This window comes from Micromonospora sp. DH13 (assembly GCF_020873825.1).
GTDB lineage: Bacteria > Actinomycetota > Actinomycetes > Mycobacteriales > Micromonosporaceae > Micromonospora > Micromonospora haikouensis.
This window is the reverse complement of sequence record NZ_JAHWGR010000003.1, coordinates 1-54,100: the sequence shown is the minus strand read 5'-3', so window position 1 is coordinate 54,100 and position 54,100 is coordinate 1. Positions and strand designations below refer to the sequence as shown.

At 75.6% G+C, this 54,100-nt stretch carries 55 protein-coding genes and 2 pseudogenes (1 of these 57 cut by a window edge); 30 read left to right on the top strand and 27 right to left on the bottom strand.

Going from position 1 to position 54,100, the window contains the following annotated elements; translation table 11 throughout:
* Positions 1 to 689, top strand: partial view of a helix-turn-helix transcriptional regulator gene (locus LPA42_RS03820; RefSeq protein WP_077937197.1) — the 3' portion only. It extends 82 nt beyond the left edge of the window; the window shows 689 of its 771 coding nt (coding positions 83-771); its start codon lies off the left edge, out of view; the stop codon is at positions 687 to 689.
* Complete coding sequence (locus LPA42_RS03815) at positions 680 to 889, top strand: DUF397 domain-containing protein (protein ID WP_077937198.1); 210 nt, start codon at positions 680 to 682, stop codon at positions 887 to 889. Before LPA42_RS03820 ends, LPA42_RS03815 begins: the two co-directional genes overlap by 10 nt.
* A 240-nt stretch (positions 890 to 1,129) precedes the next feature.
* Here the strand turns inward: LPA42_RS03815 and LPA42_RS03810 are convergent, their stop codons facing one another.
* Positions 1,130 to 1,717, bottom strand: coding sequence for a general stress protein (locus LPA42_RS03810; protein WP_077937199.1), 588 nt, complete (start codon positions 1,715 to 1,717; stop codon positions 1,130 to 1,132).
* 100 nt (positions 1,718 to 1,817) lie between these two features.
* Here LPA42_RS03810 and LPA42_RS03805 point away from each other — a divergent pair, with 100 nt between their 5' ends.
* Positions 1,818 to 3,698: a glycoside hydrolase family 15 protein gene (locus LPA42_RS03805; protein WP_077937200.1), complete on the top strand. Its 1,881-nt coding sequence runs from the start codon at positions 1,818 to 1,820 to the stop codon at positions 3,696 to 3,698.
* Positions 3,698 to 4,477, top strand: a complete 780-nt coding sequence (locus LPA42_RS03800) for an SDR family NAD(P)-dependent oxidoreductase (RefSeq protein ID WP_077937201.1) — start codon at positions 3,698 to 3,700, stop codon at positions 4,475 to 4,477. Before LPA42_RS03805 ends, LPA42_RS03800 begins: the two co-directional genes overlap by 1 nt.
* 131 nt (positions 4,478 to 4,608) lie before the next feature.
* Here the strand turns inward: LPA42_RS03800 and LPA42_RS03795 are convergent, their stop codons facing one another.
* Together LPA42_RS03795 and LPA42_RS03790 are read right to left on the bottom strand one after the other, a co-directional pair.
* Complete coding sequence (locus tag LPA42_RS03795; protein ID WP_228986318.1) at positions 4,609 to 5,994, bottom strand: glycoside hydrolase family 6 protein; 1,386 nt, start codon at positions 5,992 to 5,994, stop codon at positions 4,609 to 4,611.
* A 120-nt stretch (positions 5,995 to 6,114) separates the two neighbouring features.
* Positions 6,115 to 6,696 (bottom strand): helix-turn-helix domain-containing protein, encoded by a 582-nt coding sequence (locus tag LPA42_RS03790; RefSeq protein WP_077937202.1) that lies wholly within the window; start codon positions 6,694 to 6,696, stop codon positions 6,115 to 6,117.
* A gap of 50 nt (positions 6,697 to 6,746) precedes the next feature.
* On the opposite strand from LPA42_RS03790, the gene LPA42_RS03785 reads away from it, so the two are divergent.
* Positions 6,747 to 7,709: an NAD(P)/FAD-dependent oxidoreductase gene (locus LPA42_RS03785; RefSeq protein WP_077937203.1), complete on the top strand. Its 963-nt coding sequence runs from the start codon at positions 6,747 to 6,749 to the stop codon at positions 7,707 to 7,709.
* 81 nt (positions 7,710 to 7,790) lie between these two features.
* On the opposite strand, the gene LPA42_RS03780 is transcribed toward LPA42_RS03785, so the two are convergent.
* From LPA42_RS03780 to LPA42_RS03770, 3 genes are all read right to left on the bottom strand, one after another.
* Complete coding sequence (locus LPA42_RS03780) at positions 7,791 to 9,071, bottom strand: sodium:proton antiporter (protein ID WP_077937204.1); 1,281 nt, start codon at positions 9,069 to 9,071, stop codon at positions 7,791 to 7,793.
* Between the two features lie 177 nt (positions 9,072 to 9,248).
* Positions 9,249 to 9,926, bottom strand: a complete 678-nt coding sequence (locus LPA42_RS03775; RefSeq protein WP_077937205.1) for an HAD family hydrolase — start codon at positions 9,924 to 9,926, stop codon at positions 9,249 to 9,251.
* A 30-nt stretch (positions 9,927 to 9,956) separates the two neighbouring features.
* Entirely contained in the window at positions 9,957 to 12,101 is a 2,145-nt protein-coding gene (locus LPA42_RS03770; protein ID WP_077937206.1) for a SpoIIE family protein phosphatase, read from the bottom strand.
* Positions 12,102 to 12,312: 211 nt separating this feature from the next.
* Here LPA42_RS03770 and LPA42_RS03765 point away from each other — a divergent pair, with 211 nt between their 5' ends.
* Positions 12,313 to 13,188 (top strand): hypothetical protein, encoded by an 876-nt coding sequence (locus LPA42_RS03765; protein WP_077937207.1) that lies wholly within the window; start codon positions 12,313 to 12,315, stop codon positions 13,186 to 13,188.
* Positions 13,189 to 13,264: 76 nt separating this feature from the next.
* Here LPA42_RS03765 and LPA42_RS03760 read toward each other — a convergent pair whose 3' ends face one another.
* On the bottom strand, positions 13,265 to 13,639 hold the full coding sequence (locus LPA42_RS03760; protein WP_077937208.1) for a DUF6401 family natural product biosynthesis protein: 375 nt from the start codon (positions 13,637 to 13,639) through the stop codon (positions 13,265 to 13,267).
* A 168-nt stretch (positions 13,640 to 13,807) separates the two neighbouring features.
* Between LPA42_RS03760 and LPA42_RS03755 the strand changes: the two genes are divergently transcribed.
* The gene (locus LPA42_RS03755) at positions 13,808 to 14,251 is read left to right on the top strand and encodes a hypothetical protein (RefSeq protein WP_077937209.1); all 444 of its coding nucleotides are present in this window, start codon (positions 13,808 to 13,810) and stop codon (positions 14,249 to 14,251) included.
* Between the two features lie 445 nt (positions 14,252 to 14,696).
* On the opposite strand, the gene LPA42_RS03750 is transcribed toward LPA42_RS03755, so the two are convergent.
* The gene (locus LPA42_RS03750; protein WP_043962874.1) at positions 14,697 to 14,909 is read right to left on the bottom strand and encodes a hypothetical protein; all 213 of its coding nucleotides are present in this window, start codon (positions 14,907 to 14,909) and stop codon (positions 14,697 to 14,699) included.
* Positions 14,910 to 15,072: 163 nt separating this feature from the next.
* On the opposite strand from LPA42_RS03750, the gene LPA42_RS03745 reads away from it, so the two are divergent.
* Positions 15,073 to 16,260 carry a sugar MFS transporter gene (locus tag LPA42_RS03745; protein ID WP_228986317.1) on the top strand — a complete coding sequence of 396 codons (1,188 nt, stop codon included), beginning with the start codon at positions 15,073 to 15,075 and terminating at the stop codon, positions 16,258 to 16,260.
* A 28-nt stretch (positions 16,261 to 16,288) separates the two neighbouring features.
* Here the strand turns inward: LPA42_RS03745 and LPA42_RS03740 are convergent, their stop codons facing one another.
* The 4 genes from LPA42_RS03740 to LPA42_RS03725 form a co-directional block, all read right to left on the bottom strand.
* Positions 16,289 to 16,552 (bottom strand): hypothetical protein, encoded by a 264-nt coding sequence (locus LPA42_RS03740; RefSeq protein ID WP_043962875.1) that lies wholly within the window; start codon positions 16,550 to 16,552, stop codon positions 16,289 to 16,291.
* A gap of 99 nt (positions 16,553 to 16,651) precedes the next feature.
* A complete protein-coding gene (locus LPA42_RS03735; RefSeq protein ID WP_077937211.1) occupies positions 16,652 to 17,113 on the bottom strand; it encodes an SRPBCC family protein in 462 nt (153 codons plus the stop codon).
* 52 nt (positions 17,114 to 17,165) lie between these two features.
* Positions 17,166 to 17,582, bottom strand: a complete 417-nt coding sequence (locus tag LPA42_RS03730) for a DUF2795 domain-containing protein (RefSeq protein WP_077937212.1) — start codon at positions 17,580 to 17,582, stop codon at positions 17,166 to 17,168.
* Between the two features lie 89 nt (positions 17,583 to 17,671).
* A complete protein-coding gene (locus LPA42_RS03725) occupies positions 17,672 to 18,655 on the bottom strand; it encodes a YihY/virulence factor BrkB family protein (protein WP_077937222.1) in 984 nt (327 codons plus the stop codon).
* A gap of 188 nt (positions 18,656 to 18,843) precedes the next feature.
* On the opposite strand from LPA42_RS03725, the gene LPA42_RS03720 reads away from it, so the two are divergent.
* Positions 18,844 to 19,248 carry a ChaB family protein gene (locus LPA42_RS03720; protein ID WP_043962878.1) on the top strand — a complete coding sequence of 135 codons (405 nt, stop codon included), beginning with the start codon at positions 18,844 to 18,846 and terminating at the stop codon, positions 19,246 to 19,248.
* Positions 19,249 to 19,305: 57 nt separating this feature from the next.
* Here LPA42_RS03720 and LPA42_RS03715 read toward each other — a convergent pair whose 3' ends face one another.
* Positions 19,306 to 20,739, bottom strand: a complete 1,434-nt coding sequence (locus LPA42_RS03715; protein ID WP_077937213.1) for an aldehyde dehydrogenase — start codon at positions 20,737 to 20,739, stop codon at positions 19,306 to 19,308.
* A gap of 72 nt (positions 20,740 to 20,811) precedes the next feature.
* On the opposite strand from LPA42_RS03715, the gene LPA42_RS03710 reads away from it, so the two are divergent.
* Entirely contained in the window at positions 20,812 to 22,452 is a 1,641-nt protein-coding gene (locus tag LPA42_RS03710; protein WP_077937214.1) for an NAD(P)/FAD-dependent oxidoreductase, read from the top strand.
* 15 nt (positions 22,453 to 22,467) lie between these two features.
* On the opposite strand, the gene LPA42_RS03705 is transcribed toward LPA42_RS03710, so the two are convergent.
* On the bottom strand, positions 22,468 to 23,235 hold the full coding sequence (locus LPA42_RS03705; protein WP_077937215.1) for a polyprenol monophosphomannose synthase: 768 nt from the start codon (positions 23,233 to 23,235) through the stop codon (positions 22,468 to 22,470).
* Positions 23,236 to 23,394: 159 nt separating this feature from the next.
* Entirely contained in the window at positions 23,395 to 23,832 is a 438-nt protein-coding gene (locus tag LPA42_RS03700; RefSeq protein ID WP_308291143.1) for an SRPBCC family protein, read from the bottom strand.
* A 203-nt stretch (positions 23,833 to 24,035) separates the two neighbouring features.
* Between LPA42_RS03700 and LPA42_RS03695 the strand changes: the two are divergent.
* The 8 genes and pseudogenes from LPA42_RS03695 to LPA42_RS03660 form a co-directional block, all read left to right on the top strand.
* Positions 24,036 to 25,652, top strand: a pseudogene (locus LPA42_RS03695) (HAD-IIIA family hydrolase); the annotation flags it as partial.
* A gap of 128 nt (positions 25,653 to 25,780) precedes the next feature.
* A complete protein-coding gene (locus LPA42_RS03690) occupies positions 25,781 to 26,755 on the top strand; it encodes a glycosyltransferase (RefSeq protein ID WP_077937217.1) in 975 nt (324 codons plus the stop codon).
* Entirely contained in the window at positions 26,740 to 27,957 is a 1,218-nt protein-coding gene (locus LPA42_RS03685) for a glycosyltransferase (protein WP_077937218.1), read from the top strand. The genes LPA42_RS03690 and LPA42_RS03685 overlap by 16 nt, the downstream gene beginning before the upstream one ends.
* Entirely contained in the window at positions 27,957 to 28,739 is a 783-nt protein-coding gene (locus LPA42_RS03680) for an SIS domain-containing protein (RefSeq protein ID WP_077937219.1), read from the top strand. The genes LPA42_RS03685 and LPA42_RS03680 overlap by 1 nt, the downstream gene beginning before the upstream one ends.
* Before the next feature lie 12 nt (positions 28,740 to 28,751).
* On the top strand, positions 28,752 to 30,236 hold the full coding sequence (locus tag LPA42_RS03675) for a PfkB family carbohydrate kinase (protein WP_077937220.1): 1,485 nt from the start codon (positions 28,752 to 28,754) through the stop codon (positions 30,234 to 30,236).
* Positions 30,233 to 30,934, top strand: coding sequence for an SDR family oxidoreductase (locus LPA42_RS03670; RefSeq protein ID WP_077937221.1), 702 nt, complete (start codon positions 30,233 to 30,235; stop codon positions 30,932 to 30,934). Before LPA42_RS03675 ends, LPA42_RS03670 begins: the two co-directional genes overlap by 4 nt.
* Entirely contained in the window at positions 30,931 to 31,905 is a 975-nt protein-coding gene (locus LPA42_RS03665) for a glycosyltransferase family 9 protein (RefSeq protein ID WP_228986316.1), read from the top strand. The genes LPA42_RS03670 and LPA42_RS03665 overlap by 4 nt, the downstream gene beginning before the upstream one ends.
* Positions 31,889 to 32,872: a DNA topoisomerase IB gene (locus LPA42_RS03660; RefSeq protein WP_077937224.1), complete on the top strand. Its 984-nt coding sequence runs from the start codon at positions 31,889 to 31,891 to the stop codon at positions 32,870 to 32,872. The genes LPA42_RS03665 and LPA42_RS03660 overlap by 17 nt, the downstream gene beginning before the upstream one ends.
* A gap of 230 nt (positions 32,873 to 33,102) precedes the next feature.
* Here the strand turns inward: LPA42_RS03660 and LPA42_RS03655 are convergent, their stop codons facing one another.
* Positions 33,103 to 34,098, bottom strand: coding sequence for a helix-turn-helix domain-containing protein (locus LPA42_RS03655; protein WP_077937225.1), 996 nt, complete (start codon positions 34,096 to 34,098; stop codon positions 33,103 to 33,105).
* Between the two features lie 92 nt (positions 34,099 to 34,190).
* Entirely contained in the window at positions 34,191 to 34,634 is a 444-nt protein-coding gene (locus LPA42_RS03650; protein ID WP_077937226.1) for a helix-turn-helix domain-containing protein, read from the bottom strand.
* A gap of 138 nt (positions 34,635 to 34,772) precedes the next feature.
* Here LPA42_RS03650 and LPA42_RS03645 point away from each other — a divergent pair, with 138 nt between their 5' ends.
* A complete protein-coding gene (locus LPA42_RS03645; protein WP_077937227.1) occupies positions 34,773 to 35,639 on the top strand; it encodes an aldo/keto reductase family oxidoreductase in 867 nt (288 codons plus the stop codon).
* 94 nt (positions 35,640 to 35,733) lie between these two features.
* Here LPA42_RS03645 and LPA42_RS03640 read toward each other — a convergent pair whose 3' ends face one another.
* The 4 genes from LPA42_RS03640 to LPA42_RS33745 form a co-directional block, all read right to left on the bottom strand.
* The gene (locus tag LPA42_RS03640) at positions 35,734 to 36,237 is read right to left on the bottom strand and encodes a hypothetical protein (protein WP_043962890.1); all 504 of its coding nucleotides are present in this window, start codon (positions 36,235 to 36,237) and stop codon (positions 35,734 to 35,736) included.
* A 108-nt stretch (positions 36,238 to 36,345) separates the two neighbouring features.
* Complete coding sequence (locus LPA42_RS03635) at positions 36,346 to 37,977, bottom strand: RecQ family ATP-dependent DNA helicase (RefSeq protein WP_077937228.1); 1,632 nt, start codon at positions 37,975 to 37,977, stop codon at positions 36,346 to 36,348.
* Between the two features lie 121 nt (positions 37,978 to 38,098).
* Positions 38,099 to 39,049 carry a TIGR03557 family F420-dependent LLM class oxidoreductase gene (locus LPA42_RS03630; protein WP_077937229.1) on the bottom strand — a complete coding sequence of 317 codons (951 nt, stop codon included), beginning with the start codon at positions 39,047 to 39,049 and terminating at the stop codon, positions 38,099 to 38,101.
* Between the two features lie 143 nt (positions 39,050 to 39,192).
* Positions 39,193 to 39,318, bottom strand: a complete 126-nt coding sequence (locus LPA42_RS33745; protein WP_255378728.1) for a hypothetical protein — start codon at positions 39,316 to 39,318, stop codon at positions 39,193 to 39,195.
* 147 nt (positions 39,319 to 39,465) lie between these two features.
* On the opposite strand from LPA42_RS33745, the gene LPA42_RS03625 reads away from it, so the two are divergent.
* Positions 39,466 to 41,160, top strand: a complete 1,695-nt coding sequence (locus LPA42_RS03625; RefSeq protein ID WP_308291142.1) for a glycoside hydrolase family 3 N-terminal domain-containing protein — start codon at positions 39,466 to 39,468, stop codon at positions 41,158 to 41,160.
* Between the two features lie 180 nt (positions 41,161 to 41,340).
* Here the strand turns inward: LPA42_RS03625 and LPA42_RS03620 are convergent, their stop codons facing one another.
* Positions 41,341 to 41,628 (bottom strand): GNAT family N-acetyltransferase, encoded by a 288-nt coding sequence (locus LPA42_RS03620; protein ID WP_043962894.1) that lies wholly within the window; start codon positions 41,626 to 41,628, stop codon positions 41,341 to 41,343.
* Between the two features lie 236 nt (positions 41,629 to 41,864).
* Between LPA42_RS03620 and LPA42_RS03615 the strand changes: the two genes are divergently transcribed.
* The 7 genes and pseudogenes from LPA42_RS03615 to LPA42_RS03585 all read left to right on the top strand — a co-directional run bounded on the left by LPA42_RS03615 (position 41,865) and on the right by LPA42_RS03585 (position 46,268).
* Positions 41,865 to 42,230: a hypothetical protein gene (locus LPA42_RS03615; RefSeq protein ID WP_077937230.1), complete on the top strand. Its 366-nt coding sequence runs from the start codon at positions 41,865 to 41,867 to the stop codon at positions 42,228 to 42,230.
* Between the two features lie 63 nt (positions 42,231 to 42,293).
* Positions 42,294 to 43,118: a DUF1206 domain-containing protein gene (locus LPA42_RS03610; protein WP_077937231.1), complete on the top strand. Its 825-nt coding sequence runs from the start codon at positions 42,294 to 42,296 to the stop codon at positions 43,116 to 43,118.
* A gap of 108 nt (positions 43,119 to 43,226) precedes the next feature.
* Positions 43,227 to 44,408 (top strand): annotated as a pseudogene (locus tag LPA42_RS03605) (mechanosensitive ion channel family protein); the annotation flags it as partial.
* 303 nt (positions 44,409 to 44,711) lie between these two features.
* The gene (locus tag LPA42_RS03600) at positions 44,712 to 45,146 is read left to right on the top strand and encodes a phage holin family protein (protein WP_043962898.1); all 435 of its coding nucleotides are present in this window, start codon (positions 44,712 to 44,714) and stop codon (positions 45,144 to 45,146) included.
* A complete protein-coding gene (locus LPA42_RS03595) occupies positions 45,143 to 45,502 on the top strand; it encodes a DUF3618 domain-containing protein (protein ID WP_077937233.1) in 360 nt (119 codons plus the stop codon). The genes LPA42_RS03600 and LPA42_RS03595 overlap by 4 nt, the downstream gene beginning before the upstream one ends.
* Positions 45,499 to 45,771 carry a DUF4235 domain-containing protein gene (locus tag LPA42_RS03590; RefSeq protein ID WP_043962900.1) on the top strand — a complete coding sequence of 91 codons (273 nt, stop codon included), beginning with the start codon at positions 45,499 to 45,501 and terminating at the stop codon, positions 45,769 to 45,771. The genes LPA42_RS03595 and LPA42_RS03590 overlap by 4 nt, the downstream gene beginning before the upstream one ends.
* A gap of 293 nt (positions 45,772 to 46,064) precedes the next feature.
* Positions 46,065 to 46,268 (top strand): cold-shock protein, encoded by a 204-nt coding sequence (locus LPA42_RS03585; RefSeq protein WP_007075740.1) that lies wholly within the window; start codon positions 46,065 to 46,067, stop codon positions 46,266 to 46,268.
* Positions 46,269 to 46,430: 162 nt separating this feature from the next.
* Here LPA42_RS03585 and LPA42_RS03580 read toward each other — a convergent pair whose 3' ends face one another.
* Together LPA42_RS03580 and LPA42_RS03575 are read right to left on the bottom strand one after the other, a co-directional pair.
* The gene (locus tag LPA42_RS03580; RefSeq protein ID WP_077937234.1) at positions 46,431 to 46,628 is read right to left on the bottom strand and encodes a hypothetical protein; all 198 of its coding nucleotides are present in this window, start codon (positions 46,626 to 46,628) and stop codon (positions 46,431 to 46,433) included.
* A gap of 108 nt (positions 46,629 to 46,736) precedes the next feature.
* A complete protein-coding gene (locus LPA42_RS03575) occupies positions 46,737 to 47,720 on the bottom strand; it encodes an aldo/keto reductase (RefSeq protein ID WP_043962902.1) in 984 nt (327 codons plus the stop codon).
* Positions 47,721 to 47,802: 82 nt separating this feature from the next.
* Between LPA42_RS03575 and LPA42_RS03570 the strand changes: the two genes are divergently transcribed.
* The gene (locus LPA42_RS03570; RefSeq protein ID WP_077937235.1) at positions 47,803 to 48,609 is read left to right on the top strand and encodes a trans-aconitate 2-methyltransferase; all 807 of its coding nucleotides are present in this window, start codon (positions 47,803 to 47,805) and stop codon (positions 48,607 to 48,609) included.
* Positions 48,606 to 49,631, top strand: coding sequence for an adenosine deaminase (locus tag LPA42_RS03565; RefSeq protein ID WP_077937236.1), 1,026 nt, complete (start codon positions 48,606 to 48,608; stop codon positions 49,629 to 49,631). The genes LPA42_RS03570 and LPA42_RS03565 overlap by 4 nt, the downstream gene beginning before the upstream one ends.
* Positions 49,632 to 49,908: 277 nt before the next feature.
* Here the strand turns inward: LPA42_RS03565 and LPA42_RS03560 are convergent, their stop codons facing one another.
* Both LPA42_RS03560 and LPA42_RS03555 read right to left on the bottom strand, forming a co-directional pair.
* Positions 49,909 to 51,312: a HAMP domain-containing sensor histidine kinase gene (locus LPA42_RS03560; protein WP_198956515.1), complete on the bottom strand. Its 1,404-nt coding sequence runs from the start codon at positions 51,310 to 51,312 to the stop codon at positions 49,909 to 49,911.
* A 29-nt stretch (positions 51,313 to 51,341) separates the two neighbouring features.
* Positions 51,342 to 52,031, bottom strand: coding sequence for a response regulator transcription factor (locus LPA42_RS03555; protein ID WP_043962905.1), 690 nt, complete (start codon positions 52,029 to 52,031; stop codon positions 51,342 to 51,344).
* A 73-nt stretch (positions 52,032 to 52,104) separates the two neighbouring features.
* On the opposite strand from LPA42_RS03555, the gene LPA42_RS03550 reads away from it, so the two are divergent.
* Positions 52,105 to 53,022: an ADP-ribosylglycohydrolase family protein gene (locus LPA42_RS03550; protein ID WP_077937237.1), complete on the top strand. Its 918-nt coding sequence runs from the start codon at positions 52,105 to 52,107 to the stop codon at positions 53,020 to 53,022.
* A gap of 46 nt (positions 53,023 to 53,068) precedes the next feature.
* Here the strand turns inward: LPA42_RS03550 and LPA42_RS03545 are convergent, their stop codons facing one another.
* Positions 53,069 to 54,004 (bottom strand): YcnI family protein, encoded by a 936-nt coding sequence (locus tag LPA42_RS03545; RefSeq protein ID WP_228986315.1) that lies wholly within the window; start codon positions 54,002 to 54,004, stop codon positions 53,069 to 53,071.
* Positions 54,005 to 54,100 lie beyond the last annotated feature (96 nt).

Sequence of the window (54,100 nt, the reverse complement as noted above, 5' to 3'; positions counted from 1 at the left end):
AGACCGTCGCCCGGTGGCTGAACGAGGACCGCATACCCCACGCCCGGCACCGGCTGGCGGCGGCCGAGGCGCTCGGCCAGCCCATTCGGGACATCTGGCCGGACACGTCGAGACGTCGTTACCCCATGGCGTGGTTCCGGCCGTGGCAGGAGCTGGAGCGGGAGGCGGTGTCGCTGCGATCGTACGAGTCGATGGTGGTGCCGGGCCTGCTCCAGACGGAGGCCTACGCCCGCGCGGTGCTCGGCGGCGCGGGCCTGATCGCCCCGGGCGACGTCGAGCAGCACCTCGCCAACCGGCTGGCCCGCCAGGAGATCCTGCGCCGCGACGACCCGCCCCGCCTCACGGCGGTCATCGACGAGGGGGCGCTGCGCCGCCCCGTCGGCGGGCCGGAGACGATGCGCGGGCAGCTGGAGGCCCTGGTGGCGGTCTGCGCGGCCCCGCACGTCCGCGTGCACGTCGTGCCGGCGACGGTCGGCGCGTACGCTGGGCTCAACGGTCCGTTCGTGCTCGCGGTGGGGCCGGAGCTGCGGACGGCGGGCTATGTGGACACCCAGCTCGACGGGCAGCTCGTCACCGACCCGGAGGACATCGCGGCCCTGCTGACCGTCTGGGAGAACGTGCGCGGCGAGGCGCTCTCCCACTGGCAATCGGCCGACCTACTCGGGGAGATGGCGAAAGCATGGACCTGACTGGCGCGCGGTGGCGCACGAGCACCCGCAGCAGCGGCAACGGCGGCAACTGCGTCGAGGTCGCCGACAACCTGCCCGGCGTGGTGCTGGTGCGGGACAGCAAGGACCGGGCCGGCGCGACGCTCACCTTCGCGCCCGCCGCGTGGCGCGGCTTCGTCGCGCGGGCGGGTTCGGTCGCGCGGGCGGGGTGCGCCGGCTGACCCGGCCTGCCCCGCTCCACCCGGCCTCGGCCTCGGCCTGCCCCGGGCCGGCGCGTCATGTCGCCGACATGGAGTCGATCACGGGCGGGGCGGCCTGCCAGCCGCCGGCCCCGCCCCGGACACCGGCCTGGCGGGCGGACGCCGGCCCGCCGGACGCCGGTCCGCCCCCGGACGCCGGGCGGCCCCGGGGGAGTCCCCGGGGCCGCCGGTGGGCGGTCAGGTCACCGCTCAGGTCACCGCTCAGCGGGCGGTCGCGCCCGTCGGCGTCATGTGCATCCGGCCCAGCAGCTGCCGGGCCTGGTCGGCCACGCCGGCGTCCACGGTGACCGCGTACTGGGCGGCGCGCAGCGAACTCGCCGAGGTGAAGTCGCGTTGGCCGCCGCTCATCGCGTGCGCCACCGCGCCGAACACGGCACCCCAGATCGCGCCGATCACCAGCCCGACCAGGATCACCGCGATCCAGCTTCCGGCGGTGAAGATGCCGAACAGCAGGCCGATGAACAGGCCGAACCAGGCGCCCGTGCCCGCGCCGATCAGGGCCGCGCGGCCCGTGGTCAGCCGGCCGAGCACCGTCTCGACGAGGGTCAGGTTCGTCCCCACGATGGCGGTGTGCTCCACCGGGAACCGGTTGTCGGCCAGATAGTCCACCACCCGCTGGGCGGACGGATAGTCCGGGTACGTGCCGATCGTCACCGTCGGCGGGCCCATCTGCGGGCCGTGGCCGTCGCCACCGGGCGCGGCGGGTCGGCCCGCCGGGCCGTACGGGAGGTTGTTCGCGCCCGGCATTCCGGGTTGCCAGGCCGCAGTCGAAGTCGTGGGTCTGGTCATCGTGTCCTCCTTCGTCGACCACCCGCCTTCCCCCGGCCGGCGAGCGGTAACGTCGCCGCCGGTGGCGAATGCTGCTCGGCCCGGCCGGGTAGGCACTGGCGTGGACAGCGGACGGATCAGCGAACACGGCTTCCTGGCCGACGGCCGCAGCGCGGCCCTGGTCGACCGGGCCGGCTCGGTCAACTGGTGGTGCCCGGCGCGCTTCGACGCCCCGTCGGTCTTCGGCCGGCTGCTCGACGACGACGCGGGGCACTGGTCGATCCGCCCCGAGGGCGGCTTCACCAGCGAACGCTCCTACCTGGACGGCACGCTGGTGCTGCGTACCGTCTTCACCACCGACGGCGGGTCGGTCGCGGTGACCGACGCGCTCGCGCTGGAGCCCGGCGCGCGCGGCCACGACATCGGCCGGCGTTCGCCGCGTGTCCTCGCCCGGCTGGTGGAGGGCGTTTCCGGCGCGGTGCCGGTGCGGCTGACCTACCGGCCCCGCTTCGAGTACGGCCGGGTCGCCGCGTACCTGGTCGCGCACCCCGGGGGGCTCGATGCCACCGCCGGGGCGGCGAAGCTGCGGCTGCGCGGCGACGTGCCGCTGACCTGCGGCGAGAGCGAGGCCACCGCCACGTTCACCGTCCGGGCCGGCGAGTCCTACGGCTTCACCCTGGGGTACGCCCCGACGTACGACGGCGGGGACCCGGTGACGCCGGACGCGGCGGCGACGGTGGCCGAGGCGGCGGCCAGCTGGCGCTCGTGGGCGGGGCTGCACCCGTACCAGGGCCGCTATCCGGAGCCGGTGCGGCGCAGCGCGCTGGTCGTGCAGGGCATGACGTACCAGCCCAGCGGCGCGATCGTCGCGGCGGCGACCACCTCGCTGCCGGAGGAGCTGGGCGGCGACCGCAACTACGACTACCGCTTCGTCTGGGTGCGGGACTTCAGCCTGACCCTGCGGGCGCTGTGGCGGGCGGCCTGCCCCGACGAGGCGAACCGGCAGTTCGCCTGGGTGGCGCGGGCGATGGGCCGCATCGGCAACCAGCCGGTGCCCATCATGTACGGCGTCGAGGGGGAGCGGGACCTCACCGAGCATCGTCTCGACCACCTCGCCGGGTATGCCGACAGCCGGCCCGTCTTCGTCGGCAACGACGCGTGGCGGCAGCGGCAGACCGACGTGCTCGGGGAGGTCCTCGACGCGGCGTGGCTGATGCGCCACTATCTCGACCCGATGGACCCGGAGGTGCACCAGCTCCTGCGCGCCCTGGCGGATCAGGCGGTCGCCGACTGGCACCTCCCCGACGCCGGGATGTGGGAGGCCCGCGACGCCGAGCGGCACTACGTGTCGTCGAAGGTGCAGTGCTGGACCGCCCTGGACCGGGCGGTGCGTTTCGGGCCCCGCCTCGGCGACGACGCCGACGTGGCCCGCTGGGCGGACGCCCGCGACGCCGTCCGCGCGGCGGTGCTGCGGCGGGGCTGGAACGCGCGCGTCGGCGCGTACACCGGGGCTTTCGACTCTCCCGACCTGGACGCCTCGGTGCTCCTCATGCCGCTGGTGGGTTTCCTGCCCGCCGACGACCCCCGGATGCGCGCCACCATCGACGTCGTTGAGGCGCGGCTGTCCCACGACGGCCTGCTGCGGCGGTGGGACGGCGACCCGGCGGGCTTCGTCATCTGCTCGTTCTGGCTGGTCGGCTGCCTGGCCCTGGCCGGCGAGGTGGACCGGGCCGAGCGGCTGTTCGAGTCCCTCGCCGGGCGGGTCAACGACCTGGGCCTGTTCGCCGAGCAGATCGACCAGACCACCGGTGAGCAGCTCGGCAACTTCCCGCAGGCGTTCTCGCACATCGGGTTGATCAACGCCGCCGGGCACCTGACGGAGGCGACGGCGGCCCGGAGGCAAGCCGACGCCGACGCCGACGAGCGGCGACGTGCAACGGGTGCGGACCGCCCGCGCCAGACCGTGCCGACGGGCACGGCACGACCGGAGGGAGCACGCTGATGACCGGACGGCTCGACGGGAGGACGGCCCTGATCACCGGCTCGGACTCGGGGATCGGGCAGGCCAGTGCCATCGAGTTCGCCCGCGAGGGCGCCGACGTGGTGGTGCACTACCTGCACGACCGGCAGGGGGCCGAGCACACCCGGGACCGGGTGGAGCGGGCTGGCCAGCGGGCGGTGGTGATGCGCTGCGACATCACCGACGAGCAGGACGTCGAGGCGATGTTCGACGCGGCCATCGCCGAGTTCGGCAGCCTCGACGTGCTGATCAACGACGCCGGGGTCGATGCCTCCGGCATCCCGGTGGCGGACCTGGACACCGAGACGTGGGACCGGGCGATCCGGACCAACGTGTACGGGGCGTTCTTCTGCTCCCGGAGGTTCGTCCAGCACCGCCGCGACCAGGGCGGACACGGGAAGATCATCAACATCACGTCGATCCACCAGGAGGTGGCCCGCGCCGGCGGCTCGGACTACGACACCAGCAAGGGGGCGCTGCTGGAGTTCGCCAAGAGCCTCGCGCTGGAGGTCGCCCCGATGCACCTCAACGTCAACAACATCGGGCCCGGGATGGTGCTCACCCCGTTCAACCAGAAGGCCATCGACGACCCGGCCTACCTGGAGGAGCAGGTGCAGTCGATCCCGTGGAAGCGGGCCGCCGAGCCCGAGGAGATCGGCCGGCTGGCCGTCTTCCTGGCCAGCGACGACGCCGACTACGTGACCGGGGCGACGTACTTCATGGACGGCGGGCTCATGCAGAACCAGGGCCAGGGCGCCTGAGTGGCGTGGCCCCCGCCCGACGGGTCCGGGCCCCGGCCCCCGCGCTTCTCGCGCGGCGGCCGGGGCCCGGTGGTGGTGAGAAGGGGACCCTGCTATACCGGAGGCGTTAACAGGGGGCCCTTCCTTGTTGCTCAGTTGCAGCGGGAGCCGTTGAGGGTGAAGCCGCTGGGGGCGGGCAGCGAGGACCCGGAGAAGGTGCCCTGGAACCCGACGCTCACCGTGCCGTTGGCCGGCAGGTTGCCGTTCCAGGCCACGTTGCGGACGAGGAGCGTGTCGCCGCTCTGGCTCCACTCGCCGTTCCAGCCGCTGGACAGCCGCACCCCGGCGCTGGCTGGGAAGCCGAAGCTGAGCGACCAGGCGTTGAGCGCGCCTCCGCCGTTGGTGATCCGCAGCTCGGCGGTGAACCCGCCGGTCCACGCGTTCGGGGTGAAGGTGACCGTGCACCCGCCGGCCGGGGGGTTCGTCGTCGGCGGCGCGGTGGTCGGGGGCGCGGTGGTCGGCGGGGCGGTCGTGGGCGGGGCGGTGGTCGGCGGGGCGGTCGTCGGGAGCGGGCCGGCGGCGATCGCCAGGTCGTAGGCCCGCTGCGGGACGAACTGGCCGGCGGCGGCGATGCAGCCGTCCGCCTCGCCGGGCAGCTTCACCCACAGGAACGCGTCGATCGACGAGTCGCCGGTGGCGGTGGTGCTCGGCGTGCCGATCGCCCGCCCCGGCGGGTCGCACCACTCGGAGCCGAGCGGGCCGTTGCCGTTGCGGCTGGTGTCGATCACGGCCTTCAGCCGGGACACGCCGGTGGCGGCGATGACCTGCTTGGCGTACGACACGGACTCGGCGGTGGTGCGGTAGTTCGACACGTTCAGCGAGATGCCGTCGGCGCTGTTGGCGATGTCGGCCCCGTTGAGCCGGGACGCGATCTCGGCGGGGGCCAGCCACGCCGAGTTGCCCGCGTCGAAGTAGACCTTCGCCTGGGACGAGCCCGACTTGAGCTTCTTGCCGGCGTACGCCATCGACGCCCGCGTCTCGGCCTGCTGGCTGGAGTTCTGGCAGTTCGTCATGATCGGCAGGACGTCCGGCTCCAGCACGATCGTGGCGGGCCGCCCGGCCAGGCCGGCGGCGACCTGGTCCACCCACTGCCGGTAGGCGGAGTGGCTGGGCGCGCCGCCGGTGCTGGCCCCGCTGCAGTCGCGGTTGGGGATGTTGTAGACCACCATGATCGGGATCTTCCCGGCCGCGGCGGCGGCACCGACGTACTGGTCCACCTCGGAGCGTACGGTCGAGGTGTTGGTGGTGGTGAACCAGCGGCCCTGCGGCACGCTCGCGATCCGGTCCCGGATCACCGCGGCCCGGGAGTCGCCGGGGTTGGCGGCGACCCAGCGGGCGGCGCTGGCCTGCGGGTCGACGTAGAACGCGGAGTCGGCGGCGGCGGCGGGGGTGGCCCCGAGCAGGCCGACCGCGACGGTGGCGGCGGTGAGTGCGGTCGCGCTGGCGGCCACGGCCGCGAGCGCCGGTCTGCTTCGCATGGGCGTCGTCCTCCACGGATCGATGTTTATGCGTGGAAGCGCTCCCACGCTTTCTCGACAAGGTACGCGTCCATTGCCAGCATGTGAAGACCCTGTGACGTTGTTCGATCGGTTTCCGGGTCAGGCCTTCGGGCGGGCGCGCAGGTGGGCCCGCTCGCCCTGGCTGCCGAACAGGCTGAGGAACTCCACCGGCCCGGCGTCGGCGGCCCCGAACCAGTGCGGGACGCGGGTGTCGAACTCGGCCGCCTCGCCGGGGGAGAGGACCAGGTCCCGCTCGCCCAGCACCATCCGCAGCCGGCCGTTGAGCACGTACAGCCACTCGTAGCCCTCGTGGGTCTGCGGATCCGGCTCCCGGCGACCGCCGCCCGCCGGGATCACCAGCTTGTACGCCTGGATGCCGCCCGCCCGGCGGGTCAGCGGCAACATGATCATGCCGTGCCGGGTGACGGGGCGCAGGTGGATGCGCGGGTCCCCGGTCGGCGGGGCCCCCACCAGGTCGTCGAGCGTCACCCCGTGCGCCCGCGCCAGAGGAAGCAACTGCTCCAGGGTCGGCCGGCGGGCACCGGACTCCAGCCGGGACAGGGTGCTCACCGAGATGCCGGTCGCCGCCGACAGCTCGGCCAGCGTCGTCTCGCGCTGCCGGCGCAGCGCCCGCAGCCGGGGCCCGACCCCGGCGAGCGCCCGATCCAGGTCGTCGGTCACCCCACGAGCTTGCCAGACCGTCGAGCCGCCCCACCCCCTACGATCAACGGATGGGAGTGGACCGGGCGCGCGTCGTGGTGGTCGGGGCGGGCATCGCCGGGGTGGCCTGCGCCGCCGAGCTGCACCGGGCGGGGATCCCCGTCCAGGTCCGCGAGCGCGGCCGGGTGCCGGGCGGCCGGATGGCCAGCAAGCGGTTCGACGGGCGACCGGCGGACCTCGGCGCGGCGTACTTCACCGTGAGCGATCCCGGCTTCGCCGAGGTGGTCCGCGGCTGGGCGGCCGCCGGGCTGGCCCGGGAATGGACCGACACCTTCGTCGCCTACTCCGCCGCCGGCCGGCGGGAGGTCCCCGGGCCGATGCGCTGGGCCGCCCCGCGCGGGCTGCGTTCCCTGGTCGAGCACCTGGCCGCCGACCTGCCCGTCGTCGTCGACCGGCTGGTGCTCGGCGTCGAGCCGGGGCCGGCCGTCGACGGGGAACCCTGCGCCGCCGTGGCGCTGGCCCTGCCCGGCCCCCAGGCGGCCCTGCTGCTCGACCCGGCGCTGGAGGCGGCCACCGCCGCCGTGCAGGCGCAGCGGTGGTCGCCGACGCTCAGCGGGGTGCTGCGCTTCCCGGCCCGGTCCTGGCCCGACTTCCGGGGCGCGTTCGTCAACGACCACCCGCTGCTCAACCTCGTCTGCGACGACGGCGACCGGCGCGGCGACCGCGCCCCGGTGCTGGTCGCGCACACCACGCCCGAGTTCGCCGCCGGGCACCTCGCCCAGCCCACCGGGGCCGCACGGGCCATCGAGGAGGCCGTCCGCGACCTGCTCGGCCTGCCCGACCGCGCCGAGCACGTGCACGTGCACCGCTGGACGTACGCGAAGCCCGTCGACCGGGCCGGCGACGGCACGTACCACCTCGACGCCGACGGCATCGGCCTGGCCGGGGACGCCTTTGGCGAGCCCCGCATCCAGAGCGCCTGGCGCTCCGGCCACGACCTCGGCCGGGCCCTGACCGCCCGCCTGACCCCCTGACCCTGCCCCCCGGACCCCCCGGACCCCCACCCACCCCCGGCGATCTTGCAGTTGCGGCCCCTGGAGCGGGGCTTATGCCCGTTATTCCCGGGCCGTAAGTGCAAGATCGCGGGAGGTGGGGGAGCCGGTGCGTTCGCCTTCGTGGTCGAGGAGCTGCATGACCGGGGTGGCGGCCACCCCGTGCACCACCACCGACACGATCACCACCAGGCCGACCGTCGCCCACAGCAGCTCCGCCTGCGGGAAGTCGGCCTTCGTCGTCGCGTACGCCAGGTAGTAGAACGAGCCCACGCCCCGGATGCCGAACAGGGAGATCACCCAGTGCTCCGCCGGCCGGCCCGGCGCGCCGCGCAGCGACAACCAGGCGACCAGCGGCCGGACCACGAAGACCAGCGCCAGCCCGACCAACGCCGCCGGCCAGGTCAGCGGGGCGAGCAGCCCGCCGACCACCGCGCCGCCGAACAACAGCAGCAACAGGACCGTCAGCAGCCGCTCGACCTGCTCGGCGAAGTCGTGCAGCACCGAGTGGAACTCGTGGGTGCGCTCGGCCGCCCGGATCGCCCGCGCCGCCACGAACACGGCCAGGAAGCCGTAGCCGCCCACGACCTCCACCAGCCCGTACGCCAGGAACGTCGCGGCCAGCGCCAGGAACCCCTCGGCGTGGCGGGCCAGCCGCAACTGACTCGGGGCCCGGAAGAACAGCTTGCCGAGCAGCCAGCCGACCGCCAGGCCCCCGCCGACGCCGACGGCCAGCTTGTAGAGCACGTCAACGGTGAACCAGTCGACGAACCACTCGCGCGGGGCGAGCCCGGCGGTGGCGATGGCGATGGCCGCGTACACGAAGGGGAAGGCCAGGCCGTCGTTGAGGCCGGCCTCGCTGGTCAGCGCGAACCGCACCTCGTCCTCGGAGTCCTCCACGTCGGTCGGCTCGCCGACCTGCACGTCGGAGGCGAGCACCGGGTCGGTCGGGGCGAGCGCCGCGCCGAGCAGCAGCGCGGCGGCCGGCACCAGCCCCGCCCACCACCAGCCCAGCAGCGCCACCGCCGCGATGCACAGCGGCATCGCGATCGCCAGCAGCCGCCAGGTGGACGACCATCTGGCCCAGCTCAGCGGGCGGTCGATCTTCAGCCCGGCGCCCATCAGGGCCACGATCACGCCGATCTCGGTGAGGTGGGTGGCGATCTCGGAGTGCTCCAGCGGATCCGGGTCGGGCAGCCCGGTCGGCAGGATGAAGATCAGCATGCCCAGGCCGAGGAACGCGATCGGCATCGACAGGGGCCGGCGCTCCAGCACCCGGGGGAGGATCCCGGCGAGCAGGGCACCCAGCCCCACCACCGCGAACGCGACGTCTACCGGCTCCACGGCACCACCCTTCCGCCCCGTCCGCGAGATGCGGGCGAGTGGTGACGGACCTTGCCCCGTGGACGGCCGCCGTAAGCGTGCCCGCCGCAATCGATGCGTCGCGCCGCGCCAGGGCTGACCGCTGGGCACCCCCCGGGGGGCAGCCCCGCGCGGTGCCGCGCTCCCCGCTCGCGGCGGTCAGCGCGGTGCCGCGAGCGGGGAGTCCGCCAGGGCCTCCAGCAGGGCGGCCGGGTCGTCGTAGACGGCCACCGCGCCCGCCCCGGCCAGCTCGCCCCGGCTGGTCCCGCCGCAGGTCAGCCCCACGCACGGGATGTCCAGCTTGCCGGCGGCGGCGACGTCCCAGACCGAGTCGCCGACGAAGACCACCCGGGACGCGTCGAGGCCGGACTGCTCCAGCGCGGCCACCAGGATGTCCGGCGCGGGCTTGCTCTGCTCGGCGTCCGCCGCGCAGGTGACCGTCGTGATCGCGTCGTCGGCGTCCAGCGCCCGGCGCAGCGCCCCCACCTCGTGCGCGGCGGCCGAGGTGGCGAGCACCACCCGCAGCCCCCGGGCGGCGCAGGCGCGCACCAGGTCGGCGGCGCGGGGCAGCGGGACCAGCCGCTCCCAGTACTCGCCGTAGAGGCTGTCGTGGGCGTCGCGCAGCTTCCCGTCGGCGGCGCGGTCCCGTTCCGGGCCGAGCAGGTGGTCCAGGAGCTTGTCGGAGCCCATCCCGATGGCGCGGTGGATGGTCGCCATCGGCACCGGCTGGTCGGCCTGCCGCAGCGCCTCCCACCAGCTCACCGTGTGCAGATAGGTGGTGTCGACCAGGGTGCCGTCGACGTCGAAGAGGACGCCGCGCTGATTGTCGGTGGCCATGCGTGCCCTCCTACCCGGTCGGGGCCCGCCCTACCCGGCCGGGACGTCCCGTTGCCCGGCCGGGATGAGGATCTCGAACCAGACCGTCGAGCCACGGACCGTCGGGTCGGTGCCCCAGGCGTCGCTGAGCTGCTCGATCAGGCCGAGCCCCCGGCCCCGGCTGCTCAACGTGTCGGTGCGGGCCCGGGTCACGGTGCCCCGGGTGCCCGAGTCGGCCACCGACACCAACAGCCGCTCCGGGCTGAGGTCGATCTCGACGCGGGCGGCGGTGCCGGCGTGCAGCAGCGCGTTGGTCGTCAGCTCGCTGGTGCACAGCACCGCGGCGCCGACCACCGCCTCGGGCACCTGCCAGTCGGTGAGCTGGGCGGTCATCCAGTGCCGCACCCGGCTCGGCGCGGTCGGCTCCGCCGGCACCTCCATGCTCGCCGAACGGCTGGGGATCAGCGCGTGCTCCACGGCCAGCACCGCCACGTCGTCCTCCGTGGCCCCGGCGACGGCCGCCGTCGCCACCGCGCACAGCGCCCGGGGATCGCCGCTGGCCGCCCCCGCCACGGCGGCGGCCAGGCTGTCCAGCCCCGCGACGAGGCTCTGCCGCCGCCGCTCGACCACGCCGTCGCTGAACAGCAGCAGGGTGTCGCCGGGGGCGAAGCGGACCGTGGTGGTGCGCGGGGCGCAGCCCAGCCCGAGCGGGGCGCCGGGCGGCACGTCCAGGTATTCCGCCACGGGCTCCCCGCCGGGCCCGCCCCGGCGCACCAGCGGCGCGGGGTGCCCGGCGCTGGCCAGCGTGAGCCGCTCCCGCTGCGCGTCGACCACCCCGAACACCACCGTCACGAACAGCTCCTGGCTGCCCGTCTCGGCGCCGAGGCTGCCCACGAGGCGGTCCAGCCCGGCGAGCACGGCGTCGGGCCGGGGGTCGGTCAGGGCCAGCGCGCGCAGCGCCGCGCGGACCTGGCCCATCCGGGCCGCCGCCTGCACGTCGTGCCCCGCCACGTCGCCGAGGACGACGCCCAGCTCGCCGCTGGGCAGCAGGAACGCGTCGTAGAAGTCGCCACCGGCGGCGTTGCCGTCGACACCGGCGTCGTAGCGGGCGGCGATCCGCAGCCGGGGCAGGTCCGGCAGGTGCTCCGGCAGCATGCTGCGTTGCAGCAGCTGGGCGGTGCCGTGCTGGGTCTCGAACCGGCGGGCGCGCTCGGCGGCCTGGCCGATCAGCTCGGCCGAGGCAGCCAGCAGGGCCCGCTCGGCGGCCGACCAGGCGCGCGCCGCGTGGTATCCGACGGTGAGCCCGCCGCGCAGCGCCGACGTGCGCAACGGCTGGGCGGCCAGGGCCCGCACCTTCTGGTCGTGCCGGTCCACCGCGATGTCCCGCAGCGGCTGCCCGTCGGAGACGAACTGGGCGACCCCGCTGCGCGCGGCGACGATCAGCGGCCCGGTGGAGTCGGCCGACGAGCGCCGCCACAGCGGGGGCAGCCGCTCGTCGGCCTCGTCCAGCAGTTCGCCGCGGACCCGCCGCACCGTGCGCCACCCCGCCCCGTCGTCGACGCCGAAGGTGACCCGGTCGGTGTCGAACGCGGTGAGCAGGTAACGCAGGGAAACCCGGGCCACGTCGTCCAGGGTGAGCGTGCCGGCCAGCGCGGCGGCCACGTCGCTGAGGCTCTGCAACTGCTCGGTGACCTGGCTGGTCTCGGCGGTCACGGTCAACACCCCGACGATCCGCCCCGCGCTGTCGCGCACCGGGGAGTGGCCCCGGGTGAACACCGCCTGCCCCCGGGCGTCGGGGTGCTGCCGGTCGTACGGGAGCACCGCCTCCCGCTCCAGCGACGACTCGCCCTGCCGGTAGGCGCGCTCGAACGCGTCGCCGACACCCGGCTCGCCCCACACGTCGGCGAAGACCTCGCCGGCCGGCCGGCCCGCCGCGCCGGGGTGGCGGTCGCCGATGAGCGTCGCGTACGCGTCGTTGTAGAACAGCAGGAGGTCCTCGCCGAGGGCCAGCGCCATCGGCACCGGCGAGGCGAGGATCAGCTCGGCCGCGCCGCGTACCAACGGGTCCCAGTGCTGGGGCGGGCCGGCAGTCGTCGCGGCCCGGGAGCGGCCGGTGACGACGCCCGCGGCGTCGGAGGCGGACGCCTCCGCGGCGGGCGTTGCTGGCGTGGGGACTCGCCCGACCGTGCCTGGCATGTCCGCAGCCTAGCCGGAGCGCCCCGCCCACGGCCCGATCGCGGGGCCGACCCGCGTCGAGCGGCCGCCCGGGGCCGGAAGCCGGTGCCCGTCAGCGCAGGTCAGGGCCGCTCTGGGTGGCGATGTCGGGAAATTCGGTACGCGTCGCGCGGCGTGCGGCGCACCGAGGCGGGTATGCGCGCGCCGAAGTCCATGCGACAGGAGGGACACCATGCAGAAAACCCTCGCGGTCGGGCAGGTAGACATCGGTACGGCCCTGACCGATATGTGGAGGTCGGTGCTGCTCTTCGTCCCGAGGGCGATCGCGTTCATCGTGATCCTCGTGGTGGGGTGGCTCATCGCCAAAGCGGTCCTCAAGATTGTGGACGCGGCACTGGAACGGGTGGGGTTCGACCGTGCGGTCGAACGGGGTGGGATCCGGCGCGCGCTGGAACGCACCAAGTACGACGCCAGCGACATCCTGGCGAAACTGGCGTACTACGCCGTGCTGCTGTTCACCCTGCAGTTCGCCTTCGGGGTGTGGGGGCCGAACGCGATCAGCGACCTGATCCGGGGCGTGGTCTCGTGGCTACCCCGGGCGTTCATCGCCATCGTCATCGTGGTGGTGGCCGCCGCGATCGCCACCGCGGTGCGGGACCTGGTCACCGGCTTCCTGGGCGGCCTGTCCTACGGCCGGGTGCTGGCCGACGTGACGGCGATCTTCATCCTGGCGCTCGGTGTCATCGCCGCGCTCAACCAGGTGGGCATCGCCACCACGGTCACCACGCCGGTGCTGATCGCGGTGCTCGCCACGGTGGCCGGCATCCTGATCGTCGGCGTCGGCGGCGGCCTGGTGCGGCCGATGCAGAACCGCTGGGAGGGGTGGCTCGACCGGGCCGCCGAGGAATCCCGGGCGCTGCGGGAGCACCGCCAGGCGCAGGCCACCGGCCGGGGCGACGTCGAGCGGCGGATGGCCGACCGGGGTGCCGAGCGCGCCCGGGCCATGCCCGAGGGGTCGATGACCGGCGCCCGCGGGGGGCAGGGGACGTACCGCTCCGGCAACGTGCCGGGCGACGAGACCCAGCAGTTCGGCCGCCCGGGTAGCTGACCGGGGGTGGCACGAGACGGAGGGGGCCCGCACGGGTCCCCTCCGTTCTCGGCTGCGGCCCGCGTCCCGGGTGTGGTCAGAGCGTCGGCAGCGGGGCCGGTCGGGCGTCCAGGGAACGGGCCAGGGCGCAGACCGCGAGCAGGCGGGTGAGCAGCCAGTCGGCTTCGGCGAAGTCCGTTGAGCGGGTGGGCGGCTGCCAGCCGTGCTCGCGCGCCGCGTCGCGGACGCCCTCGGCGTAGCCGGCGAGCGCGGCGGGGGTCAGCGGCCGGCGGTCGCCGCCCAGGGCGTCCCGGACGGCGGCGGCGTGCTGGTCGACCTCGGCCAGCAGCCCTGGGCACGTGGCGGCGGCGGCGAGCCCGGCGGTGCCGATCGAGACCGTCAGCACGGCGAGGGCTGAGCTGGCGGAGTCCACGGCGGAGCGGCCCGGGGCCCGGTTCGACGGCACACGCATGAGGACCGAGGTTAACCGGCCGGTAACCACGCGCGCCTCCGCCGCTCGGCCGGTCCCGGGTCCTCCACCGGTCGGCCGGCACCCCGGCCGCCGGGATTGACCCGGCCGGCGCGGGGCAGAAGGGAGAACGGGTCGACACCGGCGCGACCGGCACCGTGGAGGGACGCAATGGGACAGCAGGACCAGCCCGACGAGCGGCACCGCCGCCCCGCCGGGGTCGGCGACGACACCGTCGAGGCGCTCGGCAAGCTCAGCGAGGCGCTGGAGACCGTCGAGCGGGCGCGCGGGCACCTCTACACGCTGCACCAGCTCGTCGGCCACGCGGACCTGATGCTCGACGACGCCGTCGAGAAGTTCCGCGCCGCCGGGCACGACGCGATCGCCGACCGGATCGCCACCGACCTGCTCGGGCGCAACGTGATCGCGGGCCGGTGGACCTTCCAGATCGTCGAGGACTTCGACGACGGCTACTACGCGTTGTTCCGGGACCTCGACCGGCAGGCCCGCGACGAGCTGGTCGCCGGCCGGCGGCACCTGTACGAGGCGGAGATGAAGGAGCGGCGGCGCACCCGGGGCCGCCCCGGCCACGAGGCGCGCCCGGCCGGCGAGTGACGCGGACACCGGGCCGGCGACGGACCCCGGGCCCGGCGGCGCTCGCCCGGCGGCGGCCCGGCGCGGCCCGGCGCGGGGCGCGGCAGCGGGCCGTCCGCCTGCGGCCTGCGCTCGTGTACGCCCGCCGAGCCGTCACCCTGCGTGTCTCCAAGGGTGGGGTCGCCGCGGCCCGGTGAACCCCTTTGCTCTGCACCCGGATACGCAACGGTTTACTCAGCGCAACCGCACGCGGCGGCCCTCGCCCGGCGGGGTTTCGGACATCCCCAGCTAGTCCCGGGTGTTGCGTGGGTGGGTGCAGAGCAAAGGGCGGGGCACTGGTGGCGCAGGCTGGATTGGGTGTGACCCAGCGTGAGGTGCCGACCGGTCCGCGGTGTTGCTGCCGCCGCCGTCACCTTCGGTGACCGACCTGGTGGTCCGGCGAGCGGGCCGGCGCGTCGCCGCCGCGCTAGTCGGAGGAGCGCGCGTTCGCCGGGCGACGCCGGGAGGCGTCGTCGGCGATGATCACTGTGGCGACCATCAGGGCGACGCAGAGGCTGAACAGCCACGAGTCGTCGGTGGCGAACTTGGCGGCGACCGGCGCCTGGACGGCGGCGAGGAGGAAGCCGAGCCAGGCGAGGCGACGCTGACGAACGGTGAGGAAGCCGGAGCCCTGTTGCATTCGGAAAGTCTTGCGCGACGCGCCGGGATCGCCGTCACCCGATCGGACGATTCTGGATGACCTGTCCGGGTTTCCGGCCGGACGTACCGCACTTTTTGGCGTTTCGGGGGAGGCGCGGGAAGTCGTTGGTTGCCCCCGCCGGGGTGAGGCAGGATGGTCGATCGTGTCCACCCCCGCCTCGCCCCGTCCCGCCCTGCTCCTGCTCGCCTACCTCGCCTTCGTCAGCCTCGGCCTGCCCGACGGACTGCTCGGCGTCGGCTGGCCGTCCATGCGGGCGGATTTCGAGGTGCCCACCGAGGCCGTCGGCTTGATGCTGACGGCCGGGACCACCGGATACCTCACCGCCAGCGTGCTGGCCGGCTTCTCCCTGGCCCGGCTCGGCGTCGGCCGGCTGCTCGCCGGCAGCACCCTGCTGGCCAGCCTCGCGCTCACCGGGTACGCGTCCAGCCCGGGGCTCGCCGTCACGACCGGCTGCGCGCTGCTGCTCGGGCTCGGCTCGGGGGCGATCGACTCCGGGCTCAACGCGTACGCGGCCAATGCGTTCGGCCCCCGCCACATGAACTGGATGCACGCCTTCTTCGGCCTCGGCGTCGCCATCGGCCCACTGATCATGACCGCGGTGCTCAGCGCCGGCCTCTCCTGGCGCTGGGGCTACGGCATCGTCGCCGCCGCCCAGCTCGCCCTCGGCACCGCCTTCGCCCTCACCGTGCGGGCCTGGGCCGACCGGTCCGCCCCGGCCCCGTCCGCCGCCGGCCCGGCCCCGCTGCCCACCACCGACCCCGTCCGGGTACGCGACACGCTGCGCCTGCCGGCCGTCTGGCTGGGCTCCCTCGCGTTCGCCGTGTACGTCGCCATCGAGATCGCCGCCGGCCTGTGGGCGTTCCTGCTGCTCACCGAGGGGCGGGGGCTGGCCGCCGGGGTGGCCGGCGTCTGCGTCTCCGGGTATTGGGGGAGCCTGTTCCTGGGGCGGGTGGTGCAGGGCTTCGTCGCCGAGCGCCTCGGCACCGGGCGGGTGCTGCGCGCCAGCCTGCTCGGCATGGTCGCCGGCGCGGTGCTGATCGCCCTGCCCGCGCCGGCCTGGGTGGCCGTGGCCGGCCTGCTGGTGCTGGGCTTCGCCGCCGCGCCCGTGTTCCCGCTGCTCACCCTGGGCACCGCCGAGCGGGTCGGCGCCGCGCACGCCGACCGGACCATCGGCGTGCAGATCGCGGCGGCCGGGCTGGGCGGGGCGCTGGTGCCCAGCGGCATCGGCGCGCTGGTCGCGTACACCTCGGTCGAAGCCCTCGGGCCGGCGCTGGTGGTCCTCGCCGCGGCCCTGACCACCCTGCACGCCGTCGCGTCCCGCCGGCCCTGACCGCCACCGGCGGGGCGGCGGGCGGCCGTCACATCGTGTCGGGGCCGGTCCGTCCCGTGGTCGACGGCCGGTACGCCCGCTCCGCGTCGGTGCGCTCCCGCTCCCGGCCGGCCGGCGACGCGCCCCGGTCCACCGCCTCCGGGCCGTGCCCGAACGCGGCCTCCTCCCCGGCGTCGTTGCCGGTCACGTCGTCGGCCTGCCCGTCGAGGGTCGACCGGGCCAGCGCCCGGTCCAGCTCCTCCAACGGGAGCCGCTGCTCGTCGCGCCACACGTGGCTGTCGTTGTCCGTCATGCCCTTCGCGGTACCCGGGGCCGGTGATCGCAAACGGCCCCGGGCGCGACGATGGCCGCCGGATGCCGGCGGCCAAGGTCAGCTCGTGCGGGGGAAAGGTCAGGGCTGGGGACGGTCGACGCTGCCGCGCCAGGCGCCGGTCTCCTGGCCGCGCCGCTCGATGAACTGCTTGAACCGTTCCAGGTCGCCCTTGGCCCGGCGGTCGACGACGCCGAGCTTGTCGCCGGCCTGCTCCACCACGCCGTGCGGCTCGAACTCCAACTGGAGGGTCACCCGCGTGTTGGCCTCGTCGAGGCGGTGGAAGGTCACCACCCCGGCCTGCTGGGTGCCGCCGGTGGAACGCCAGGCCACCCGCTCGTCGGGCAGCTGCTCGGTGATCTCGGCGTCGAACTCGCGCTTGACCCCGGCGATCTCCACCGTCCAGTGGGTCTTCGTGTCGTTGAGCTGCCGGACCTCCTGCACCCCCTCCATGAAGTGCGGGAACTCCTCGAACTGCGTCCACTGGTCGTACGCGGTCCGGATCGGGACGGACACGTCCACGTGCTCGGTGACGCCACTCATCAGCAATCCTCCTCAGTGCGCGGGCGCGGGGCGGGCCGGGGGACGGTCCCCCTCACCAACGCGTCGTCTCGTTCCTGTGGCCGAGGGCGGCCCACACCTCGGAAACCGTCTGGTAGCGGGTGCCCGGCGGCAGCCCCTCCAGGGCGGCGACCAGGTCCTCCGGCGCGTCGTTGTCGCGCGCGTTGGCGACGAGCGCCTCCCGGTCGCCGGGCAGGGCGGTCATCGTGATGAACCGTCCGAGCCGGCTGCGCTGCTCCACGTCGGTGGAGCTCATCCCCTGCGGGGAACCGGTGCGCAGCTCGCCAGCCGGGGCCGTGGTGGCCTCCGGCTGGTCCTCGCCGGCCGGCTCGGGCTGGCGGAACTCGTCCACCCGCGAGCCGCCGGCGCCGGGGCCCTGGACCAGGCCGCTGACCTCCTGGCTCATCTGCTCGTCGACCCTCGGGCTGTGCTTGCTGCTGCCACGTTCCATGCCTTCTGCGCTACCCGGGGCGGAGGCCGGTAAACCGACACGGCCGCCCGGCCGACGTGACCCGGCACCGGTCGGCGGGGCGCTGGCCGTCACGGACCGGCAGGGCTGCGCGGCGGCAGCACCGGCTCCTCCGGGTCCGGCTCGCCGGCCTGCAACGCCCGGCCCCGCTGCAGCTCGGCGTTGATCTGCACGCCCAGCATCAGCGCCGAGTTGGACAGGTAGAGCCAGACCAGGAACGCGATCACCGCGCCGAGGCTGCCGTACGTCACGTCGTACGAGCCGAAGTTCGCCACGTACAGGCCGAAACCGAACGAGGCCAGCGCCCAGGAGACCAGGGCGACCGCGCCGCCCGGGGTGAGCCAGCGGAACCGGGGCTGGCGCACGTTCGGGGCGATCCAGAACAGCAGCGACAGCAGCACCATCATCACCATGGCCAGCACCGGCCACTTCGCCACGCCCCACACCGTGCGGGCCAGCCCGCCCGCGCCCAGCAGGTCGCCCACCGCGTCGGCGACCGGGCCGCTGACGATGAGCCCGGTGGCCACCACGGCCAGCAGCAGCATGGTCACGGCGGCCAGCCCGATCTGCAACGGGCGCAGCTTCCACACCGGCCGCCCCTCCTGCACCCCGTAGATGGCGTTGGACGCCCGGGTGAACGCGCCGATGAACCCCGACGCCGACCACAGCGCGCCGAGCAGACCGAAGCTGAGCAGCGTCTTCGCGCCGCCGCTCTGGTCGACCACGCCCCGCACCACGCTGACGAACCCCTCGTTGCCGACCACCGACCCGGCCCCGACGTCCCGGGCCAGGTCGATCACCGTGTCGACCGTCCGCTCGCCGTCGGAGACCAGCCCGACCAGGGCGACCACCACGATCGTCGACGGGAACAGGGCGAGCACCCCGTAGTAGGTGAGCGCGGCGGCCCAGTCCGCGCAGTTGTCCTTGACGAAGTTCCGGCCGCTGCGCACCAGCACCCCCCGCCAGGTGGGCCAGCTGAGCTGGCGTACCCGGCGGGGCCGCCGTGCCCGCCCGTCGTCGAGGACCGCCGTGTCCGGTTCCGTCGTCGCTGCCATGACCGCCCCCTGCGTCCCGGGCGGCGGGGTGACCGGCACCCGGCGCTCGCCTGGCCCCGCCCGTACCCAGCGCCGGAAATCGACAAACCCGACACGGGGCGGGGCGCTCCGCCGCGCGGGCCGGCGGTTTGCCCAGGCGGCCGGGGGGAACGGTCAATCGGGAAGCAGTCGACGCGGAGGAGGACGACATGCCCGGGCGCGAGGTACTGCCCAGCACGCTGCGGCGCTCCCCGGAGAAGGCGCAGCGCACCTGGGAGAAGACGCACGACTCGGCGGTGGAGACGTACGGCGAGGGGGAGCGGGCGCACCGCACCGCCTTCGCCGCCGTCAAGCACGAGTTCGAGAAGGTCGGCGACCACTGGGAGCCGAAGGGCCGCAAGGGGCCCAGCGACCAGCAGGCCGCCGGCGGCGGGCCGGCGCGCCGCGCCCCCACGGCGGGCGGCGTCGACGCCAACGCCACCAAGGACCACCTGATGGCGGTGGCCCGCAAGCTGGACGTGCCCGGCCGGTCCCGGATGACGAAGCCGGAACTGGTCAAGGCCATCGAGAAGGCGAACAACAACGCCACCCGCAAGGCGCGCGGGGGCCGCTGACCGGCCACGACAACGCGGGGCCCGGGGCCGCACGGTCCCGGGCCCCACGCCGTACGCTCACCAGTGGCCGCCGCCCGGCGCCTCGATGTGCACGGCCTTCGTGGCGGTGAACTCGTCCAGCAGCTCCGGGCCGTAGCCGAAGCCCTGGCCGCTGCCCCGGCGCGGCTGCGCCGCCCCGCCCGGCGCGCCGCCGAACACGGCGTTGACCTTCACGGTGCCGACCGGCAGCTCCCGCCAGGCCCGCTGGGCGTGACTCATCGAGCCGGTGAGCACCGTCGCCGCCAGCCCGTACGGCGAGTCGGCCGCGCACCGCAGCGCCTCGCTGAACGAGTCGACCACCACCACCGGGGCGACCGGGCCGAACGTCTCTTCGCGCACCAGCGTCATCTCGTGCCGGCAGTCGACGACCACCGTCGCCGGGTAGAACGCCCCCGGCCCGTCCGGCAGCACCCCGCCGGCGCGCAGCCGCGCCCCGCCGGCCACCGCCGCCGTCACCTGCCCGTGCACGTGGTCGCGGTGCCGCCGGTCGACCAGCGGCCCCAGCTCCGTGGCCGGGTCCCGCCCCGGCCCGACCCGCAGCGCCCCGGCCCGCCGCACCAGCGCGTCGACGAAGTCCTCCGCCACGTCCCGGTGCACGTAGATCCGCTCCACCGCCACGCAGATCTGCCCCGCGTTGGCGAACGCTCCCAGCGCCGCCTGCTCCGCCGCCCAGACCGGGTCGACCCCGGCGTCGACGACGAGCGGGTCGCTGCCACCGTTCTCCAGCAGCACCTTCGCCCCGGTGCGGGCCGCCGCCGCGGCGATCCGGCGGCCGGTGGCCGTCGAGCCCACGTGCGCCACCACGTCCACGTCGCCGCCGGCCAGGGCCGCGCCGACCTCCGCGCCGCCGGTGAGCAGCGACAACACCCCCGGCGGCAGGATCTCGTCCAGCGCGCGGGCCAGCAGCCACCCCGTCGCCGGGGTGCGCTCGCTCGGCTTGTACAGCACCGCGTTGCCGGTCACCAGGGCCGCGCCGAGCAGCCCGCAGGAGACCGCCACCGGGTCGTTCCACGGCGTGATCGCCGCGACCACGCCGCGCGGCTGCGGCGCCATGAAGTCGATCGACTCCGCGCCACCGAGCAGCGTGCGCCCGCCCCGCACCGGGGCCAGCTCGGCGTACTGTCGCAGGGTGCCGACGCCCGCCTCGACGCCGCCCCGGGCGTCCGCGACGGGCTTGCCCATCTCCGCCGTCACCGCCGCCGCCAGCTCCTGCGCCGCGGCCTGCACCGCGTCGGCGGCCCGGTGCAGCGCGGCGGCCCGCTCCGCCGGGTCCGTCGCCGCCCACCCGGGCGCGACGCCCCGCGCGGCCTCCACCGCCTTGCCGACCTCGTCCGCCGTCGCCACCGGCACCGTGCTGACCGGGCGGCCGTCGGCCGGATCGTGGACGACCAGCTCGCCCCCCGCGCCGCCGGCACCCCACACCCCACCGATGAGCTGCGCAACCGTGTACATGCGGCGGTGCATCCCCCGGCCCCGGCGCGGCAAACGCGTTTCGCCGCGAGTGGCCCCGGGTAGGCGGGTCGGATGACCTCGACCGGCATCCCCACCGCCGCCGCGTCCGGCGGGCCGACCGGCCCGGAGAGCGCCGACGCGGTCGTCGTCGGCGCGGGCCACAACGGCCTGGTGGCCGCCAACCTGCTGGCCGACGCCGGCTGGGACGTGCTGGTGCTCGAGGCGACCGGCGCGCCCGGCGGGGCGGTGCGCTCCGCCGAGGTGACCGTCCCCGGCTACCTGAGCGACCTCTACAGCTCCTTCTACCCCCTCGGGTACGCCTCCCCGGTGCTCGCCGGCCTCGACCTCGACCGGCACGGGCTGCGCTGGACCCACGCCCCCGACGTGCTGGCCCACCTGCTGCCCGACGGGCGGGCGGCCGTGCTCAACCGGGACCTCGACGCCACCGCCGCCTCGCTGGCCGCGTTCGCGCCCGCCGACGGGGAGCGCTGGCGGCACGCGTACGCCGACTGGCTCGACGTGGCCGGGCCGATGCTGGCGACCATCACCACCCCCTTCCCGCCGGTGCGCGGCGGCGTCGGCCTGCTGCGCCGGCTGCGGGTCGGCGGGGCGCTGCGGCTGGCCCGCCGGCTCGTCGTGCCCGTGCGCAAGCTCGGCGCGGAGCTGTTCGACGGCGAGGGCGGCACACTGCTGCTGGCCGGCTGCGCCCTGCACACCGACCTGTCACCGGAGGAGGCCGGCTCCGGCGTCTACGGCTGGCTGCTGGCCATGCTCGGGCAGCAGGTCGGCTGGCCGGTGCCCGTCGGCGGGGCGCAGCGGATCACCGACGCGCTGGTCGACCGGCTCACCGCGCGCGGCGGCCGGATCGTCCACGACGCGCGCGTCGACCGGGTGCTCACCGCCCGGGGCCGGGCGATGGGGGTACGCACCGTCGACGGCCGGGCCTGGCGAGCCCGGCGGGCCGTCCTCGCTGACGTCCCCGCCCCCGCCCTCTACCTCGACCTGGTCGGCGCGGCGGCGCTGCCGCCCCGGCTCGTGGAGGACCTGGCGCACTTCCGCTGGGACGGCTCCACGCTCAAGGTCGACTGGGCGCTGTCCGGGCCGGTGCCGTGGACCAACCCGGCGGTGGCCGGGGCCGGCACCGTGCACCTCGGCGCGGACCTCGACGGGCTGACGACGTACTCCGCCGAGCTGGCCCGGGGCCAGGTGCCCCGCGACCCGTTCCTGCTGGTGGGGCAGATGAGCGTCGCCGACCCGAGCCACTCCCCGCCCGGCACCGAGTCGCTGTGGGCGTACACCCACCTGCCGTTCCGGCGCGACTGGCGGGCCGAGGACGTCGCCGCGCACGTCGCGCGGATGGAGGACGTGCTGGAGGCCGCCGCCCCGGGGTTCCGCGCCCGCATCCTCGGCCGGCACGTCGCCGGCCCGGCCGACCTGGAGCGGGGCGACCCGAGCCTGGTCGGCGGGGCGCTGGGCGGCGGCACCGCGGCGGCGTACCAGCAGCTCTTCCTGCGGCCGATCCCCGGCCTGGGCCGCGCGGACACCCCGGTGGACCGGTTGTATCTGGCCAGCGCCTCCGCGCACCCGGGCGGCGGGGTGCACGGCGCGCCGGGCGCGAACGCCGCCCGGGCCGCGCTGGCCCGCGACCGGGCGCTCACCGGCGGCCTGTACGCGGGCGTGATCGGCGCGGCGCACCGGGCGGTCTACCGCTGAGCGCCCCCCGGCGCGTCAGCCCTCGATGTTGCGGTGCCGGGTGCGCAGCTTGAACGGCATCAGCGCGCTCTCGATCTTGGTGGCGGTGGTCATCTTCGAGGCGCCCTCGCGGCGCTCCTCGAACCGGATCGGCACCTCCAGGATCGTGTGCCCCAGCTTCGTGGCCAGGTAGTGCATCTCCACCTGGAAGCTGTAGCCGTTGGACTGCACCCGCTCCAGCCCGATGTCGCGCAGCGCGTCGGCCCGCCAGATCTTGAAGCCCGCCGTGAGGTCGCGGATGCGCACCCGCAGCAGCGTGTGCACGTACAGGTTGGCCCAGCCGCTGAGCGCGCGACGGTAGAGCGGCCACGCCTCGTCGAGCTGCCCGCCCGGCACGTACCGGGAACCGATGACGACACCCGCCTGCGTGGACAGCAGCGCGCCGAGCATGCCGGGCAGCGCCTCCGGCGGGTGCGACAGGTCCGCGTCCATCTGCGCCACGTATTCGGCGCCGCCGTCGAGGGCCCGGCCGATCCCGTCGACGTACGCCCGGCCGAGGCCCTCCTTGCCGGCGCGGTGCACGACCTGGACCCGGTCGGGGTGCTCGATGGCCAGCTTGTCGGCCACCTCGCCCGTCCCGTCCGGGGAGTTGTCGTCGGCGACCAGCACCTTCAGGCCCGGCAGCGGCAGCGCGAGGAGCCGTTCGACCAGGACCGGGAGGTTCCCCGCCTCGTTGTAGGTGGGAACCACGACGGTCAGGCGTGCGTCCCGCCAGGGGGCGGGCAACTGCACGGGTTCGATCATGACGGACATCCTCGGTTTGCCGACAGGTTTACCTGAGAGGGTAGCCAGTTGCCCGTTCCATGTCGTAATGGCTCCCCGTCCGGCGCGTGCGACACGCCGTGCGCAGGGCGGGGAGCCGGGTGACGCGCCGGAACCGGGCCGGCGGGCGGGGCCCACGTGTCACCGGTCCGCCTTCTGCCGGGTCGCGATGTCGGACAGCCGGCGCAGCGTCTCCTTGTTGCGCTGGTGCAGCACCAGGTCGTTGAGCTTGGTGCGGACCCAGCGCAGCGGGCCGGCGGCGAAGTCCTCGCCGATGCGCACCCGTGTCGCACCGTCGCCGACGGGTTCCAGGGTGAAGACCACGGTCGCCTCGCCCGCCGGCCACAGCCCCGCCTTCAGCACCAGCCGGTGCGGCGGCTCGCAGGCCAGCACGGTCGAGGCGTCCTGGAGGGAGAACGGCCACGGCCCGGCCTTGTGGTGCAGCCGCGTGCCGACGCGGGGCCAGGCGTCGTCCACGTCGCGCACGTGCACCGTGCCCACCACCCAGTCGCTGTACGTCCAGCCGTCGGCGAGCACGTCGAACACCTGCTGCGGGGGTGCCTGGATCACTTTCTCCACAATCGCCACTTCGCCCCCGTACCCCGCTCCCGCCGGCCCCTAACGAGCCGGGAGGGTTAGCTTCTCGGCGGCGGCGGGTATCGCGGCACCGGAGGAGTGGCGGGGCGGCGGGTGTCGCCGCACCCCCGGCGGCGGGCACCGCGCCGCCGGCGACGTTTACTCCCCGGGGCGCAGGGAACCCGCCGCCCGTGCGACGGGACCAGATGGAGCCGGATCAGCGCAGGTCAGCCCGGGTCGACCCGGGTCCTGGCCGGGGCGGGTCCGGCGGTGTCCTGTTCGACGCGGTGCTGCTGGACCGCGACGGCACGCTGGTGGAGGACGTGCCGTACAACGGCGACCCCGACAAGGTGCGCCCGCTGCCGGGCGCGCGGGAGGCCCTGGACCGGCTGCGCGCCGCGGGCCTGCGGCTGGCCGTGGTGACCAACCAGTCCGGGCTGGCCCGGGGCTGCTTCACCGAGGGGCAGCTGGACCGGGTGCACGCCCGCATCGAGGAGCTGCTGGGCCCCTTCGACTCCTGGCACGTCTGCCCGCACGACGACGACGCCGGGTGCGACTGCCGCAAGCCCGCCCCGGGCCTGGTCCACGCGGCGGCGGCGCGGCTGGGCACGACGCCGCAGCGCTGCGTGGTGGTGGGGGACATCGGGCGGGACATGGCCGCCGCGCTGGCCGCCGGGGCGCACGGGGTGCTGGTGCCGACGCCGGTCACCCGGCCCGAGGAGGTGGCGGCCGCCCCGTGCGTACGCCCCACCCTGCCGGCGGCGGTCGACGAGATCCTGCGCCGGCAGGCCGCCGTGGCCCCCGGTCCGCCCCGCGCGGCGGGCACCGTGCTGGTGGTGCGCAGCGACTCCGCCGGCGACGTGCTGGTCACCGGGCCGGGCATCCGGGCGGTGGCCGCCCACGCGCGGCGGGTGGTGCTGCTGTGCGGGCCGCGCGGCCGGGCCGCGGCGGAGCTGCTGCCCGGCATCGACGAGATCGTCGAGTGGCCCCTGGAGTGGATCGACCCGGACCCGGGCCCCGTGGACCCGGACCGGACCCGCCGGCTGGTGCGGCGCCTCGCGGCCGTGGGCGCCGACGAGGCGGTGATCTTCACGAGCTTCCACCAGTCGCCGTTGCCGCTGGCGCTGCTGCTGCGCCTGGCCGGCGTGCCCCGGATCGCCGCGATCAGCGACGACTACCCGGGCAGCCTCCTCGACGTGCGCCACCGGGTGCCGGCGGGGGTGCCCGAGCCGGAGCGGGCGCTGTCGCTGGCCGCCGCCGCCGGCCACGCCCTGCCCGGCGACGACCAGCCCCGGCTGCGCCTGCGCCGCGACGCGGTGCCGGCCCCGCCGCCGCGACTCGACCGGCCCGGGTACGTCGTGCTGCACCCCGGCTCGACGGCCACCGCCCGGGCCTGCCCGCCCGAACTGGCCGCCCGGATCGTCCGCGCGCTCGCCGGGGCGGGCCACCGGGTCGTGGTCACCGGGGGACCCGGCGAACGCGAACTCACCGCCCGGGTGGCCGCCGCCGGCGGCGTCGACCTCGGCGGGCGCACCGGCCTGGCCGAACTCGCCGGCATCATCGCCGGCGCGTCCGCGCTCGTCGTCGGCAACACCGGCCCCGCCCACCTGGCCGCCGCGCTCGACGTGCCCGTGGTCAGCCTGTTCGCCCCGACCGTCCCGTACGGGCAGTGGGGGCCGTACCGGGTGCCCACCGTGCGCCTCGGCGACGCCGGGGCCGCCTGCCGCGACACCCGTGCCGCCACCTGCCCCGTCCCCGGGCACCCCTGCCTGGCCGGGATCGACCCCGGCGCGGTCCTCGACGCGTTGCGCCTGCTCGGCGTGCACGCCGGCACGCCCGCCGGCCCGGCCGGCGACCACGGCGCGTCCGACGGACCGGGCGGATCGGGCCGTGCGGCGGCCGGCCCGGCGGACCGGGTGGCCGTGCCGGCCGGCGGCGGCGGGAGCGGCCGATGAACATCCTGGTCTGGCACGTGCACGGCTCCTGGACCACGTCCTTCGTGCACGGCAGGCACCGCTACCTGGTGCCCGTCACCCCCGACCGGGGCCCCTACGGCCTCGGCCGGGCCCGCACCTACCCGTGGCCCGACAACGCCGTCGAGGTCACCCCCGGGGAGCTGCGCCGGGCCGACGTCGACCTGGTCGTCCTGCAGCGCCCCGAGGAGTTCGACCTGGCCTGCGACTGGCTGGGCCGGCGGGTCGGCCGGGACGTGCCGGCGATCTACGTCGAGCACAACACCCCCAAGGGCGACGTGCCCGACACCCGCCACCCGATGGCCGACCGCGACGACCTGCTGCTCACCCACGTCACCGGGTTCAACGAACTGTTCTGGGACAACGGGGCCACCCGCACCGCCGTCGTCGAGCACGGCGTCGTCGCCCCGGCCGTCGAGTGGACCGGCGAACTCGACCGGCTCGCCGTCGTCATCAACGAGCCGGTACGCCGCTGGCGGGTCACCGGCACCGACCTGCTGCCCCGCTTCGCCGAGCTGGCCCCCCTCGACGTCTTCGGCATGGGGGTGACCGGGCTGGCCGACCGGCTCGGGCTGCCCGCCGACCGGGTCACCAGCCACGACGACGTGCCGCAGGAGCGGATGCACGCCGAGCTGGGCCGGCGGCGGGCGTACCTGCACCTGTGCCGGTGGACCTCCCTCGGGCTCAGCCTGATCGAGGCCATGACCATCGGCATGCCGGTCGTCGCGCTCGCCACCACCGAGGCCGTGGTGGCCGTCCCGCCCGAGGCCGGCGCGCTCTCCACCCGCGTCGACGACCTGCTGGGGGCCGCCCGCCGGTTCCTCGACGACCCCGAGGCCGCCGCCCGGGCGGGCGCGGCGGCGCGCAAGGCCGCCCGGGACCGCTACGGGCTGGAGCGTTTCCTCGCCGACTGGGACCGGCTGCTGGAGGAGGAAGTATGCGCATCGCGATGATCTCGGAGCACGCCAGCCCGCTCGCCGTCCTCGGCGGCGAGGACGCCGGCGGCCAGAACACGCATGTCGCGGAGCTCTCCGCCGCGCTCGCCGCCGCCGGTCACGACGTGCGGGTCTACACCCGCCGCGACGCGGTGGACCTGCCGGTGACGGTCCGCGCCCCCGACGGGTACGACGTGGTGCACGTGCCGGCCGGCCCGGCCGAGCCGATGGCCAAGGACGCGCTGCTGCCGCACATGCCGGCGTTCGGCCGCTGGCTGGCCCAGCGGTGGCGGGGCGGGGACTGGACGCCGGAGGTGATTCACGCCCACTTCTGGATGAGCGGACTGGCCGCGCTGGCCGCCGGCCGGCGCACCGGCGTGCCGGTGGTGCAGACGTACCACGCCCTCGGCACCGTGAAGCGGCGGCACCAGGGCGCCCAGGACACCAGCCCGCCCGGCCGGATCCGCGACGAGCGGGAACTGGGCCGGGCCGTCGACCGGGTCGTGGCCCAGTGCCAGGACGAGGTGAACGAGCTGGTCCGCCTCGGGGTGCCCCGCGACCGGATCAGCGTGGTCCCGTCCGGGGTCAACCTCGCCACGTTCGCCCCGCTCGGCCCGGCCGTCGGGCGGGACCCGGGCCGGGCCCGCGTCCTCACCGTCGGCCGGCTGGTGGAACGCAAGGGCTTCCAGGACGTGATCCGCGCGATGCCCCTGGTGCCAAACGCCGAGTGCGTGGTGGTGGGCGGCCCGCCCGAGGGGCTGCTGGAGACCGACCCGCACGCCCGGCGGCTGCGGGCCCTGGCCCGCGAGTGCGGCGTCGCCGACCGGGTGCGCCTGGTCGGGGCGGTGCCCCGGGAGGAGATGGGCCGCTGGTACCGCTCCGCCGACGTGCTGGTCGCCGCCCCCTGGTACGAGCCGTTCGGGCTGACCCCGCTGGAGGCCATGGCCTGCGGCGTGCCCGTGGTCGGCACGGCCGTCGGCGGGCTGACCGACACCGTCCTCGACGGGGTCACCGGTGACCTGGTGCCGGCCCGGGACCCGCGCGCGCTGGGCGCCGCGATCCGGGGTCTGCTCGACGACCGGATCCGCCGGTTCGCGTACGCCGGGGCGGCCCGCGACCGGGCCCGGCGCAGCTACTCCTGGGCGGCCACCGCCCAGCGGCTGGCGGAGGTGTACGGCGCGGTGGCCGCCGTGCGCCGGCCCACCCGGGTGGTCGCCTGATGGCCGCCGCCCGCCCGGCCCGGCCCACCACCGGCTCCGCCGGCCCGGCCGGCCCCGCCGCCGCGTCGGTGCTCGACGCGCACCTGGCCGCCCTGGCCGCCGCGCTGCTGCCCTACCGGCGCTCGGAGGAGCTGCTGGCCCGCTGGGGCGGGGAGCTGGCGCACCGGCTGGCCGCCGGCGGCCGGCTGCTGGTGGCCGGCAACGGTGGCAGCGCCGCCGAGGCGCAGCACCTCACCGCCGAACTCGTCGGCAAGCTGCGCGACGACCGCGAGCCGCTGTCGGCCATCGCCCTGCACGCCGAGACCAGCGCGCTCACCGCCATCGGCAACGACTACGGCTACGACGAGGTCTTCGCCCGGCAGGTCCGCGCCCACGGCCGGCCCGACGACATCCTGCTGCTCATGTCGACCAGCGGAGCCAGCGTCAACCTCGTCGCCGCCGCCCACGCCGGCCGCGACGCCGGGCTGCGCTGCTGGGCGTTCACCGGCCCCACCCCCAATCCCCTCGCCGACGCCTGCCACGAGACCCTGGCCATCGCCTCCCCCGACAGCCAGGTCGTCCAGGAGCTGCACCTGGTCTCCACCCACGTGCTCTGCGAGTACGTCGACCGGGTGCTCCCCGCCGCGCTGGCGGCGGCGGGTCGCACCCCGTTGGCACCGGCCGCCAGCGGGGCGGCGGGCCGCGCCGTGCCGCCGGCCGCCGGCGCGCCGGACGGTCCGGTGCGTGCCGGGGTCGAGGTGGTGCTCGACGACGGTACGGGCCGGCAGGCCGAGGCGGGATGAGGAGGCGAGCTGATGACGGGACCCGTGGTGGTGGTCGGTGACCTCCTGCTCGACCGGGACGTCGAGGGGGTGGTGAACCGGCTGTGCCCGGACTCGCCGGTGCCGGTCCTCGACGAGTCCACGGCCGTCGACCGGCCCGGCGGGGCCGGGCTCGCGGCGGTCTTCGCGGCGGCGCAGGGCGCCGAGGTCGCGCTGGTGACCGCCCTCGCCGACGACGCGGGCGGGGCGCGCCTGGCCGAGCTGCTCGCCGCCGCCGGGGTGCAGGTGTACGCGCTGCAACTGCGCGGCACCACCTGCGAGAAGATCCGGCTGCACGCCCGGGGCCGGGTGCTGCTGCGCCACGACCGGGGCGGGGCGGCGGGGGAGCCAGGGGAGCCGAGCGAGGCCGTGCTGCGGCTGCTGGCCGCCGCGTCCGCCGTGCTGGTCAGCGACTACGGCCGGGGGGTGGCCCGCCAGCCGGCCCTGCGGGCGGCGCTCGCGGGCACCCGGGCGCCGGTGGTGTGGGACCCGCACCCGCGCGGCCCGGCCGCCGTGCCGGGCGTGCACCTGGCCACCCCGAACGAGTCCGAGGTGCGCGAGCTGGTGAAGGCCGCGCCGGGCGGGTCCCGGCTGGCCACCGCGTCGCGGGGCGCGCAGGAGCTGCGCCGGCGCTGGCGGGCCGGCGCGGTCACCGTGACCCTGGGCGGCGACGGGGCGCTGCTCTGCCACGCCGGCTCCACGCCGCTGGTGGTGCCCGCGCCGGCCAGCGCCGAGGGGGACACCTGCGGCGCGGGCGACCGGTTCGCCGCGACCGCCGCCATCGCCCTGTCCCGGGGCGCGCTGGTCTCCGAGGCGGTGCAGGCGGCCGTCACCGAGGCGTCGGGGTACGTCGCCGCGGGCGGAGTGGCCGCCGCCCTGCCGGCACCGGTCCGGGCCGCCGCCGCGCCGCCGTCGCGCCCCGGCGGGCCCCGGATCGGGGTCGCCGCCGCCGCCGAGGTCGTCGCCGGGGTACGCGCGGCCGGCGGGACCGTGGTGGCCACCGGCGGCTGCTTCGACCTGCTGCACGCCGGGCACGTGGCCACCCTGGAGGCGGCCCGGCAGCTCGGCGACTGCCTCGTCGTCTGCGTCAACTCCGACGCGAGCGTGGCCGGGCTGAAGGGCCCGGACCGGCCGGTGGTGCCGCAGGGCGACCGCAGCCGGCTGCTGGCGGCGCTGGGCTGCGTCGACGCGGTGCTGGTCTTCGACGAGCCCACCCCGGAGGCGGCGCTGACCTGGCTGCGCCCCGACGTGTGGGTCAAGGGCGGCGACTACGCCGGCGGCGGCGAGCCGGCGCTGCCCGAGGCGGAGGTGCTGCGCCGCTGGGGCGGGCACACGGTGGTCGTGCCGTACCTCGACGGGCGCTCGACCACCGACATGATCGCCGCCGCCCGCGCCACCGGCGGGACGAGCGGGCCCCGGGCGCCGGGCCTGCGGGTGGGCGTCGACCTGGACGACACGACGATCAGGGGGGCACGATGAGCGCGAGCGCACCGGGAGCCGGGCCGACCGTACTGGTCACGGGCGGGTCCAGCGGGTTGGGGGCGGCCGTGGTGGCCGCCGTGGCGAAGGCCGGCGGCCGGCCGGTGGTGCTGGACCGGCACGCACCTGCCGACGGGGTGCCCTGGGTCGAGTGCGACCTCGCCGACACCCGCGCCGCCGAGGCCGCCACCCGGCACCTCGCCGAACGCTCCGGCGGCCTCGACGCCGTCGTCACCGCCGCGGGGATCGACGTGCCCGGCCGGCTCGCCGACGTTCCCGGCGACACCTGGGAGCGCATCGTGACCGTCGACCTGCTCGCCACCGCCGCCGTCATCCGGGCCGCCCTGCCCTGGCTGGAGGCGGCCCGGGGCAACGTGGTCACCGTCGCCTCCACCCTCGGGGTCAAGGCCGTCAGCGACGCCACCGCGTACTGCGCCGCGAAGTTCGGCGTCGTCGGCTTCACCCGCGCCCTCGCCGCCGAACTCGCCGGCTCCGTCGGCGTCACCCTGCTCGTCCCCGGCGGCATGCGCACCGCGTTCTTCGACGAACGCGACGCCCAGTACCGGCCCGGCCCCGACGCCAGCCTCAACGACCCCGCCGACACGGCCGCCGCCGTCATGTTCGCCCTCTCCCAGCCGCCCGGCAGCGCCGTGCGCGAACTGGTCGTCTGTGCCGAGCGGGAATCGTCGTACCCGTGATCCTCGCCCTGCGCGCCCTCGGCGTCGGCGACCTCGCCACCGCCGTGCCCGCGCTGCGCGCGCTGCGCGCCGCCCACCCCGACCGGGAACTCGCCCTGGCCGCCCCGGCCTGGCTGGCCCCCCTGGTCGACCTCGTCGGCGGCGTCGACCGGCTCGTGCCGGCGACCGGGCTGGCCCCCCTCGACCGGCCCGACCCGCCCCCGGACCTGGCCGTCAACCTGCACGGGCGCGGCCCGCAGTCGCACCGGCTGCTCGCCGCCACCCGGCCGCGGCGGCTGCTCGCCTTCGCCAACCCCGACGCCGGGCACGCCGACGGCCCCGACTGGCGACCCGGCGAACACGAGGTCGACCGCTGGTGCCGCCTGCTGCACTGGTACGGCATCCCCGCCGACCGCGCCGACCTCGCCCTGCGCCGCCCGCCCGCCGGCCCGACCCCGGCCGGGGTGAGCGTCGTGCATCCGGGCAGCAAGATCCCGGCGAAGCGCTGGCCCGCCGGGCGCTTCGCGGCGGTGGCCCGCGCGTTGGCCGGGCGCGGCCACCGGGTCGTGATCACCGGGTCGGCCGACGAACGGGCGCTGGCCGGGCGGGTGGCCCGTCGGGCGGGGCTCGCGCCGGAGGCGGTGCTCGCCGGCCGCACGGACCTCGGCGGGCTGGCCGCCCTGGTGGCGCACGCCCGCCTCGTGGTCAGCGGCGACACCGGCGTCGCCCATCTCGCCACCGGCTACGGCACCCCGTCGGTGGTCCTCTTCGGCCCGGTCCCGCCGAGCGGGTGGGGGCCGCCGCCGGAGCGGCCGTGGCACCGGGCGCTGTGGGCGGGGGAGCAGGGGCCCGGCGGGCCGGAGGGGGATTGGTCCGCATCTGCCGGGGTAGGTACCGATCCGGTGTTGGCGGCGATCGGCGTCGGCGAGGTGCTGGCCGCCGTGGCGGAGGCGGAACAGGCGGTGCGAGTTGCCGGTGCGGTTACGGCGTAGCGACCCGGGCAGGCCCGGCTACGGTCGCCGGCGGCGCGGCCGGGGCTGGCTCTTCCTCGACCCGGCCGGCGACCCGGTCCGCGATCCCGGCGAGCTGGCCCGGCTGCGGGACCTGGTGATCCCGCCCGCCTGGCGGGACGTGTGGATCTCGCCGTATCCGAACGGGCACATCCAGGCCATCGGCGTCGACGCGGCCGGGCGCAGGCAGTACCTCTACCACCCCCGGTGGCGGCAGCAGCGCGACGAGGCGAAGTTCGACCACGTGCTGGAGGTCGCCCAGCGCCTCCCCGTGCTGCGCGAGCGGGTGGGCCACGACCTGACCGGCCGGGGGCTGAACCGGGACCGGGTGCTGGCCACGGTCGCCCGGCTGCTCGACATGGGCACGTTCCGCGTCGGCAGCGACCAGTACGCCGTCGGCGACGACGCCACCTTCGGCGTGGCCACGCTGCGCCCCGAGCACGCGCGCAGCCGGGGCGGCTGCGTGGTCTTCGCGTTCCCCGCCAAGGGCGGCGTCGAACAGGTGCGGCGCATCGAGGACCCGCAGCTGTGCCGGGTGCTGAGCAACCTGCGTCGCCGGCGGCGCGCCGCCGAACGGCTGTTCGGCTACTGGGACGGCCGGGGCTGGCGGGACGTGCGCAGCGACGAGGTCAACGAGTACCTGCGCGACGCCAGCGGCGGCGAGATGACCGCGAAGGACTTCCGCACCTGGCACGCCACCGTCCTGGCGGCCACCGAACTGGCCGGCCACGCGCCGGCCCGCTCCGTGACGGCCCGCCGCCGGGCGGTGGCGACGGTGATGCGGCAGGTCGCGGAACTGCTGGGCAACACGGCGACCGTCGCCCGCACCTCGTACGTGGACCCCCGGGTGGTGGACCTGTTCCACGACGGCGTGGTCGCCCCGGTGGGGCCGGGGACGCCCCGCGCGGAGGCGGAGCTGCGGGTGCTGGAGCTGCTGGCGGACGCCTGAGGGCCCCGCCGCCGGTCCCGGCGGCACCGGGCGGCCGCCCGCGACCGTCGTGTCGCGGGCGCCTCGCCACGGCCCCCGTTACGTGCGGGCCGCCACGGGGTTGCCCCGAGCCCGGCCCGTAACCAGTATCTGGGAGGGGTCGGCCGGGGAGTTGACCTTGGGTGTCAGGTGGTTGACGATCCGTGCCGTCGCACGGCCGGCCCTGCGGCCCCCGATCGCCGCGCCCGGCGTCAGCCGGGCCCCGGCCGGGTGCTCTCCCGCCAGGCCCGGGGGCTGAGGCCGTACGCGGCGCGAAAGGCGCGGCTGAAGTGCGCCTTGTCGCGGAAGCCCCAGCGGGCGGCGATGGCCTGGACGGGCCGGTCGCGCAGCAGCGGGTCGGCCAGGTCCCGCCGGCAGCGTTCCAGCCGCCGACGGCGGATGGCCCCGCCCACGGACTCCTCCTCGTCGGCGAAGAGGCGGTGCAGGGTGCGCAGGGCGACGTGGTGGGCGTCGGCGACGGCCCGGGGCGACAGGTCGGGGTCGCCGAGGTGGCGCTCGATGAAGTCGTGGACCTGGGTGAGCAGCGCCTGCTGGCGCATCTCGGCCGGGAGCCGAGGCTCGGCGTCGAGGTGCCGGGCGAGCAGCATGGTGATCAGGGTGAGGGTGACGTCGGCGAGGTGGGGCGCGTCGGCGGCCCGGAACTGCTCCGGGTGCCGGGTGATCTGGAGCAGGTGCTGGGCCAGCAGCGCCCCGGGGCCCTCCGTGCCCGACATCCGCGCGGCGGTCAGCCCACCCACCTTGTCGGGGTGCAGCGGCAGGCGGGCGCGGGGCACCAGCGCGGTGACGGCGCTGGCCTGGGCCCGCTCGGCGTCGTGGCCGGAGTGCACGATCCGGTGGGGGCGCGCCCAGTCGACCAGGGTGAGGTCGCCGATCGGGATCGCGTTCGTGGCCCGGCCGGAGTCGATGGCGCTGTTGCCGGCGAGGGTGAGGGCGATCTGGAAGACCTCCGGGTCGGCCTGCCGGATCAGGCGCGGGGTGCGCAGGCCGATCAGGGACTGGTAGTGGAACCGGCACAGCTCGACCTCGCCCAGCGTCAGGATGTCGACGTCGGCCCGGAAGTCCGCCGTGTGCTCGCTGTCCATGGCCATCGGGGCCGAGGCGCGGGAGGCGAGCTCCGTGAAGAAGGGCCAGCGCTCCGCCGCCGGCAGCACGGTCGTGTCCAGCCTTTCGGTGCGCAGCCCACCCATCACCGGCCTCCCCGTCGTCGCCTTCCCCCATTGTCGACGCTTGCGCCGGTGAGGGGTGCCGCCGGGTGGCGCGGCACCGCCGGGAAGCGGCCTCAGGCGGGACGGGTGTCGTACGTCGCGCGGTTGGCCAGCACGTCGTCCATGTGGGCCTCGGCCCACCCCTTCACGCCGCGCAGCGTCTGGTGCAGGGAGTGGCCGAGCGCGGTCAGCTCGTAGGTGACCGTGACGGGCACGGTCGGCGTCACGGTCCGGGTGACCAGGCCGTCGCGTTCGAGGGAGCGCAGCGTCTGGGTCAGCATCTTCTGGCTGACGCCGGCCAGCAGGCGCGACAGCTCCGAATAGCGCAGCGGCCGGGGTTCGCCGCCGCAGTCGGCGCCGAACCGGTGCGAGCCGTCGCTGCCCAGCGCGGCCAGCACCAGGGTGACCCACTTGTCCGCGATGCGGTCGAGCAGCTGGCGACTCGGACACTGCGCCACGAACGCGTCATACTCGGCCTTCGCCCGCGCCCTCTTCTGCTCCGCCGTCGTCGTCGCCATCGGGCCGCCCCTTCCACCGCTGGTGCGTTACACACTTCCAGGTGCCTACTTCCGGACAGGAAGTTACCCGATCAGAGTGGAGTCGGCATCCACGGTGCCCAGCGCCGACACCCGGCGCACGAAAGCAGAGGTGCAGCAGTGACCTCCCCTTCCCTTCCCGGCGGCACCTGGACGCTGGGGGACCTGACCGTCACCCGGTTCGGCTACGGCGCCATGCAACTCGCCGGGCCCTGGGTCATGGGTCCGCCGGCCGACCACCACGGCGCGCTCGCCGTCCTCCGGGAGGCCGTCGCCCTCGGCATCACCCACGTCGACACCTCCGACGCGTACGGGCCGCACGTCACCAACCGGCTGATCCGCGAGGCGCTGCACCCGTACCCCGACTCGCTGCACATCGTCACCAAGGTCGGCGCGAACCGCGACCAGCGGGGCGGCTGGCCGCCGGCCCGGGACCCGGAGAGCCTGCGTCGGTCCGTGCACGAGAACCTCGACAACCTCGGGCTCGACGTGCTCGACCTGGTCAACCTGCGGCTCGGCGACGCCGAGGGCCCCCAGCCCGGCCCGGTCGCCGAGGCGTTCGAGACGCTCGTCGAGCTCCAGCAGCAGGGCCTGATCCGGCACCTCGGGCTGAGCAACGCGACGCCGGAGCAGGTCGCCGAAGCGAGTGCGATCGCGCCGATCGTGTGCGTGCAGAACATGTACAACCTCGCGCACCGCCAGGACGACGCCCTGATCGACGCGCTCGCCGAGCAGGGCGTCGCCTACGTGCCGTTCTTCCCGCTCGGGGGCTTCACCCCGCTGCAGTCCTCGGCGCTCGCGGCCGTGGCCGCCCGGCTGGAGGCGGCACCCATGTCGGTGGCCCTGGCCTGGCTGCTGCGGCGGTCACCGAACATCCTGCTGATCCCCGGCACCTCGTCCGTGGCGCACCTGCGGGAGAACGTCGCGGGCGCCGGCCTCGCCCTCTCCGCCGACGACCTGGCCGAGCTGGACAAGGTCGGCCGCTAGGACCCGGGAGGACGCTCGATCGTCTGCTGTCGCCGGAGACCTTCGACGGCGTGTCGGCTCAGGAAACAGCAGACGATCGAGCACCCGTGGGAGTTCAGTCGTTGAGCACCTGGGAGAGCCGGTCGCGGAAGCGCCGCTCGGAGTCGCTCACCACGTCGCCGCCGAGGCCCAGGATCCCGCCGCTGGACGCCGCGCTCACCACGTGCTCGGCGATCTCCACGAGCCAGTGCTTGTAGGCGCCGGCCTCGCCCTCGTCGACCTTCTCGGCCAGCAGCCGGGCCGCCGAGGCCGCCCGGTTCAGCACGTCCTCGATCACCGCACGCGGGTCGGCCGGCGCGATCACCGGCAGCTCCTCGCCGGCCTCCGGGTCGCCCACCCGGGACACGATCTCGCCCGCCACGGCGGCCACGAGCGGGCTGCCCGACTCGCGGCCCGTGGCGATGCTCTCCAGCCCGGCCGCGTTCTCGGCCATCGTGCGGCGGGCGCTGTCGTGCTCGGCGGCGCTCGCCGCGGTCAGCACCGACTGCGGCAGGCCGACCAGCAGCCCCCACTCCTCGTCGGAGAAACCGAACCCGGTGTACGCCGGCTGCTCGATCACGACCGCGCTCCTCTCGTCGTTGCATCTCTGTGCCGTGGGCACGGTGGTCCGTCCCGGTGCCGTGGCACGGGTCCATCTCGGTGCCGTGGCCTGTCGGCCCGGCTCAGGCTAGTCGAGGGTCAACAGGCCCTGCTCGGACACCACGCGCACCGACAGCGTCTTGTACCCGACCTCCTCGAAGAGCACCGTCATCCGGTCCTCCTCGTAGCTGAGCACCATGCCGGGCCCCCACTCGGGGTGGCGCACCTGGCTGTGCACCGGGAACGGCCCGCTCGCGCCGTCGTCGGCGACGCTGGTGCCGGCGAGGCAGTTGTCGCAGTGCCCGCAGACCCGCGTCATCTGCTCACCGAAGTACGCCAGCAGCGCCTGCCCCCGGCAGCCGGTCGTCTCGGCGAAGGCGCGCATCATGTCCGTCCGCGACCGGGTGACGGTCTGTTGGCGTTCCGCCTCGGCCCGCGCCGCGTCGCCGGCCTCGACCGGCGTCGGCGAGTACCGGGGCGCGCCGATGCGCTGCCGCGACCGCGGCTCGGCGGCGCCGACCTGCTCCAGCAGGGCGAGATACTGGCCCAGCTTGCGCGGCCCCAGGCCCGTCGCCTCCCGCAGCTCCTTCTTGGTGGCCGGCTTGCGCCGCAGCAGGGCCGCCAGGTCACGCAGCTCGGTGGCGTCCGGCAGGCCGCCGCTGAAGAAGCGTTGCAGGCCGACGTCCTCGGCCTGCCACAGCAGCAGCACCCGGGCCGGCTCCCCGTCGCGCCCGGCCCGGCCGATCTCCTGGAAGTAGCTGTCCGGCGAGTCCGGCAGCGCCATGTGCACCACCCAGGCGATGTTCGGCTTGTCGATGCCCATGCCGAACGCCGAGGTGGCCACCATGATGGGCACCCGGTCGGCGAGGAACGCCTCGTGCAGCTCGCCGCGCGCCCCGGCGGGCATCCCGCCGTGGTAGAACTCGGCCGGGAAGCCGGCGTCGGTGAGCCGGGCGGCCAGCTCCTCGGCCGCCCGCCGGGTCGGCACGTAGATGATCCCGGGGCGCCTGTCCTCGCGCAGCAGGGCGAGCAGCCGCCGCCACCGGTAGTCCTCGGTGGGGCAGTGCGCGACCTCCAGGAACAGGTTCGGCCGGTCCAGCCCGGACACCACCACCTCGGCGTCGCGCAGCCGCAGCCGGGCGACGATGTCGTCGCGTACCGGCGGGGAGGCCGTGGCGGTCAGGGCGACCACCGGGGGCCGGCCGATCCCCTCGATGAGGTGCCCCAGCGCCAGGTAGTCGGGGCGGAAGTCGTGCCCCCAGGCCGAGATGCAGTGCGCCTCGTCGATCGCCACGAGCGCCGGCTTGAGCGACCTGACCTCGGCCATCCGGTCGGGGTTGGCCAACTGCTCCGGCGTGATGAACAGGAACTCGGCCCGGCCCGCGCGGACCTCCTCGATCGCCTCTGCCTGCTGGGCGGGCGTCTCGTCCGAGCTGATCCGCACCGCCCGCAGCTCGGGGCGGCGGCGCTCGTTGAGGGCCGCGATCTGGTCCTGCTGGAGGGCGAGCAGTGGGGAGATCACCACGGTCGGGCCGGGGATCAGGCTGGCCGGGATCTGGTAGATCGCCGACTTGCCGGCACCGGTGGGCAGCACCACCAGGGCGTCGCGTCGCTTCATCACCGCGCGCATGGCGGCGAGCTGGTTGGGCCGCAGCGCTTTCCAGCCGAAGAGGCTCCGCGCCGCGCGGCGCAACGTCATGGAGTGCGTGGACAGCTTCATCGAGGGCCGGAGGTACCCGAAGCGATCACCCCCGAAACCCGGCGGGAGGAAGGAAGGGCCCCCTGTTAACGCTTTCTGTTGCACAGGGGACCCTTCCTAACACCGCACGGACCGCGGCGGTTCAGCGCAGCCGGGGGAGCACGGAGGTGCGGTAGAGCTCGAACAGCCCCTCGTGGTGCGGGCCGGTGTTGGCCACGTAGACCTCGTCGAAGCCGGCCTGCGCGTACCGGTCGATCATCTCCAGGTGCGCGTCGGCGCTGTCGCCGCACACGAACGACTCCTTCATCATCTCCGGCCGCACGAGCTGCCCGGCCTGCTCGAAGTGCCGGGGCGAGGGCAGCACCTGGGACAGCTCGCCCGGCACGCCGGCGTTGGGCCACCGCTCGTACGCGATCGCCGCGCCGGCGTCCTCGCTGTCGGCGTACGCCGCCTTGAAGCCGGCCTGGCACGGCTTGTCGCCGCCCCCGCCGGAGCGGAACCGGCGGACCAGGTCGGCGTCGGGCGACGTGCTGACGTACCCGTCGCCGATGCGGGCGGCCAGGTCGACGGCCTTCGGGCCGAAACCGGAGACATAGACCGGAGGGGGAGCATCGGGCAGGGTGTAGAGGCGGGCGTGCTCGACGGTGTAGTGCCGGCCGTGGTGGTTGACGAACCCGCCCCGCCACAGCTCGCGCATCACCTCGACGGCCTCCTCCAGCATCTCCAGCCGCACGTCGGCCTGCGGCCAGGCGTCGCCGAAGATGTGCTCGTTGAGGGCCTCGCCGGAGCCCACCCCGAGGACGAACCGCCCCTGGTGCAGCACGGCGCTGGTCGCCGCCGCCTGGGCGAGCACCGCCGGGTGGATACGCACCGTCGGGCAGGTCACGGCCGTGGTGACCGGCAGCGAGCAGACCTGGCTGAGCGCCCCGATCATCGACCAGACGAACGGGCTCTGGCCCTGGGCGTCCGTCCACGGATGGTAGTGGTCGGAGATCCACAGCGCCTCGAAGCCGGCCCGCTCGGCACCCCGGGCCTGCTCCAGCAGTTGCGCCGGGGTCAGCTCCTCGCTGGACAGGAAGTAGCCGATCCTCATCGTTCCCCCTCGCCGTGCCCGGCGCGCGGCGCACCGGCGGCACGACGACAGCCGTACCCCATGGGCCAAGGGGTGAACCCGGCGCGGCGGGGCGGCGGCCGTGGTGGCGGGCCGGTGCCGCCCGCCGGGCGGCGGACGTGGGGTCAGCGCCGGCCGAACATGGCCCGGATCGCGGCGAGCAGCAGGAGGCCACCGACGATCAGGCCGAGCAGGCGGACGCCGGGCACGTCGGCCGCGCTGGTGGCGTCGGCGAGCGGCGGGACAGGCATGTGGGAACTCTCCCACGAAGGGCCGGACCGCGCCAGACAGTAACAGTAAGGTTTATTGACTATTTGCCGGCGGTGGTGTGACCATGGCAGCACCGCCGCGGCCCGCGGCCGGTCCGACACGGCACAAGACGGGGGTACGGCAGCCGCATGAGCAGCGCACCGACGGGGAACCTGGCGAGCCTGGCGGCCGCCGTCCTGCAACCCGGATTCGTCGGCACCACCCCGCCGCCGTGGGTCCTGCGGTGGCTCGGCGACGGGCTCGGCTCGGTGGTGCTCTTCGCCCGCAACATCGTCGACCTCGACCAGGTCGCCGCGCTCACCGCCGCGCTGCGCGCCGAGCGCCCCGACGTGATCGTCGCCATCGACGAGGAGGCCGGCGACGTCACCCGCATCGAGTCCGGCCGGGGCAGCTCCCGGCCCGGCAACTTCGCCCTCGGCGCCGTCGACGACCCGCAGCTGACCGCCGAGGTCGCCCGCGACCTGGGCCGCGAGCTGGCATCCGTCGGGGTCACCCTCGACTACGCCCCGGATGCCGACGTCAACTCCAACCCCGCCAACCCCGTGATCGGGGTACGCGCCTTCGGCGCCGACCCGGACCTCGTCGCGCGGCACACCGCCGCCTGGGTACGCGGCCTCCAGTCCGGCGGCGTCGCCGCCTGCGCCAAGCACTTCCCCGGCCACGGCGACACCCGCGTCGACTCCCACCACGACCTGCCCCGCATCGGCGGCAGCCGCGCACAGCTCGACGCCGCCGAACTGGTGCCGTTCCGGGCCGCCGTGGCGGCCGGGGTGCAGGCGGTCATGACCGGCCACCTCCTCGTGCCGGCCCTCGACCCGCGGCTGCCGGCGACCCTCAGCCCCCGCATCCTCGGCGGCCTGCTCCGCGAGGAACTGGGCTTCTCGGGCGTGATCGTCACCGACGCGGTGGAGATGCGGGCGGTCGCCGACCGGTACGGCTTCGCCGGCGCGGCGGTCCGCGCCCTCGCCGCCGGAGCGGACGCGATCTGCGTCGGCGGTGAACGCGCCGACGAGGACGCCGCCCGCGAGCTGCGCGACGCGATCGTCGCCGCCGTCGTCTCCGGCGAGCTGCCCGAACAACGGCTGGCCGAGGCGGCCAAGCGGGTCGGCCAGCTCGCCGCCTGGACGGTGGCCGCCCGGGCCGACGCCCCGTCCCGCCCCACCGTCACGCCCGGCGGCTCCCCGATCGGGCTGGCCGCCGCCCGCCGCGCCGTACGGGTCACGGCGAGCGCCGCCGGGGCCCTGCCGCTGGCCGGGGCCCCGCACGTGGTCGAGTTCGAGCCGCCCCGCAACATCGCCATCGGCGCGGAGACCCCGTGGGGGATCGCCGCCCCGGTGGCCGCCCTGCTCCCGGGCACCACCGCGGTCCGCCTCGGCGCGGACGATCTCGGTGACGTCCCCGCAGGGGCGGTCGGCGGTGCTCCTGCCGGTGCTGCTGATGCTCTTGCCGGTCCTGCCGGCGGACCTCTTGCCGGTCCTGCCGGCGGAGTTCTTGCCGGTCCTGCCGGCGGAGTTCTTGCCGGTCCTGTCGCCGGAGTTCTTGCCGGTGCTGTCGCCGGGGCCGCCGGCCGGCCGCTGGTGCTGGTCGTCCGCGACCTGCACCGGCACGACTGGATGCGCGCCGCCGTGGCCCGGGCCCTCGTCGCCCGCCCGGACGCGGTGGTGGTCGAGCTGGGCGTGCCGGCCTTCGTCACAGGCGCCGTGCACGTCGCCACCCACGGCGCGACCCGGGCCGGTGCCCTGGCCGCCGCCGAACTGCTGGCCGGCACGGGACTCGCCGCCGCGATGCCGCTGGCCGGCGTGGCCGAGCCCGTGGTCGGCTGAACCCTCTGCCGAAGGGCTTCGGTGGTGCCTGCCTGCCGGCGGGGTCTGCTGTCCGGCGGTGCCTGTTGCCCGGCGGGGTCTGCGGCTCGGGTGCGGCTGCTGCTCGACGGTGCCTGCTGCTCTGCTTCGGCTGGGCCCGGCTTCGGCTGGGCGCGGCGGGGTCAGGTGCCGTTGCGGCCGTCAGGGGGCGGGGGTGACCAGGTCCGCGTACTCGGGGTGGCGCTCGATGAAGGCCGCCATGAACGGGCACCTCGGCACCACCCGGCCGCCGCGCTCGCGGACCTGGTCCAGGGTGGCCCGCATCAGCGCCGCCCCGACACCCATGTTCTGGAACTTCGCGTCGACCTCGGTGTGTGTGAAGATCAGCACCTCGCCCCGGGGCAGGTACGCGGTGAACCCGGCCAGCGCGTCGTCGACCAGGATCTCGAAGCGGTGGCGGGCGGGATTGTCCTCGACCAGGAAGCTCACCCGGCCATTCTGCCCCCGCCACCCGCCGCCCGGTCCAATTCACCCCCACTCCGCACCCGTCGGCGGCCCGCTGCTGCGTCGTCAGCCCTGCCCGCTCCCGGCGGCCCGCTCCCGTCGGCGGGCGGCCTGCCGCCGGTGCGGGATGTGAGAAGGGTGCCCTTCTCTACCGGAGGCGTTAACAAGGGGCCCTTCCTTGCACGTCGGGCGGGTCGCGGGGGTCTCGTACCCTTGATCGCGTGACGAACCGACGCGGTACCTCCCCGTCCACCCCCACCCGCCGCGCCGCCGGCCTGCTGGCCGGCCTGGCACTCGGCGTCGCCCTGCTCGCCGGGTGCAGCTCCGAGGGCGCCTCCACCGACTGCGGCCTGGACTCCTGCGCGGTGACCTTCGACCGGGGCGTCGAGGCCAGCGCCACCATCCTCGGCGTCGAGGCCAAGCTGGTCGGCGCCCAGGGCGACCAGGTGACCGTCGAGGTCGCCGGCGAGCAGCTGTCGCTGACCGTGGGCCAGCAGGCCACCGAGGTCGGCGGCTTCGCCGTCACCCTGGACAGCGTCACCAACGAGCAGGTCGTGATCCGCGTCTCGCGCAACCCCAACGGCTAGCCAGGGCGCCGCGCGGGCGGTGGCCGACGTTTGGGGATCTCCGCAATCGGAGATTGAGGCGCCATGTCACTCACCCGGAACGCCGAAGCCACCGCCTCGCAGGCCGCGAACAGCCGGTGGCTCGAACTACTCGCCCGGGCCGGCTTCATCGGCTACGGCGTCGTGCACCTGCTGTTCGCCTGGCTCGCCCTGCAGATCGCCTTCGGCGACTCGGGCGGCAAGGACGGCGACCAGACCGGTGCGCTGAGCACCCTGGCCGAGCAGCCGATGGGCAAGTTCCTCTGCGTCGCGATCGCCGTCGGCATGCTCGCCATGGCGATCTGGCAGGCGCTGGAGGCCGCCGTCGGGCACCGCGCCGAGCGCGGCCGGGAGCGGGTCTTCGAGCGGATCGCCTCCGCCGCCCGCACCCTCGTCTACCTCTACTTCGCCTGGACCGCCTGGAAGGTCTTCTCCAACGCAGGGTCGAGCGGCGCCGACCAGCAGGAGGCCCTCACCGGCAAGCTGATGGAGTCCACCGGCGGTCGCCTGCTGGTCGGCCTGGCCGGGCTGGTGCTCGCCGCGATCGGCGTCGGCCTGGTGATCTACGGCTGGAAGAAGAAGTTCCGCAAGCACCTCAAGACCGGCGAGATGGACGCGCACACCCAGACCCTGGCCCTGCGCCTCGGCACGGCCGGCTACATCGCCAAGGGTGTCGCGTACGGCATCGCCGGCCTGCTGGTGGTCGTCGCCGCGGTCAACTACGACCCGGAGAAGGCCCGTGGCCTCGACGCCGCGCTGCGCACCCTGCGCGACCAGTCGTACGGCCCGTTCCTGCTCGCCCTGGTCGCCCTCGGCATCGCCTGCTTCGGCGTGTACTGCTTCCTCCAGTCCCGGTACCGCAAGGTGTGATCGTCCTGGCCCGGCCGGTCTCGGCCCGGCTTGGCCGACACGGCGGACAGCGGGCACCATTGGGCCTTTGCCCGGATCAAGGGACCCGCTGAAGGGGGAGAGACACCCGTGCAGAGCTACCTCATGACGATCGTCGCCGCGCTCGCCGCGGCGGCGATCGCCCTTTTCCTGGCCGAGGTGGTGCACCGGACGACCCGTCGGCTCGGCCGACGTTCGTTGCTGATGACCGAGCTGACCGACCACGCGCACCGCCCGTTCCAGGTTGCCGCGACCGTGCTCGCCGTGCAGTTCGCCGTCCGGTTCTCCACCGGCTACGCCGTCGGCACACCGTGGCGGCAGGTGGTGCTGCACGCGCTGGTGCTCGGCATCATCGCCACCCTGTCGTGGCTGGTCGCCTCGCTGCTGGTGGTGGTCGAGGACGTCGCCCTGGCCCGGTTCCGGGTGGACGTGCCGGACAACCGGCACGCCCGCCGCGTGCGTACCCAGGTGGTGATGCTGCGCCGGCTGACCATCGCGGTGATCGTGATCCTCGCCGTCGGCGTGATGCTGATGACCTTCCCGAGCGTCCGGGGCGTCGGGGCCGGCGTGCTGACCTCCGCCGGCGTGGTCGGTGTGGTGGCCGCGCTCGCCGCGCAGAGCCTGCTCGGCAACGTCTTCGCCGGCCTCCAGCTCGCCTTCAGCGACGCGGTGCGCCTCGACGACGTGGTGGTCGTGGAGGGGGAGTGGGGCCGCATCGAGGAGCTGACCCTCAGCTACGTCGTCGTGCAGATCTGGGACGACCGCCGGCTGATCCTGCCCACCTCGTACTTCACCAGCAAGCCCTTCCAGAACTGGACCCGTACGGAGGCGGCGGTGCTGGGCACCGCCGAGTTCGACGTCGACTGGTCGATCAACGTGCAGGCGATGCGGGAGGAACTGCGCCGGCTGGTGGAGGGCAGCGAGCTGTGGGACGGCCGGGTCTGCGTGCTGCAGGTCACCGACGCCACGGGCGGCCTGATCAAGGTGCGGGCGCTGGTCAGTGCGGCGAACGCCGGCAGCCTGTGGGACCTGCGCTGCCTGGTGCGGGAGCACCTGGTCGGCTGGGTGCGGGACCACCGCCCGACCGCGCTGCCCCGGATGCGTGCCGAGGTCGGCGACGCGTCCGGCGCGCTGCCCTGGCAGGCGGTGCAGCCCCGCCGTCCGGCGCGCCGCCGCGCCGAGGCGGACGTGCCCGACGATGCCCGGGTCTTCGGCGGCAGCGACGACGGCGCGGCCCGCAGCGAGGCGTTCGTTGGCCCGGACGAGCCCGCCGCCCGCCCGGACGCCCCGGCCACGCCCGACGACCACGCCCCGGCCTCGTCCGGCAACCACGGCGCAGCCCCGTCCGACAACCACGCCGCCGCCCCGCGCTGACGGCGCGACGTGTCCTGTCCCGGCGGCGGGGCGTTGAACCGGCGGGAGGCCGGCCGCCCCGTCGCGGGGGCCGGCGGGGGTTTGAACGGCCGTCTCCCGGGGACTGCTGCGCGGCGCGGTCAGTGCGACTGGCCGCCCCGCGCAGGATTGACGGGCGGCGACTCCGGGCATACAGCGCGGTGATGACGAAAGGAGGACAGCATGGCTGACGTCGCGAATCACCGCACGTCGCGGACCGGGAGCGAGCCGTCCACCGCCGAGCTCGTGCAGCGGGCCACGGAGCAGGTCTCCCGACTCGTCCGCGACGAGCTGGCCCTGGCCCGGGCGGAGCTGACCCAGAAGGGCAAGCACGCCGGCATCGGGATCGGCCTCTTCGGCGGCGGCGGCGCACTGGCTCTCTACGGCCTGGGCGCGCTGATCGCCGCCGCGATCCTGCTGCTGGCACTGGTCGTGCCGGCCTGGGCGGCCGCGTTGATCGTCGCGGTGGTGCTCTTCCTGGCGGCCGGGATCCTCGCCCTGGTCGGCAAGAAGCAGGTCGGCCAGGCGGTCCCGCCGGTTCCGGCGGCGGCGGTGCGCAGCGTCCGGGCGGACGTGGACACCGTCACCGCCGCGGTGAAGGACAGGGGACGGGCATGACGGGCGGCGCGAGCAACGGCACCAACGGCACGGGAGACACCGAGGCGCTGCGCGAGGAGATCCGGCGTACCCGGGTGGAGCTCGGCGAGACGATGGAGGCGCTGGCCGCGAAGGCCGACGTGAAGGCCCGGCTGCGCTCCTCCGCCGAGCAGGCCAGGGGGCGGATGCGGGAGCAGGCCGCGCAGACCGTGGCCCGGGTGCGCGGGCAGGCCGCCCAGGGCGCCGAGGCCGCCCGGGAGCGGGCCGCCGCCTCCGGTGCGGAGCTGGGCCGCAGCCCGGTGCCGTGGGCGGCGGTCGCCGCCGGCGCGGTGGCTACCATGATCGTGCTGTTGATCGTCCGGGGGAGGCGCAGGTGAGCAAGGGCATCGGCAGGGCCGCGTACAAGCCTGTCGGGGTGTTGATGGGGTTGGCCGCCGGTGCGGTCGCGGGCGTGATCTTCCGGCAGGTCTGGAAGGTGACGGCCGGCGACGGCGAGGCCCCGAGCGCGACCGACGAGGACCGCGGCTGGGGCGAGATCCTCGCCGCCGCCGCCCTCCAGGGCGCGATCTTCTCCGTGGTCCGCGCGGCCGTCGACCGGGGCGGCGCGGTGGGCGTACGCCGGCTGACCGGCCGCTGGCCCGACTGACCAGCCAGGACAGGCGTGGGCCCCCTTCCCGGGTGACCGGGAAGGGGGCCTTCGTGCGTGCGGGAAGGGTCCGGGAGGCCGGAATTCGGGCGCCCTTCAGGTCACATGTCGAAGAATTTCGTCCGGTAGGCTGTGCAGAGTTTTCGCTACGTGGTTTGCTGTTCCACGCTGTTGCGAGACAGCGTGGGTTGAGAGAAGTCTCCTGCACAGGGGGCCGCCTCAGGCGCCGCTGCTCGAAAACGGCCAATCGGCCGCACGGCGTGCTCGGCCGCCAGTTTTAGAAGGAGATACACATGGCGCAGGGAACCGTGAAGTGGTTCAACGCAGACAAGGGCTTCGGCTTCATCACCGTCGACGGCGGGGGTGCTGACGTGTTCGTCCACTTCTCGGCCATCCAGACCAGCGGCTACCGCACGCTGGAGGAGAACCAGCGGGTGGAGTTCGAGATCGCCCAGGGTCAGAAGGGCCCGCAGGCTGAGCAGGTCCGCCCGATCTGAGCAGCCGTGGCCGGCCCGCCGGCCGAGGGGATGATCCGACCCGGATCAAGTCAAGCCCCGTGTCCCGTTCGGGATGCGGGGCTTTTCACGTGCCCGCCCCACCCCGGGGCGATTCCGCCGGGACCAGGTCGCGACCGCCTCCCCACCACCGTGGGCTGGCGGTCAGGGGCGGCGGCGTCGGGCGCGCAGGCCGTACCAGAGGGCCGCGAGTCCGATCAGGACCAGCACCGGGCCGAGCAGTGCCCAGATCCGCTGGTCGGTCATCATGCTCCCGCCGACGTAGCCGAGACCCTGCACCGTCCAGACGGCGCCGACGACCATCGCGAGCAGGCCGAGGGTGAGCCGGAGCCACCCCTTCATCGCGTCCCCCCTCCGCTCACCGGCCGGGCCCGCCAGCCCGGTCCAGCATGCGCGTCGTTCCAGCATCCGCGTCGTCACCGCGGTGCGCGAGCACCGTCGCCGGGCGGGTCACCACCGGTCGTGCACCTGCGGCCGGATCAGCTCGTCGTAGGTGTCCCGCACGGCGGCCAGCTCGTCGGGCGTGAGCGGCGCGAGGCCGGCCGTGGCGGCGTTGCGCCGGGCCTGCTCGGCGTCGCGGGCACCGGGGATGACCACCGTGACGCCGGGTTGGTCGAGCACCCAGCGCAGCGCGAACTGGGCCATGGTGCGGCCCGTGCCGACCAGCGGGGCGAGCCGGCGCACGGCGGCCAGCCCGGTGCCGAAGTCCACCCCGGAGAACGTCTCCCCGACGTCGAACGACTCGCCGTGCCGGTTGTAGGTGCGGTGGTCGTCGGGGGCGAAGGTGGTGTGCTCGTCGTACCGGCCGGAGAGCAGGCCGCTGGCCAGCGGCACCCGCGCGATGATGCCGACCCCGGCGGCCGAGGCGGCCGGCAGCACCCGGTCGAGGGGCTTGAGGCGCAGCGCGTTCAGGATGATCTGGACGCTGGCCACGCCGGGCCGGGCGATCGCGGTGAGCGCCTGGTCGCAGGTCTCCACGCTGACCCCGTACGCGGCGATGCGCCCGTCGGCGACGAGGGCGTCGAGGGCGTCGAAGACCCGGTCGTCGGCGAACACGGCGGTGGGCGGGCAGTGCAGCTGGACCAGGTCGAGGGTGTCCACGCCGAGGTTGGCCCGGGACCGGTCGGTCCAGGCCCGGAAGTTCTCCGCCGTGTACGCCTCCGGCCGCTGCTCGACCCGGCGGCCCATCTTCGTCGCCACGGTCAGCCCCGCGTCGGGGCGGGACCGCAGGAACCGCCCGATGAACTGCTCGCTGCGCCCGTCGCCGTAGACGTCGGCGGTGTCGACGAACGTGACGCCCGAGTCCACGGCGGCGGCCAGGACGGCCATCGCGTCGGCCTCGTCGACCCGCCCCCAGTCCGCGCCGAGCTGCCAGGCGCCGAGCCCGACCACGCCGACGTGCCGTCCGAGCCGGGTAAAGGTGCGCTGCTCCATACCCCGAGCCTAGTGATCGGCTTGTCCGGCCGTGCGGCGGGCCGTACCTTAAAACAAGACGGACGTACGGTTTGGAGGCGCGATGTGGGATCCGGCGACGTACCTGCGCTACCGCGACGAGCGGGGCCGGCCCTTCCACGACCTGCTCGCGCGGGTCCCGGCGGAACGGCCGAGGGCCGTGGTGGACCTCGGCTGCGGGCCCGGGACGCTGACCGCCGGCCTGGCGGCCCGCTGGCCGCACGCCCGCGTCGCCGGCCTCGACGCCTCGGCGGAGATGATCGACCGGGCCGTCGCGCTGGCCGCGCCGGTGGACTTCGCGGTCGGCGACGTGCGCGACTGGCGGCCCGCCCCCGACGTCGACGTGGTGGTCAGCAACGCGCTGCTGCAGTGGGTGCCCGGCCACCGGGAGCTGCTGACCCGGTGGGCCGCCGAGCTGCCCGCCGGGGCCTGGCTCGCCTTCGCCGTGCCGGGCAACTTCGCCGCCCCCTCGCACCGGGCGCTGCACGCGGTGGCCCGGGGCGGGCCGTGGGCCGCCGCGCTCGCCCCGGCGCTGCGCGAGGATCCGGTCGACGACGCGGTCGGCTACGCCACGCTGCTGACCCGGGCCGGCTGCGCGGTCGACGCCTGGGAGACTACGTACGTGCACCTGCTGCCGGCCCCCGCCGACGCCGACCACCCGGTGCTGACCTGGATGGAGGGCACCGCCCTGCGCCCCGTCCGGGCGGCCCTGGACGACGCCCGGTGGGCCGACTTCCGCGCCCAGCTCGCCGCCCGCCTCGCGGCGGCGTACCCGGTCCGGCAGGGGCGGGTGTGCTTCCCGTTCCGCCGCGTGTTCGTCGTCGCCCGCACCGGTGCCCGCCCGCCGCACCCTCCCGAGGAGAGCCCGTGACCGACCTGTCCGCCTTCATCGCCGGCCTGCCCAAGGTGGAGCTGCACGTGCACCACGTCGGCTCCGCGTCGCCGCGCATCGTGGCCGAGCTGGCCGCCCGCCACGAGGGGGCCAGCCCGGTGCCGGCGGACCCGGACGCCCTCGCCGACTACTTCGCCTTCCGCGACTTCGCCCACTTCATCGAGGTCTACCTCAGCGTGGTGGACCTGGTCCGCGACCCCGAGGACGTCTGGATCCTCACCCACGAGGTGGCCCGCGAGCTGGCCCGCCAGCAGGTCCGGTACGCCGAGCTGACCGTCACGCCCTACTCGCACGTGCGCCGGGGCATCCCCGCCCCGGCGTTCTGCGAGGCCATCGAGGACGCCCGCAAGCGGGCCGAGGCCGACTTCGGCATCGCCCTGCGCTGGTGCTTCGACATCCCCGGCGAGGCGGGGCTGCCGGCCGCCGAGGAGACCCTGCGGATCTGCCTCGACGAGCAGCCCGCCGGCCTGATCAGCTTCGGCCTGGGCGGCCCCGAGATCGGCGTGCCCCGGCCCCAGTTCACGCCGTACTTCGACCAGGCGCGGGCGGCCGGGCTGCGCTCGGTCCCGCACGCGGGCGAGACCACCGGCCCGCAGACCGTCTGGGACGCGCTGCGCGACCTCGGCGCGGAACGCATCGGCCACGGCATCTCCGCCGCCGACGATCCCGAGCTGCTGGCCCACCTGGCGCAGCACCGCATCGCCCTGGAGGTCTGCCCCACCTCCAACGTGCGCACCCGGGCCGTCGCCTCGCTCGACGTCCACCCGCTGCCCCGGCTGGTCGAGGCCGGTGTGCTGGTCACCATCAACTCCGACGACCCGCCGATGTTCGGCACCACCCTCAACGACGAGTACGCGGTGGCGGCCCGGCTGCTCGGCCTCGGCCCGCAGGGGCTGGCGGCGCTGGCCACCGACGCGGTGACCGCGTCGTTCCTGTCGCCGGGGGAGAAGGCGCGGCTGGCCGGCGAGATCGACGGCTACCTGGCCGCGTCGGCCAGCTGACCGGGGGCTTGTCGGCCCGCCGGAGCGCGGGTCGACGGGTGCCCGGATCCGGGCTGGCGCGCGGCGGGAGGAGGTTGTGGGGGGACCGCACTCCCGCCGCGCGCACGGCTCCACCGACCGGAGGAGATCCCGGAATGGCCGGTGGAACTGATGGGTTCGCCCCAGATCCTGCCACCGCGTGCCCGGCGTGCCGCCGTGGTTAATCCGGATCTAAGGAAGACTTGCGTCTGCGCACAACCGGCCGCGCACCGGGCCGGCGGCCGGCCAGCCGGGGCGGTCAGCCGTCCGACGGGCGGCGGCGGGTCCAGCGGCGGCCCTCGGCCTTCGGCTCCCGCGCGTCGCGGGCCATCCGCCCGACCAGGCCGAACCGGTTGACCTGCCGCGGGACGGCCTCCGGGTCGGCCAGCAGCATCACCACGCTGGCCCCGCCGAGCCGGGCCCGGTCGATGCTCACCGACCCGTTGGCCTGCAGCGCCACCCGCTTGGCGATGTCCAGGCCCAGGCCGGTGGAGCCCTGGTCGCTGGCGCCCCGGGCGAGCGCCCGGTCCGGGTTGGCGATGCCGGGGCCGGCGTCGTCGATGCGGATCGCGACATACCCGTCCCGGCGGGAGACCGCCACCTCGAACGCGGTGCCCTGCGGGGTGTAGCGGAACACGTTGCCGATCACCGCGTCGAGCGCGGCGGCCAGCTCGGCGCGCGGCACCGGCGCCGGGATGCGCAGCTGCGCGCCGCTGACCCGGTGCGGCCGGTTCTGGTCACCGGCGAGGGCCGACCAGAACACCATCCGGTCCCGGACGACCTCGCTGACGTCGCACATCGCCGGCCCGGCCTCGTGCGCGACCGCCTTGCGGGTCGTGTTGATCAGCACGTCGATCTCGCCCTCCAGGGTGACGATCGCCTGCCGGATCCGCCGGATCGCGCGCCGGCGGTCCAACTCCGCCTCGGTGAACGAGCCGACGCTGGTGTCGTCGGAGTCCAGCCCGTCGGCGTCGAGCCGCAGCACGGTCAGCGGGGTACGCAGCCGGTGCGACAGGTCGGCCACCAGTTCCCGCTCGTCGGTGCGGGCCGCCACCAGCCGGTCGGCCATCCGGTTGAACGCGTACCCGGCCTCGGCCAGCTCGCGCGGGCCGGTCGGCTCGACGCGTACCCCCAGGTCGCCGTCGCCGACGGCGAGGGCGGCCTGCACGAGCCCCCGGGTCGAGTCGACCGTGCGGGCCGCGACCCGGTCGACCACCAGCACGGCGGCGCCCACCAGCGCCAGCGCCACGGCCGCCAGCAGCAGCCACCGGCCCGTGGCGCCCTCGTCGAGGGCGGCGTCCGGGACGAACACCTCGACCACGGCCACCGAGTCGCCCAGCACCACCGGGTCGAGCCGCAGCACCCCGCCCGGCACGTCGGTGACCACGGAACGCCGGTCGGCGGCGGCCCGGGCCAGCGCGGCCCCGTCGGCCCGGCCGGCCGCGTCGTCACCGCCCAGCCCGTGCACCACCGGTCGGGTCGCCGGGTCGTCGCCGCTGGCCTCGACGGCGCGTTGGACGACGGCCGGTTCGGTGCTGACCGCGAGGGCCCCGGTGACCAGCGCGCTGCGCCGGGCGGCGTCCGCGATGGCCTCCTCGCGGGTCCGCTCGCCCAGGCTGATGCCGAGGGGGATGAGGAACGCGAGCGCGACGAGGGTGCACATGCCGGCCGTGAGCCAGGCCAGCGCGCCCCTCAGTCCGGGGCCACCAACCGGAAGCCCACCCCCCGCACGGTGCGCAGGTAGCGCGGCTTCGCCGCGGACTCGCCCATTTTGCGACGCAGCCAATACAGATGAACGTCGATGGTCTGGTCCTCGCCGACCGACGGCTGCCGCCATACCTCCTCCAAGAGTTCCCGGCGGGACACTACCCGCCCGGGCCGGGCGGCGAGATACGCCAACAGGTCGAATTCCTTGCGGGTCAGTGCGAGGGGCACCCCGTCGAGCAGGGCGCTGCGCTCCCCGACGTCCACCCGCAGGCCGCCGACGGTGTGCACGGCCGGCTGCACCGTCCGGCTGGCCCGGCCCGCCCGGCGCAGCACGGTGGTGATGCGGGCGTCCAGGTGCGCGCCGGTGAACGGCTTGACCATGTAGTCGTCCGCGCCCGCCCGCAGCAGCCGCACCACCGACTGCTCGTCGTCGCGGGCGGTGGCGATGATGATCGGCACGTCGGTGATCCCGCGCAGCATCCGCAGGGCGTCCGAGCCGTCGAGGTCGGGCAGGCCCAGGTCCAGCACCACCAGGTCGGGGGTCTGGGCCGCGACCCGGCGCAGCGCGTCCAGCGCGGTGCCCACGGCGTGCACGGCGTGCCCACGGTCGGCGAGGGACCGCAGCATCGCGCCGCGTACGACGTGGTCGTCTTCGACCAGGAGCACCGTGGCCACGTCAGCACCGTACTCGCGATGGCAAGCGGGGCGCGTTGCGGCGCACCCGGCGACCGGGCAAGCTGGTACGGCCATGCCATTCACGCTCTTCGCGGACACCCGTGCGGCGCTCGCCCGGGACAGCCTGCACGGCCTCTCCGTCGGCGACGCCCTCGGCTCGCAGTTCTTCGTGCCGGGCCGGCGGCCCGGCGACCTCGCCGCCGGCCGGTTCCCGCCGCCGCCGTGGCAGTGGACCGACGACACCGAGATGGCCTGCTCCGTGGTGGCCGAGCTGACCGAGGTCGGTGAGATCGACCGGGACCGGCTGGCGCTGGCCTTCGCGCACCGCTGCGAGCCGTACCGCGGCTACGGGCCCGGCGCGGTGACCATCCTGCGCCTGATCCGCACCGGCACGCCGTGGCCCGTCGCCGCGGCCTCCGCGTTCGACGGGCAGGGCTCGTGCGGCAACGGCGCGGCGATGCGGGTCGGCCCGCTCGGTGCGTGGTTCGCCGACTCGACCCGGCAGGCGGCGGCCCAGGCCCGGGCCTCCGCCGAGGTCACCCACGCCCACCCGGAGGGCATCGCCGGCGCCGTCGCGGTCGCGGTGGCCGCCGCCCTGGCCACCCGGGCCCGCCTCGACGGGGACCGCCCGCCGCCGTCGCGGCTGCTCGCCGCGGTGGCCGCGGCCCTCGACCCCGGCGAGGTGCACCAGGGGGTACGCCGCGCGGCCGGCCTGCTCGGCCGCCCCCTCGCCGTCGCCGTGGACGCGCTCGGCAACGGCTCCCGGGTGACCGCGCAGGACACGGTGCCGTTCACGCTCTGGGCGGCGGCGACGCACCTCGACGACTACCCAGCCGCGATCCGGGCCTGCGTCGAGGCGGGCGGGGACGTCGACACCACGGCCGCCATCGTCGGGGCGGTCGTGGCCGCCCACACCGGCGTCGGCACGCCGGGCGGCGTACCCGCCGACTGGCTCGCCGCCCGCGAGCCCCTGCCCGACTGGGTCGCCTGACCGGCCGCGTCGCCTGACCGGCCGCGTCGCCGCTCGGCCCGCCGCTCTACCGGCCCGCCGGCTGCGGCTCCGGCGCCGCGACCGCCCCGGCCTCGTCGGCGGTCCCGGCGGCCCCGTTCGTGGTCTCGCCGGCGTGGACCGCGGTCGTGGTGCTCCCGCCCGTGGTCCCGGTCGTGTCGTCCGCGTCCCGCGGCGGGAGGTCGCCGTCGAGGATCCGGCGCAGCTCGTCGCCCTCGGGCGCGGTCACCCCCGGCGGGTCGGTCCGTCGCCGCCACCGGGTCGCCAGCCAACCGAGCGCGGCGCCCCCGCCGAGCCCCGCGACCAGCCCCGCCGCCAGCAGGGCATCGGTGAACCCACGGTCGCCTGCGGCGTCGCCGTCCGACAGGGCGACGGCCGGCGTGGGAGCCTCGCCGGCCGCCGTCGTGTCGGACGGGCGCCCGCCGTGCGCGCCGGTGGCCCCGTCCCCGCCGTGCCCGCTCGCCGCCGGCAGCAGGGTCAACACCGGTGCGGGCCGCGCACCGCCGGCCGGGTCCGCCCAGCGCACGACCGCGCCGTCGGAGTACGTCTGCACCACCTCGAACACCATCTTCTCGGCCTCGGGCAGCGGCCCCATCGAGACGGCGAGCCGGGCGGGGCCGGCGGGCGCGCCCTCGGCCCGGGTCCAGACCACCGAGGCGGTGACCGTGTCCATCGTCGTGCCGTGGATGCCGGGGATCGGCTCGGCCAGCTTCCGCGTGGTGATCCGGGGCGCCCAACCGGGCACCGACATCGGGTACGCCTCGCCCACGGGCGCCGCCGCCGGCAGCCGCAGCTCGACCCGCTCGGTCCGGGTGCCCGGGCGCTCCTCGGGCACGACGATCTCCAGCCGTACCGGGTCGCCCTGGCGGGCCTGCTCAGGGGTGCTCGTCACGTCCGCCGCCAGCGCCGTGCCGGCCCAGCCCAGCGTCGCCGCGACGACGGCCAGGACGGCCGACGCCGACATCCGGAGCCCTCGCTTGTGCCTGCGGATCATCGCCACCCTCGCCCCTGCCCTTCGTCTTCCTCCGGCCGCTTCCGACACCGGCCCCACCCGGTAGTT

Excerpts from the sequence above, each read along its gene's own strand:
- LPA42_RS03815 (WP_077937198.1), top strand. The coding sequence starts at position 680 with ATGGACCTGACTGGCGCGCGGTGGCGCACGAGCACCCGCAGCAGCGGC.
- LPA42_RS03810 (WP_077937199.1), bottom strand. The coding sequence starts at position 1,717 with ATGACCAGACCCACGACTTCGACTGCGGCCTGGCAACCCGGAATGCCG.
- LPA42_RS03800 (WP_077937201.1), top strand. The coding sequence starts at position 3,698 with ATGACCGGACGGCTCGACGGGAGGACGGCCCTGATCACCGGCTCGGAC.
- LPA42_RS03795 (WP_228986318.1), bottom strand. The coding sequence starts at position 5,994 with ATGCGAAGCAGACCGGCGCTCGCGGCCGTGGCCGCCAGCGCGACCGCA.
- LPA42_RS03785 (WP_077937203.1), top strand. The coding sequence starts at position 6,747 with ATGGGAGTGGACCGGGCGCGCGTCGTGGTGGTCGGGGCGGGCATCGCC.
- LPA42_RS03775 (WP_077937205.1), bottom strand. The coding sequence starts at position 9,926 with ATGGCCACCGACAATCAGCGCGGCGTCCTCTTCGACGTCGACGGCACC.
- LPA42_RS03770 (WP_077937206.1), bottom strand. The coding sequence starts at position 12,101 with ATGCCAGGCACGGTCGGGCGAGTCCCCACGCCAGCAACGCCCGCCGCG.
- LPA42_RS03765 (WP_077937207.1), top strand. The coding sequence starts at position 12,313 with ATGCAGAAAACCCTCGCGGTCGGGCAGGTAGACATCGGTACGGCCCTG.
- LPA42_RS03760 (WP_077937208.1), bottom strand. The coding sequence starts at position 13,639 with ATGCGTGTGCCGTCGAACCGGGCCCCGGGCCGCTCCGCCGTGGACTCC.
- LPA42_RS03755 (WP_077937209.1), top strand. The coding sequence starts at position 13,808 with ATGGGACAGCAGGACCAGCCCGACGAGCGGCACCGCCGCCCCGCCGGG.
- LPA42_RS03750 (WP_043962874.1), bottom strand. The coding sequence starts at position 14,909 with ATGCAACAGGGCTCCGGCTTCCTCACCGTTCGTCAGCGTCGCCTCGCC.
- LPA42_RS03740 (WP_043962875.1), bottom strand. The coding sequence starts at position 16,552 with ATGACGGACAACGACAGCCACGTGTGGCGCGACGAGCAGCGGCTCCCG.
- LPA42_RS03735 (WP_077937211.1), bottom strand. The coding sequence starts at position 17,113 with ATGAGTGGCGTCACCGAGCACGTGGACGTGTCCGTCCCGATCCGGACC.
- LPA42_RS03730 (WP_077937212.1), bottom strand. The coding sequence starts at position 17,582 with ATGGAACGTGGCAGCAGCAAGCACAGCCCGAGGGTCGACGAGCAGATG.
- LPA42_RS03725 (WP_077937222.1), bottom strand. The coding sequence starts at position 18,655 with ATGGCAGCGACGACGGAACCGGACACGGCGGTCCTCGACGACGGGCGG.
- LPA42_RS03720 (WP_043962878.1), top strand. The coding sequence starts at position 18,844 with ATGCCCGGGCGCGAGGTACTGCCCAGCACGCTGCGGCGCTCCCCGGAG.
- LPA42_RS03715 (WP_077937213.1), bottom strand. The coding sequence starts at position 20,739 with ATGTACACGGTTGCGCAGCTCATCGGTGGGGTGTGGGGTGCCGGCGGC.
- LPA42_RS03710 (WP_077937214.1), top strand. The coding sequence starts at position 20,812 with ATGACCTCGACCGGCATCCCCACCGCCGCCGCGTCCGGCGGGCCGACC.
- LPA42_RS03705 (WP_077937215.1), bottom strand. The coding sequence starts at position 23,235 with ATGATCGAACCCGTGCAGTTGCCCGCCCCCTGGCGGGACGCACGCCTG.
- LPA42_RS03690 (WP_077937217.1), top strand. The coding sequence starts at position 25,781 with ATGAACATCCTGGTCTGGCACGTGCACGGCTCCTGGACCACGTCCTTC.
- LPA42_RS03685 (WP_077937218.1), top strand. The coding sequence starts at position 26,740 with ATGCGCATCGCGATGATCTCGGAGCACGCCAGCCCGCTCGCCGTCCTC.
- LPA42_RS03680 (WP_077937219.1), top strand. The coding sequence starts at position 27,957 with ATGGCCGCCGCCCGCCCGGCCCGGCCCACCACCGGCTCCGCCGGCCCG.
- LPA42_RS03675 (WP_077937220.1), top strand. The coding sequence starts at position 28,752 with ATGACGGGACCCGTGGTGGTGGTCGGTGACCTCCTGCTCGACCGGGAC.
- LPA42_RS03670 (WP_077937221.1), top strand. The coding sequence starts at position 30,233 with ATGAGCGCGAGCGCACCGGGAGCCGGGCCGACCGTACTGGTCACGGGC.
- LPA42_RS03655 (WP_077937225.1), bottom strand. The coding sequence starts at position 34,098 with ATGGGTGGGCTGCGCACCGAAAGGCTGGACACGACCGTGCTGCCGGCG.
- LPA42_RS03650 (WP_077937226.1), bottom strand. The coding sequence starts at position 34,634 with ATGGCGACGACGACGGCGGAGCAGAAGAGGGCGCGGGCGAAGGCCGAG.
- LPA42_RS03635 (WP_077937228.1), bottom strand. The coding sequence starts at position 37,977 with ATGAAGCTGTCCACGCACTCCATGACGTTGCGCCGCGCGGCGCGGAGC.
- LPA42_RS03630 (WP_077937229.1), bottom strand. The coding sequence starts at position 39,049 with ATGAGGATCGGCTACTTCCTGTCCAGCGAGGAGCTGACCCCGGCGCAA.
- LPA42_RS33745 (WP_255378728.1), bottom strand. The coding sequence starts at position 39,318 with ATGCCTGTCCCGCCGCTCGCCGACGCCACCAGCGCGGCCGACGTGCCC.
- LPA42_RS03625 (WP_308291142.1), top strand. The coding sequence starts at position 39,466 with ATGAGCAGCGCACCGACGGGGAACCTGGCGAGCCTGGCGGCCGCCGTC.
- LPA42_RS03610 (WP_077937231.1), top strand. The coding sequence starts at position 42,294 with ATGTCACTCACCCGGAACGCCGAAGCCACCGCCTCGCAGGCCGCGAAC.
- LPA42_RS03600 (WP_043962898.1), top strand. The coding sequence starts at position 44,712 with ATGGCTGACGTCGCGAATCACCGCACGTCGCGGACCGGGAGCGAGCCG.
- LPA42_RS03595 (WP_077937233.1), top strand. The coding sequence starts at position 45,143 with ATGACGGGCGGCGCGAGCAACGGCACCAACGGCACGGGAGACACCGAG.
- LPA42_RS03585 (WP_007075740.1), top strand. The coding sequence starts at position 46,065 with ATGGCGCAGGGAACCGTGAAGTGGTTCAACGCAGACAAGGGCTTCGGC.
- LPA42_RS03580 (WP_077937234.1), bottom strand. The coding sequence starts at position 46,628 with ATGAAGGGGTGGCTCCGGCTCACCCTCGGCCTGCTCGCGATGGTCGTC.
- LPA42_RS03575 (WP_043962902.1), bottom strand. The coding sequence starts at position 47,720 with ATGGAGCAGCGCACCTTTACCCGGCTCGGACGGCACGTCGGCGTGGTC.
- LPA42_RS03570 (WP_077937235.1), top strand. The coding sequence starts at position 47,803 with ATGTGGGATCCGGCGACGTACCTGCGCTACCGCGACGAGCGGGGCCGG.
- LPA42_RS03560 (WP_198956515.1), bottom strand. The coding sequence starts at position 51,312 with ATGTGCACCCTCGTCGCGCTCGCGTTCCTCATCCCCCTCGGCATCAGC.
- LPA42_RS03550 (WP_077937237.1), top strand. The coding sequence starts at position 52,105 with ATGCCATTCACGCTCTTCGCGGACACCCGTGCGGCGCTCGCCCGGGAC.
- LPA42_RS03545 (WP_228986315.1), bottom strand. The coding sequence starts at position 54,004 with ATGTCGGCGTCGGCCGTCCTGGCCGTCGTCGCGGCGACGCTGGGCTGG.